Annotated in this window: 47 protein-coding genes, 2 tRNA genes and 1 pseudogene (2 of these 50 cut by a window edge); 17 read left to right on the top strand and 33 right to left on the bottom strand. The window is 55.0% G+C overall.

The features are described 5' to 3' along the window. From DY252_RS10205 to DY252_RS10190, 4 genes are all read right to left on the bottom strand, one after another. Positions 1-488, bottom strand: the 5' portion of a protein-coding gene (locus tag DY252_RS10205; protein WP_129542714.1) for a hypothetical protein. Its footprint begins 82 nt before the window's first position; only the first 488 of its 570 coding nucleotides appear in the window; its start codon is at positions 486-488; its stop codon lies beyond the left edge, outside the window. Positions 489-728: 240 nt separating this feature from the next. Next, a complete protein-coding gene (locus tag DY252_RS10200; protein WP_064790365.1) occupies positions 729-2,795 on the bottom strand; it encodes a DUF4238 domain-containing protein in 2,067 nt (688 codons plus the stop codon). Between the two features lie 392 nt (positions 2,796-3,187). Then, positions 3,188-3,544, bottom strand: a complete 357-nt coding sequence (locus DY252_RS10195; protein ID WP_269451539.1) for an amidohydrolase family protein — start codon at positions 3,542-3,544, stop codon at positions 3,188-3,190. 36 nt (positions 3,545-3,580) lie between these two features. Then, positions 3,581-4,456: a LysR family transcriptional regulator gene (locus DY252_RS10190; RefSeq protein WP_064790363.1), complete on the bottom strand. Its 876-nt coding sequence runs from the start codon at positions 4,454-4,456 to the stop codon at positions 3,581-3,583. 129 nt (positions 4,457-4,585) lie between these two features. On the opposite strand from DY252_RS10190, the gene DY252_RS10185 reads away from it, so the two are divergent. Continuing rightward, positions 4,586-5,893 carry an aspartate aminotransferase family protein gene (locus DY252_RS10185; protein WP_129542713.1) on the top strand — a complete coding sequence of 436 codons (1,308 nt, stop codon included), beginning with the start codon at positions 4,586-4,588 and terminating at the stop codon, positions 5,891-5,893. An 81-nt stretch (positions 5,894-5,974) separates the two neighbouring features. Here the strand turns inward: DY252_RS10185 and DY252_RS10180 are convergent, their stop codons facing one another. After that, positions 5,975-7,099: a metallophosphoesterase gene (locus DY252_RS10180; RefSeq protein ID WP_129542712.1), complete on the bottom strand. Its 1,125-nt coding sequence runs from the start codon at positions 7,097-7,099 to the stop codon at positions 5,975-5,977. A 280-nt stretch (positions 7,100-7,379) separates the two neighbouring features. Here DY252_RS10180 and DY252_RS10175 point away from each other — a divergent pair, with 280 nt between their 5' ends. From DY252_RS10175 to DY252_RS10165, 3 genes are read left to right on the top strand one after another with little or no spacing between them, the layout of a single operon-like run. After that, complete coding sequence (locus tag DY252_RS10175) at positions 7,380-8,390, top strand: HlyD family secretion protein (protein ID WP_064790361.1); 1,011 nt, start codon at positions 7,380-7,382, stop codon at positions 8,388-8,390. 11 nt (positions 8,391-8,401) lie between these two features. Then, positions 8,402-11,197 (top strand): ribosome-associated ATPase/putative transporter RbbA, encoded by a 2,796-nt coding sequence (gene rbbA, locus DY252_RS10170; RefSeq protein ID WP_064790360.1) that lies wholly within the window; start codon positions 8,402-8,404, stop codon positions 11,195-11,197. A gap of 4 nt (positions 11,198-11,201) precedes the next feature. After that, positions 11,202-12,344: an ABC transporter permease gene (locus DY252_RS10165; protein WP_064790359.1), complete on the top strand. Its 1,143-nt coding sequence runs from the start codon at positions 11,202-11,204 to the stop codon at positions 12,342-12,344. A gap of 53 nt (positions 12,345-12,397) precedes the next feature. Here the strand turns inward: DY252_RS10165 and DY252_RS10160 are convergent. Both DY252_RS10160 and DY252_RS10155 read right to left on the bottom strand, forming a co-directional pair. Beyond that, positions 12,398-12,474: transfer RNA gene (locus tag DY252_RS10160), tRNA-Val, on the bottom strand. 16 nt (positions 12,475-12,490) lie between these two features. Continuing rightward, positions 12,491-12,567 (bottom strand) — tRNA-Val (locus DY252_RS10155). Positions 12,568-12,812: 245 nt separating this feature from the next. On the opposite strand from DY252_RS10155, the gene DY252_RS10150 reads away from it, so the two are divergent. Together DY252_RS10150 and DY252_RS10145 are read left to right on the top strand one after the other, a co-directional pair. Then, complete coding sequence (locus DY252_RS10150) at positions 12,813-13,679, top strand: N-formylglutamate amidohydrolase (protein ID WP_064790358.1); 867 nt, start codon at positions 12,813-12,815, stop codon at positions 13,677-13,679. Then, positions 13,679-14,257 (top strand): GNAT family N-acetyltransferase, encoded by a 579-nt coding sequence (locus DY252_RS10145; RefSeq protein ID WP_064790357.1) that lies wholly within the window; start codon positions 13,679-13,681, stop codon positions 14,255-14,257. Before DY252_RS10150 ends, DY252_RS10145 begins: the two co-directional genes overlap by 1 nt. Positions 14,258-15,053: 796 nt before the next feature. Here the strand turns inward: DY252_RS10145 and DY252_RS10140 are convergent. Continuing rightward, positions 15,054-16,253 carry a GGDEF domain-containing protein gene (locus DY252_RS10140; protein WP_064790356.1) on the bottom strand — a complete coding sequence of 400 codons (1,200 nt, stop codon included), beginning with the start codon at positions 16,251-16,253 and terminating at the stop codon, positions 15,054-15,056. Between the two features lie 159 nt (positions 16,254-16,412). On the opposite strand from DY252_RS10140, the gene DY252_RS10135 reads away from it, so the two are divergent. Then, complete coding sequence (locus tag DY252_RS10135) at positions 16,413-17,444, top strand: IS110 family RNA-guided transposase (RefSeq protein ID WP_064790854.1); 1,032 nt, start codon at positions 16,413-16,415, stop codon at positions 17,442-17,444. Positions 17,445-18,005: 561 nt separating this feature from the next. On the opposite strand, the gene dgcA is transcribed toward DY252_RS10135, so the two are convergent. Together dgcA and dgcN are read right to left on the bottom strand one after the other, a co-directional pair. Continuing rightward, positions 18,006-18,986: an N-acetyl-D-Glu racemase DgcA gene (gene dgcA, locus DY252_RS10130; RefSeq protein ID WP_008891407.1), complete on the bottom strand. Its 981-nt coding sequence runs from the start codon at positions 18,984-18,986 to the stop codon at positions 18,006-18,008. Position 18,987: 1 nt separating this feature from the next. After that, positions 18,988-19,992, bottom strand: a complete 1,005-nt coding sequence (gene dgcN, locus DY252_RS10125) for an N-acetyltransferase DgcN (protein ID WP_008891406.1) — start codon at positions 19,990-19,992, stop codon at positions 18,988-18,990. A 272-nt stretch (positions 19,993-20,264) separates the two neighbouring features. On the opposite strand from dgcN, the gene DY252_RS10120 reads away from it, so the two are divergent. From DY252_RS10120 to DY252_RS10100, 5 genes are all read left to right on the top strand, one after another. Next, on the top strand, positions 20,265-21,614 hold the full coding sequence (locus tag DY252_RS10120; RefSeq protein WP_008891405.1) for a glutamine synthetase family protein: 1,350 nt from the start codon (positions 20,265-20,267) through the stop codon (positions 21,612-21,614). 222 nt (positions 21,615-21,836) lie between these two features. Continuing rightward, positions 21,837-22,943 (top strand): polyamine ABC transporter substrate-binding protein, encoded by a 1,107-nt coding sequence (locus tag DY252_RS10115; protein ID WP_008891404.1) that lies wholly within the window; start codon positions 21,837-21,839, stop codon positions 22,941-22,943. Between the two features lie 412 nt (positions 22,944-23,355). Continuing rightward, positions 23,356-24,522: an ABC transporter ATP-binding protein gene (locus DY252_RS10110; RefSeq protein WP_008891403.1), complete on the top strand. Its 1,167-nt coding sequence runs from the start codon at positions 23,356-23,358 to the stop codon at positions 24,520-24,522. After that, positions 24,519-25,460 carry an ABC transporter permease subunit gene (locus DY252_RS10105; protein WP_064790193.1) on the top strand — a complete coding sequence of 314 codons (942 nt, stop codon included), beginning with the start codon at positions 24,519-24,521 and terminating at the stop codon, positions 25,458-25,460. Before DY252_RS10110 ends, DY252_RS10105 begins: the two co-directional genes overlap by 4 nt. After that, positions 25,457-26,296 carry an ABC transporter permease subunit gene (locus tag DY252_RS10100; RefSeq protein ID WP_008891401.1) on the top strand — a complete coding sequence of 280 codons (840 nt, stop codon included), beginning with the start codon at positions 25,457-25,459 and terminating at the stop codon, positions 26,294-26,296. The genes DY252_RS10105 and DY252_RS10100 overlap by 4 nt, the downstream gene beginning before the upstream one ends. Before the next feature lie 104 nt (positions 26,297-26,400). Here DY252_RS10100 and DY252_RS10095 read toward each other — a convergent pair whose 3' ends face one another. Both DY252_RS10095 and DY252_RS10090 read right to left on the bottom strand, forming a co-directional pair. Further along, entirely contained in the window at positions 26,401-27,111 is a 711-nt protein-coding gene (locus DY252_RS10095) for a TetR/AcrR family transcriptional regulator (protein ID WP_064790191.1), read from the bottom strand. Between the two features lie 338 nt (positions 27,112-27,449). Beyond that, entirely contained in the window at positions 27,450-27,908 is a 459-nt protein-coding gene (locus DY252_RS10090) for an Lrp/AsnC family transcriptional regulator (RefSeq protein ID WP_008891399.1), read from the bottom strand. Positions 27,909-28,121: 213 nt separating this feature from the next. On the opposite strand from DY252_RS10090, the gene ald reads away from it, so the two are divergent. Further along, a complete protein-coding gene (gene ald / locus DY252_RS10085) occupies positions 28,122-29,237 on the top strand; it encodes an alanine dehydrogenase (RefSeq protein WP_064790190.1) in 1,116 nt (371 codons plus the stop codon). 77 nt (positions 29,238-29,314) lie between these two features. Here ald and ilvD read toward each other — a convergent pair. Beyond that, positions 29,315-31,167, bottom strand: a pseudogene (ilvD, locus tag DY252_RS10080) (dihydroxy-acid dehydratase). 589 nt (positions 31,168-31,756) lie between these two features. Between ilvD and DY252_RS10075 the strand changes: the two are divergent. Continuing rightward, a complete protein-coding gene (locus DY252_RS10075) occupies positions 31,757-33,829 on the top strand; it encodes a tetratricopeptide repeat protein (RefSeq protein ID WP_064790188.1) in 2,073 nt (690 codons plus the stop codon). 23 nt (positions 33,830-33,852) lie between these two features. On the opposite strand, the gene DY252_RS10070 is transcribed toward DY252_RS10075, so the two are convergent. Then, on the bottom strand, positions 33,853-34,488 hold the full coding sequence (locus DY252_RS10070) for a D-glycero-alpha-D-manno-heptose-1,7-bisphosphate 7-phosphatase (protein WP_064790186.1): 636 nt from the start codon (positions 34,486-34,488) through the stop codon (positions 33,853-33,855). 206 nt (positions 34,489-34,694) lie between these two features. Here DY252_RS10070 and DY252_RS10065 point away from each other — a divergent pair, with 206 nt between their 5' ends. Then, positions 34,695-35,570: an AEC family transporter gene (locus DY252_RS10065; RefSeq protein WP_064790184.1), complete on the top strand. Its 876-nt coding sequence runs from the start codon at positions 34,695-34,697 to the stop codon at positions 35,568-35,570. Between the two features lie 28 nt (positions 35,571-35,598). On the opposite strand, the gene DY252_RS10060 is transcribed toward DY252_RS10065, so the two are convergent. The 4 genes from DY252_RS10060 to glmM form a co-directional block, all read right to left on the bottom strand. After that, positions 35,599-35,949, bottom strand: a complete 351-nt coding sequence (locus tag DY252_RS10060) for a hypothetical protein (RefSeq protein WP_129542711.1) — start codon at positions 35,947-35,949, stop codon at positions 35,599-35,601. A gap of 124 nt (positions 35,950-36,073) precedes the next feature. Then, positions 36,074-36,760, bottom strand: coding sequence for an FRG domain-containing protein (locus DY252_RS10055; RefSeq protein ID WP_064790180.1), 687 nt, complete (start codon positions 36,758-36,760; stop codon positions 36,074-36,076). A gap of 4 nt (positions 36,761-36,764) precedes the next feature. After that, positions 36,765-37,562 carry a bifunctional hydroxymethylpyrimidine kinase/phosphomethylpyrimidine kinase gene (gene thiD, locus DY252_RS10050; RefSeq protein ID WP_064790179.1) on the bottom strand — a complete coding sequence of 266 codons (798 nt, stop codon included), beginning with the start codon at positions 37,560-37,562 and terminating at the stop codon, positions 36,765-36,767. A gap of 49 nt (positions 37,563-37,611) precedes the next feature. After that, on the bottom strand, positions 37,612-38,961 hold the full coding sequence (gene glmM, locus DY252_RS10045) for a phosphoglucosamine mutase (protein ID WP_063087195.1): 1,350 nt from the start codon (positions 38,959-38,961) through the stop codon (positions 37,612-37,614). Between the two features lie 257 nt (positions 38,962-39,218). Between glmM and DY252_RS10040 the strand changes: the two genes are divergently transcribed. Together DY252_RS10040 and DY252_RS10035 are read left to right on the top strand one after the other, a co-directional pair. After that, the gene (locus tag DY252_RS10040) at positions 39,219-41,240 is read left to right on the top strand and encodes a sensor histidine kinase (protein WP_064790177.1); all 2,022 of its coding nucleotides are present in this window, start codon (positions 39,219-39,221) and stop codon (positions 41,238-41,240) included. Beyond that, positions 41,237-43,234: a sensor histidine kinase gene (locus tag DY252_RS10035; RefSeq protein ID WP_082923588.1), complete on the top strand. Its 1,998-nt coding sequence runs from the start codon at positions 41,237-41,239 to the stop codon at positions 43,232-43,234. The genes DY252_RS10040 and DY252_RS10035 overlap by 4 nt, the downstream gene beginning before the upstream one ends. 35 nt (positions 43,235-43,269) lie before the next feature. Here the strand turns inward: DY252_RS10035 and DY252_RS10030 are convergent, their stop codons facing one another. The 15 genes from DY252_RS10030 to DY252_RS09960 form a co-directional block, all read right to left on the bottom strand. Continuing rightward, a complete protein-coding gene (locus DY252_RS10030; RefSeq protein WP_064790174.1) occupies positions 43,270-44,058 on the bottom strand; it encodes a response regulator transcription factor in 789 nt (262 codons plus the stop codon). Positions 44,059-44,320: 262 nt separating this feature from the next. Then, positions 44,321-45,436: a dihydropteroate synthase gene (gene folP / locus DY252_RS10025; RefSeq protein ID WP_008891386.1), complete on the bottom strand. Its 1,116-nt coding sequence runs from the start codon at positions 45,434-45,436 to the stop codon at positions 44,321-44,323. 13 nt (positions 45,437-45,449) lie between these two features. Continuing rightward, entirely contained in the window at positions 45,450-47,393 is a 1,944-nt protein-coding gene (gene ftsH / locus DY252_RS10020) for an ATP-dependent zinc metalloprotease FtsH (protein ID WP_064790171.1), read from the bottom strand. Positions 47,394-47,478: 85 nt separating this feature from the next. Then, entirely contained in the window at positions 47,479-48,849 is a 1,371-nt protein-coding gene (gene tilS / locus DY252_RS10015; protein ID WP_165374903.1) for a tRNA lysidine(34) synthetase TilS, read from the bottom strand. A gap of 104 nt (positions 48,850-48,953) precedes the next feature. Beyond that, positions 48,954-50,006, bottom strand: coding sequence for a tol-pal system protein YbgF (gene ybgF, locus DY252_RS10010; RefSeq protein WP_064790229.1), 1,053 nt, complete (start codon positions 50,004-50,006; stop codon positions 48,954-48,956). A 153-nt stretch (positions 50,007-50,159) separates the two neighbouring features. Beyond that, positions 50,160-50,654, bottom strand: coding sequence for a peptidoglycan-associated lipoprotein Pal (gene pal, locus DY252_RS10005; protein ID WP_008891382.1), 495 nt, complete (start codon positions 50,652-50,654; stop codon positions 50,160-50,162). Between the two features lie 129 nt (positions 50,655-50,783). After that, complete coding sequence (tolB, locus tag DY252_RS10000) at positions 50,784-52,154, bottom strand: Tol-Pal system beta propeller repeat protein TolB (protein WP_064790167.1); 1,371 nt, start codon at positions 52,152-52,154, stop codon at positions 50,784-50,786. A gap of 41 nt (positions 52,155-52,195) precedes the next feature. Continuing rightward, a complete protein-coding gene (locus tag DY252_RS09995; RefSeq protein ID WP_064790166.1) occupies positions 52,196-53,134 on the bottom strand; it encodes an energy transducer TonB in 939 nt (312 codons plus the stop codon). 7 nt (positions 53,135-53,141) lie between these two features. Continuing rightward, positions 53,142-53,597, bottom strand: coding sequence for a protein TolR (gene tolR / locus DY252_RS09990; RefSeq protein WP_064790164.1), 456 nt, complete (start codon positions 53,595-53,597; stop codon positions 53,142-53,144). A 2-nt stretch (positions 53,598-53,599) separates the two neighbouring features. Then, positions 53,600-54,331 carry a protein TolQ gene (tolQ, locus tag DY252_RS09985; protein ID WP_064790162.1) on the bottom strand — a complete coding sequence of 244 codons (732 nt, stop codon included), beginning with the start codon at positions 54,329-54,331 and terminating at the stop codon, positions 53,600-53,602. A 7-nt stretch (positions 54,332-54,338) separates the two neighbouring features. Continuing rightward, positions 54,339-54,800, bottom strand: coding sequence for a YbgC/FadM family acyl-CoA thioesterase (locus DY252_RS09980; protein ID WP_064790160.1), 462 nt, complete (start codon positions 54,798-54,800; stop codon positions 54,339-54,341). Next, positions 54,800-55,861, bottom strand: coding sequence for a Holliday junction branch migration DNA helicase RuvB (gene ruvB, locus DY252_RS09975; protein WP_064790158.1), 1,062 nt, complete (start codon positions 55,859-55,861; stop codon positions 54,800-54,802). Before ruvB ends, DY252_RS09980 begins: the two co-directional genes overlap by 1 nt. After that, positions 55,858-56,562, bottom strand: a complete 705-nt coding sequence (gene ruvA, locus DY252_RS09970; RefSeq protein ID WP_064790156.1) for a Holliday junction branch migration protein RuvA — start codon at positions 56,560-56,562, stop codon at positions 55,858-55,860. Before ruvA ends, ruvB begins: the two co-directional genes overlap by 4 nt. Next, on the bottom strand, positions 56,559-57,089 hold the full coding sequence (ruvC, locus tag DY252_RS09965) for a crossover junction endodeoxyribonuclease RuvC (RefSeq protein WP_064790154.1): 531 nt from the start codon (positions 57,087-57,089) through the stop codon (positions 56,559-56,561). The genes ruvA and ruvC overlap by 4 nt, the downstream gene beginning before the upstream one ends. An 81-nt stretch (positions 57,090-57,170) precedes the next feature. After that, on the bottom strand, positions 57,171-57,671 hold the 3' portion of the coding sequence (locus DY252_RS09960; protein ID WP_064790152.1) for a YebC/PmpR family DNA-binding transcriptional regulator. Its footprint extends 246 nt past the window's final position; only the last 501 of its 747 coding nucleotides appear in the window; its start codon lies beyond the right edge, outside the window — the gene reads right to left on this strand; its stop codon occupies positions 57,171-57,173.

The raw sequence follows: 57,671 nt of genomic DNA, 5'->3' as shown, positions 1-57,671 counted from the left end.
ATTGCCGCTGCATGAAAACCAACCCCACAGTACTGAACCCATGAATGCTTTTTGGAAGGTTCGATATAAACTGCCTGGTAGAAATACTGACTTACATAGGTAAAACTACCAGCACCGGCTACGGCCAGAGCTCCACAAGCGAAAAGCAGTATCGCATTTGCAATGTGGCTGGCTGCATTTACGTCCAGCTCAACGAGCTTCCCAACGAAAGCGAGCATTGCGATTGCCGCACCACCATTAAGGAGCATGGCAGCACGCATAGCGCTTTGGCCGGATGTTATAATAGCCCTAAACATTTCCACTGAAACATTTCGGTCATGTTCAAGATCGTGCGAGTAACCGGCAAGCTTGAAGTCGTGATCTGGCGCTTTTTGGTCAATCAAATCTTCAAGCACCTTTAACAAGGCTTTGGCATCCACCGATTGCCCTTTGGCCTCAATACCACGAACCTCTTCACACAATTCTTCCAATCGAGAAATAACTGACATCGTTGCGTCCATTACTTTTCAAGCATGATCATACGGCATTTCGAACCATCTTCTAAAGTTAGCCCCCCAATTGAACGATTGAAATGCTTGATAGGCATTTGTGCGAATATTAGGAGCTTTACCGCAGCAAGGCTGACTCCCTTTCAAGGTGAAGCGGCACGCTAAAAAGGGGGCCGCCTCCTTTTTAGGCCCCCTTTTTTGAAGCCGCAGCATCCGGTGGAGTATTTGGTTAGAACATGCTCAGACAAAATATGACAGTTTATGCTGATCAGACACGTGAACATAAAACGTACCGTCCTGCAATTGGTCTGCAACTATGCCAAAATCAAAAAGCAGCCGCTCAAGATGTCTATTGAGGAAGTTAACCTCATCAAAATCAACCCAATCGTTTAGTCCTGAGTTAAAAGAGAAAAGATCTTCAGAAAACAACTTTGCCCACTTCGAGAGCCCAAATTTACACAATGCATTCCAGAGTAAATTTTCCGAGTGAAGGTCGGTATTTTCGTTTTTGCATGAAGCAAAGTAACGGGCCAAAGAGGTCATAAATCGCGACGCGCAAACTGCTGATGTTTCAAAATAACTCTCATGATCACGGTCCAGCTGATAAAGATCGTGAGCCTTCGAAGTTACTTGAACCATACTATTTAGCTCATCTAGCGCAAGTTCTGCATAGAACTCTTGCTCCTTGGGCCTAGTATTAACCAATCTATAGGAAAAGTAAGTAGCTAGGAGAGATTCATTATATCGTAATAGCCAGCACTCGAAGTCATCTAAATCACGAACGCGGCTTTGCTCAGAAAACTTTGTCTCTACAAGGGTGTAAAAAGCCAATGTTCCTAGACCATAACAAATTGTGTTCTCAGCTTCGTCCTTAAGCTCAGTATCTCTGCCTGCTAAATAGCCTGCCAAGTAGCCTCTTAGCACGAAATGCGTCTTCAGTTTGTTGTTGCGCCGCACCAGTATCTGTACTGTTGAAGAATTGGGATCTATACCAATTAAGGAGTTTATGTCTTTATCAGGATCTAGCGCCTTCAAAGCATCCTCAAAGTCATTTGCGAAAGTAAAACCATCTATTCGATGCAAAGGCAGGATTGCTGCAAGTTCCTTGACTATTGCAGCAATCTCTTCAGCAATCATTTTCGCGTGTTCATCGTCACCGAAATCTCTCAGAGACACCGAAAAATTGAATCCTTCTCCAACGAACGCATCTGCCCAGGTAACCGGCTCGACGAGCTGACTCTCACTATTCTCATTTTGAAATCGGAAACTCGCGACAGCGTTAGAATATGCCGTCGACGTGATATTCGATAGTTTTGAGCGCGTAGAACTTCCTAGTTCTTCGAGCAACAATTGAGACCTATCTTGCCGACGCCCAGTCAAATAGAAAGTAAGCGAACTTTCTTGAGCTACCCTATTGTAGCACTCAATAACATCTTCCCAATCATGAGACGAACTTCCAACTGCCAGCTTCCCAGAAGATAGTGGAACGACAACGTGTGTCGTAGTCATTCGATCTGTTAGTGCACAAGGCCCCCAACCCTCATCATCCTTGGCTATTGCAACGCAATCAGGCAAAACCGCGTCGTTAGATGGAAGCTCGACAACTTTCCAGTGGAAACGCTCCAATGCTTGCCTTCTGACCTCTGGCACTAACTCTTTCGTCAGCACTCGCTTATGAGTCTCGCCACCTAGCCCAGAAACTCTTCCTTGAATCTCCTCCAACAACAAAGAGGATATAGCTAGTGCAGACTCATGAAATTGCTCAAAATCTTCCCGTAAACGCTGGTAAGCCATCCTAACAAGAGTTTCGGACGTTATAGGAGTTAACTGTTTCAGCGGAGATTTTTCGAATTCCTCGAGAGCAATATCCATAAACTTGGATGGCACTTTGTGCTTAGGGAAATTTTCTCTATCAAGGATTTCATTTGGCATTGCCTCGACTGATGAGACAACCAATGAAATTCCTTCTTCAATGAATTCACGCATATGAGCCGTACGAACGACCAAATGTGCAACGACTTCACTGATCTCCTTGGAAGGTATTGTCTCTCCAACCGGCACGTTTCGTATTTCATCGACAATAGCTGCCAGATCATTTTCGTATTGAGTTATTAAGTCGTCGAGAGTCTCATACCCTTCGGCTGATGGTTTCGAATAGAAATCGCGAGTAGCAGCAACGTCAATACGCGACACTTGAACTGGCTCAGGCAAGCCTTTCCTGTACATCCAAAGCTTGTCAGCTCCATTAGGCACAACAAATTGTTTCAAGTAGTGCTTTGGAATAAAATGTTGTTTTCTACCAGCCACTTACAACTCATTTCATTTCCAAGTCTCTTAGCCGATCACTTCAACACTAGAATAGTCACACGGGAACAATCGCATAAACCCTGAGTAGATACCAAACTCTACCTACAACTATCTTTAGCACAAGACACAAAGCCTTACGCATCTGAGATGAAAATAAACTGGTGACTGGATTTATGCATACCTTGACTTCGAGATACACACTAGGAGTTTAGTAAGCGCATTAGCAGGGCGCTTTCTTTCAATAGCGCGGAAAACAAGAGGCAGCACTTAATTAAACAGCACTGCCTCTTGTTTTGATGCTTGCGGCTCGAGATTTCCTTACCCCCCCTTCGCGGGCACAGGTTCTGCTAGGGAATGACGGTGTGGGTTTGCGGCGAGTTGCGCCGGTCTGATCAGACCGGCGTGGATGTCACCAGATTTGATTTCTGCCGGGCTAAGTATTTGCCGTCGCCCTTTTGCCCCATCACTTTGCCGTCCTTGACCACGGTTTTGCCGCGCACGATGGTGTGGACGGGCCAGCCTTTGACGGTGAGGCCTTCATAGGGGCTGTAATCGCAGCCCTGTTGCAGGATGTCGTTGGTGATGGTGACGTTTTTGGTGGGGTCCCAAAGGGCCAGGTCGGCGTCCGACCCAATCGCGATTGTGCCCTTTTGCGGGTACATGCCATAAAGTTTGGCGTGGTTGGTGGCGGTGAGTGCGACAAAGCGGTTAAGGTCGATGCGGCCTTTTTGAACGCCTTCGGAAAACAGGATTGGCAGGTGTGCTGAAATGCTTGTCTCTTTTCTTCACAAAAACGGCAGCATCTTGGTGATGTGATCGGCGAAGGCATCCATGGCCGGGCTTGGATTGATTTCGGATGTGATGACGCGCAGGCCGAGTTTCGGCAAAGCGGGCAGCGGGGCTTTCAGGATGAAAAGATCGCTCGGCACCGCCTTTTGCATCATCACACTGATGGCAAGGCCGGACCGCGTCACGGCAATCAGGCCCGCCAGACTGTTGCTGGCATAGGCGATTTGGTAGGGCAGCTTCGCACTTTCCATCGCATCGCGAGCGGATCGGTGATCAAGGGCGTTGGCGGCAGCGAGTGCCAGCGGGATCGGGTTTTGTGGCCCGCCATTCTGATTGAAATCATGGAGTTCGAGGGTTGGCTTGCTGCCGACCCAGGCGAGTTGTTCGGTGCGGATGAAATCGCCGCCCGGCGTGATATCCGGAGTGGAGACCAGCGCCATGTCGATCTGGCGCGCATGCAGGAGTTTCTGTAATTCCGGCGTCGGGGCCGACACCACCCGGATTTCGATATCGCGGTGGATGGCGCCAAAGCTTTTGAGCAAGGCCGGGAAAAAGGCGATCAGGTAATCTTCGGGGCAGCCAAAGGTGATCGCACCGCGCAGCCCCTGATCAGAAAAGCTTGAAACCGCATCATCATGCAGGCGCAGGATGCGTTCGGCATAGCCCAAAAACCGTTCCCCTGCCCCGGTGAGCCGCACGCCACTGCCCGAGCGATGAAACAGGCTTTGCCCCAATGCATCTTCAAGTCGCTGGATCTGCATGGTCACAGTTGATTGGGTGCGGCCAACCTGAATGGCGGCGGCACTCAGCGTCCCGGCATGGGCAGCACGGACAAAGGTTGTCAGAAGTTTGAGATCAAGCAGCGCCTGCATGCGGGGCTCCGGGCATATTTGATATCAATTTTTTCGATATCGGAATGCAAGCATTATCAATTTTACCGCTTTCGTGCCACCAATTAGGTTTTTCCCATCACTTGAATGGATCATTACCGGGGAAAAATCATGTCACGCAATGACGATAGCGCCTTTTGGGAAAGCGCAAACAATCATCTGATCCGCTATGGCAGCCCGTTTGATCCGGCGATCATTGAACGCGCCAAGGGATCATATGTTTATGATGCCGATGGCCGCGCGATCCTTGATTTTACCTCCGGGCAAATGTCAGCGGTTCTGGGCCATGGTCACCCGCGCATTGTCGAGACCGTGCAGCGGCAGGTCGAAACCGTCGCACATTTGTTTAGCAGCATGCTGACCCGCCCGGTGGTGGAGCTGGCCGAGCGGCTGGCAGCCCTTGCACCGGGGCTGGAAAAGGTTTTGTTCCTGTCAACCGGGGCTGAGAGCAACGAAGCAGCCATTCGCATGGCCAAACTTGTCACCGGCAAGCATGAGATCGTGGCGTTTTCCAAAAGCTGGCACGGCATGACCGGGGTCGCGGCATCGGCGACCTATAGTGCGGGACGCAAGGGATATGGCCCAGCGGCGGTCGGATCATTCGCCATCCCGGCACCCAATGCGTTTCGCCCGCGCTTCAAACATCCGGATGGGTCGCTTGATTGGCAGACGGAGCTTGATGATGCGTTTGAGCTTCTGGATGCGCAATCGACGGGCAATCTGGCGGCGTTCGTCGCCGAGCCGATCTTATCGAGCGGCGGGATCCTTGAACTGCCGAAAGGTTACCTCGCCGCGCTTAAGAAGAAATGCGAAGAGCGCGGGATGCTGTTGATTTTGGATGAGGCGCAAACCGGCATCGGGCGCACCGGCGACATGTTTGCGTTTCAGCGTGACGGCGTCACACCCGATATCCTGACATTGTCCAAAACCATCGGGGCGGGATTGCCGTTATCGGCCGTCATGACCACGCCGGAAATTGAGCAGGCCGCCTATGAAAAGGGGTTCCTGTTTTACACCACCCACGTGTCCGACCCCCTGCCCGCCGCGGTTGGTTTGACGGTGCTGGATGTGGTGCGCGACGAAAAGCTGGTCGCACGCGCAAGCCAGATGGGCGCGCAACTGTTTGAAGGGTTGTCCGCGATCAAGGATCAGTACCCTTGCGTCGGGGATGTGCGCGGGCGCGGGTTGCTTTTGGGGATGGAGATCATCAAGGAGACCGGTAATCGCGAACCCGATCACGATATGGGGGCGGCCATCATGGCAGAGGCGTTCAAGCGCGGGCTGAGCATGAACATCGTCAAGATGCCGGGAATGGGCGGCGTGTTCCGCATTGCCCCGCCACTGACGATCAGTTCCGAGGAACTTGATCAAGGCATTTCGATCATTGGTGATGCCGTGAAGGCGTGCGTTGCACGCTAGCAGCTAACAGCCTCTCGCCCCTCCCCTTGTGCCACCGCAGGGAAAACGGCGTCCTGATGCCTCGGGACGCCGTTCTTTATTCTAGCCCTTGCGAAGCGTGATCACGGTGAGTTCGCCGGGCACACCGACCCGGATCGCGAAGCCCGGCCATTGGGCGGTGCCGTTATTGACGTAAAGCTGCATGCCCTCGATGTCATACATGCCCGATACAAAGCCGCCATTGAGCATGGCAACGATATTGTCAAAGCCCCATACCATGCCGCCATGGGTATGGCCGGAAAGTTGCAGATCGACACCCAAGGGTGCGGCATCACGGGCCATTTTCGGTTGATGATCAAGCAAGATCACGGGGGCGTTTTCCGGGCGGCCTTCAAGCGCCTTGGCGACATCGGGTTCGGGGCGGTTGGTGCGATCCGCGCGAAGGTCTGTGACCCCGGCAATGGTCAGTTGATCGTCGCCGCGACCGAGCACGATATGATCGTTTTCAAGAGCCAGCATGTTGAGCCCGCCAAAATGGCGCATCCAGTTTTCATAGCCGAAATAATATTCATGGTTGCCCGGAATGGTGATGACACCATCAGGGGCGACAAGATCATGAAGCGGCTGCACATCATCATAGCGCAGCGGCAATTCACCATCGATCAGATCGCCCGTGATCACGATCAGGTCGGCTTCAAGGGCGTTGGTTTTTTCAACCACCTCGGCCACCCAGGGGCGGTCATAAAGCTTGCTGATGTGAAGGTCGGTGAGCTGGACCATGCGATAGCCATCAAACCCGTCCGGCAGGTCGCGAATGATGACATCCATTTCCTTGATTTCGGGGACACGCATCGCCTGATTAACGCCAAAGCAGGCAAGTGCGATGGCGGCAAAGGACATGATGGTGCGCAGCATGACAGGCGCGTACAGTTTGCGACGCACGATCACCCAGCGCAGCACCAAGCCGATCAGGTCGTAGGCAAGTTGGAACCACACGAGGAAGAACACCACGCCAAACAACACGTTGATCGCCACAACAATCGGCTGCGGGAATTCCGGCAGGAACATGCTGCCAAAGGCGATGCGCGAATACAGGTGATGCTGTGCCCCGATAACCAGAAGAACGGCAAAGCCAACCTTGGCCCAACGCGGCCATGCCAGATAACGCACATGACGCACCAACACATACAAACAAGCCAGGCCGACAAAGACGTGAAACAGAAGCACCGGACAAAAAATCCTTTCGAATACTGATGAAGCGTCGCGCAATATAGCGGAAAGGCCGGCAACAATCGCGGCCAATCATTTAGACGTCTGAAATGATCGATTGGTTTGCAAATTGTTTGCGCAACATCAAAGCCCGATCAATGGTAATCACGTAGCCTCTTGATCCTAGTATCATTCCAGATATTATTGCGTTGCAAAACTACTGGAGTAATACTCGGTCAGGTCGTCGACCCGACCGGCCTTTGCCCCGCCCTGGTTCGCCCCCGTTTCGGAGAATGGAATGAAAAGTTTGCGTGCTGTGTTGATTGTGCTTGTGGTGATTGTCGCTGCCGCCGGGGGTGGTTATGCCTATTGGCAGGCGCAGCAATCAGATCTTCCCGAGTATATCGCATCGGGCAACGGTCGGATTGAGGCCGAGGAAATCCGGGTGGCAACCAAATATGCCGGCCGGGTTGAGGAAGTTCTGGTCGAAGAAGGTGATCAGGTCACCGCAGGTCAGGTCATGGCCCGGATGGACACCGCCGAACTGGTTGCCAACCGTGCCCGCGCCCGTGCCGAGCTTGCCAGTGCCGAGCAAGGCATTGCCGAGGCAGAAGCCCTGATTGTTCAGCGCGAAAGCGAGCTTTCTTTTGCCGAGCAGCAGCTTTCGCGTGCCGAGGAACTGGTCAAGAACAACAACATTTCACGCGAACAACTTGATCAGAGACGTGCGGATCGCAATGTCGCAAAAGCAGCCCTTACCGCGGCCCAGGCGCGCCTTGTCAGTGCACGCATGAATGTCTCGGCGGCATCCGCCGCCCTTGAAGGCATTCAGGTGCAAATTGATGATTCGGTCCTGAAAGCCCCGCGCGATGGCCGCGTGCAATATCGCCTTGCCGAACCGGGCGAGGTTCTGGCAGGCGGCGGGCCAGTCATCACCCTGATTGATCTGACCGATGTCTATATGAATGTGTTCCTGCCGACCCGTCAGGCGGGATTGGCCTTTGTTGGCAATGAAGCGCGGATTGTTCTGGATGCCGCCCCCAGCTTTGTCATTCCGGCCAAGGTATCGTTTGTCGCCGATGACGCACAATTCACCCCGCGCGAGGTCGAAACACGGGCCGAGCGCGACAAACTGATGTTTCGCGTCAAGGTGCGGATCGACCCGGAATTGCTGGCCGAGCATATCAAACGGGTGAAAACCGGCCTGCCCGGTGAGGCCTATATCATGTTGGCCGATCATACCGACTGGCCGGAGGCGTTCACCCCGAATGTGCCTGATGACGCCACCCTGCGTCAGAACACGCAATAGAGCGCGCCCAGATGGTGGACAGCACCGATACTTCCCGCGATACATCAGAAGTCGCCGTGCGGCTTGAGGATGTCACGCTGCGATATGGCAAGGTGGCCGCCCTTGACGGGATCAGCCTTGAAATCCCGGCCGGACAGACCGTGGGTTTTATTGGCCCGGACGGGGTTGGGAAATCAAGTGCCCTTGCCCTGATTTCGGGTGCGCGCAAGGTGCAGGACGGCACGGTCGAGACGCTTGGCGGATCGATGAAAGATGCCAAGCATCGCAACGCGATCCTGCCGCGCATTGCCTATATGCCCCAGGGGCTTGGCAAGAACCTTTATATGGACCTGACGGTGCGCGAGAACCTTGAATTTTTCGGCCGCCTGTTTGGTCAGGGAAAGCGGGAGCGCGATGAACGCATAGCACGGCTTGTCGCCGCGACCGGGCTTGATCCGTTTACCGAGCGCCCGGCGGGCAAGCTTTCGGGCGGCATGAAACAGAAACTTGGGCTTTGTTGTGCTCTGATCCATGATCCCGATATCCTGATCCTTGATGAACCGACCACCGGGGTTGATCCCCTGTCGCGGCAGCAATTCTGGCAATTGATCGATGCCATTCGCCAAACCCAAAGCCAGATGACGGTTCTGGTTGCCACCGCCTATATGGATGAGGCGGCGCGCTTTGACCGGTTGATTGCGATGAATGATGGCAAGGTGCTTGCGACCGGCACAGCGGACGAGATTTTGGAGCGCACCGGGACCGATACGCTTGAGGCCGCCTTTATTGCACTGTTGCCCGAGGAAGAACGCCAAGGCCATCATGAGCTGAACATTCCAGAACGCACCATTCATGGCGACACGCCAGCGATTGTTGCCGAACATCTGACCAAGAAGTTTGGTGATTTTACTGCCGTGGATGATGTCAGCTTCCGGATTGAAAAAGGCGAGATTTTCGGATTTCTCGGATCCAACGGCTGTGGCAAGACCACGACCATGAAGATGCTGACCGGGCTTTTGAATGCATCTGAGGGCACGGCCGAGCTTTTTGGCAAGCCGGTCGATGGGCAGGATATCGCGCTGCGTAACCGGGTTGGCTATATGAGCCAGGCCTTTTCGCTGTATTCCGAATTGACCGTGATGCAGAACCTTGAGCTGCATGCGCATCTGTTTCACTTGCCCAAGGACAAGATCACACCAAGGATCGAGGAACTTTCGAAACGGTTCGGGCTGGGCCCCTATCTTGATGATCTGAGTGAACGATTGCCGCTTGGCGTGCGCCAGCGATTGTCGCTGGCGGTTGCGATCATTCACAGCCCGGAAATCCTGATTTTGGATGAGCCGACATCGGGTGTTGATCCGGTGGCGCGTGACGGGTTCTGGGAATCGCTGGTCGAGCTTTCGCGCGATCAGGGGGTGACAATTTTCATCTCCACCCACTTCATGAACGAGGCGGAGCGGTGCGATCGTATCTCGCTGATGCATGCCGGCAAGGTTTTGATCAGCGATACGCCGAGTGCCATCACCAAGGGGCGCGGCTGCGACACCCTTGAAGACGCGTTTATCAGCCATCTGGAAGAAGCGGAAGGCCCGGATGGCGCGGATGGCGCGAATGCAGGCGCGCCAGACGCCCCTGCCGCCGCAGATGCGCTTGCCACAGATGACGATGCAAAGGCCAACTGGAAACCGGCGCGGGCGTCACTGTTCAGCTTCCGGCGCTTATGGGCCTATTCCCTGCGCGAAACGATGGAACTGGTGCGCGATCCGATCCGGTTGATGTTTGCCTTGATTGGCACGGCCATCCTGATGCCGGTTTTTGGCTGGGGGATTACCTTTGACGTTGAAAACCTGACCTATGCAGTACTTGATCGTGACCGCAGTCAGGAAAGCCGAACCTATATCGAGAACCTTTCGGGATCGCGGTATTTCGAGGCGCAGGAACCGTTGCTGAGCAATGATGAGCTTGAGGCACGGTTGCTTTCGGGGGACATTGCGTTGGCGATTGAAATCCCGCCCGGCTTCGGGCGCGATGTTGCGCGCGGTGACAGCCCGGAAATCGGGGCGTTTATTGACGGATCGATGCCATTTCGCGCCGAAACCATTCATGGCTATGTCGAAGGCATTCATAACCAATATCTCGCAGAGCATCGCAAACGCGATGTCGGCACTGCCGATTCAGGGCAGCCGATGCGCATCGAGACGCGCTATCGCTATAATCAGGATTTCAAAAGCATCTATGCCATGGTGCCATCGGTTATTGCGTTGCTTTTGATGTTTATCCCCGCGGTTTTGATGGCGGTCGGGGTTGTGCGCGAAAAGGAACTGGGGTCGATCACCAACCTTTATGTCACCCCGGTTTCCAAGCTTGAGTTTTTGTGGGGCAAACAATTGCCCTATATCGGGCTTGGCCTGATCAACTTTGTTTTGATGACGGCGATGGCGCTGTTCTGGTTTGAGGTGCCGTTGCGCGGCAATGGCCTGACGCTTCTGGTGGGTGCGATCCTGTTTGTTACCGCCACCACCGGATTGGGGCTTTTGATTTCGTCCTTTACCAGTACGCAGATCGCAGCCCTTTTTGGCACAGCAATCGCGACCATGGTGCCATCGGTGATGTTTTCGGGGATGATGCAGCCGGTTTCTTCGCTTGAAGGCGCGCCGGTTGTGCTTTCGACCATTATCCCGACATCGCATTTCATGTCGATCAGTGTCGGCACCTTTACCAAGGCGCTTGGTTTTGCGGAACTTTATCCCGAACTGATCAGCCTTCTGATTTTCTTCCCGGCATTGACCGTGCTTTCGATGCTGCTTCTCAAAAAGCAGGAGGCGTAAGGATATGCTTGGCAGACGGATCAGCAATATCTATCGCCTTGGCATCAAGGAGCTTTTCAGCCTCAGACGTGACATGGTGCTTATGGCGCTGATTGTCTGGGCGTTTTCGTTTGCGATTTATAACGCCGCCACCGGCTTTTCGCATGATTTGCGCCGTGGTTCGATTGCCATTGCCGATCAAGATGGATCGGCCCTTTCGCTGCGCATTTCGGATGCGTTTCTGGCCCCGTACTTTCAGGAACCGGTGCGCATTGCCGAACGCGATATTGATGCGGCAATGAACAGTGGCGAATTTACCTTTGTGCTGGTGATCCCGCCGCGCTTTGAGGCCGATGTGGTTTCGGGTCGCGATCCGGAAGTGCAGCTTAACATCGATGCCACAGCGATGATGCAGGCCGGGATCGGCCAAGGCTATGTCAGTAACATCATCGCCCAGGAAGTCTCGACCTGGTTGGGTGGTAAATCGGCCTGGGCCGGGCAGAACCGAACAGAGGCCGCAACCATCGTGACACGTTATGCCTATAACCAGAATGTGCAAAGCGAATGGTTTACCAGCACGATGGAGATCATCAATGCGATCACCATGCTGTCGATCATTCTTTCAGGCGCGGCCCTGATCCGCGAACGCGAACATGGCACGATCGAGCATCTTCTGGTGATGCCAGTGGATCCCTATGAGATCATGCTGGCAAAGGTCTGGGCCAACGGGCTGGTGATTTTGATTGCCTGCATGCTGTCGCTTGTTTTCGTGGTCGAGCTGGTGCTGGGCGTTCCGATTGCCGGATCGAAGCTTTTGTTCATGGGCGGTGTGGTGATCTATCTGTTCTTTGCCACGGCCCTTGGCATTTTCCTCGCCACCATGACGCGATCCATGCCGCAATTTGGCCTGCTGTTTATTCTGGTGGTGTTGCCGTTGCGATTGCTTTCAGGGGGCAGCACGCCGCTTGAAAGCATGCCGGAGACTTTGCAGAACATCATGCAGTTCTCGCCCGCGACCCATTTCGTCAAATATGCCCAAGCCATCCTGTTTCGCGGGGCGGGCATTGACGTGGTCTGGCCGGAATTCCTGCTGGTGTTTGCGATTGGGGTTGGTTTCTTTGCCTTTAGCGCCCTTCGGTTCAGAAAGAGTATCGCGCAGATGCGCTAAGTCACCGGGCCAAGAAACACAAAACCCCGCACGGGAACCCGGCGGGGTGGGAATGGTGGGCCTAACAAGACTCGAACTTGTGACCTCTCGCATGTCAAGCGAACGCTCTAACCAACTGAGCTATAGGCCCCTATGGGTTTGAAAGATGGTGGGCCTAACAAGACTCGAACTTGTGACCTCTCGCATGTCAAGCGAACGCTCTAACCAACTGAGCTATAGGCCCGCAAATCCATCTTTCCAACGACCAAGGTTTCAAGATCAGAAACAGTGGTCTGTGCCGTTTGCGTCGGCGAGGCGGTATTTAGCCCAAGGCAGGCGAAGGCGCAACCCCAGAAATGGTTTTTTGACAAAAAATGTTCATCAATTCCGTGGCAATTCCCATATGCTAGAAGATAGTATGATAATGGATCGCAAGACGCACGACGAAGCCCAAATCCGTGTCATAAGGGATGGACATTACGAAAGACAATGAACCAGTTGCCTTCGGAACTCGCCTCAACTGGCCCAGCCACCGTTATCCTGCCACCCCGGCAAACCCTGCCGGTGGTGTTTGCATCCCCGCATTCCGGCCGCCATTACCCGCAGGATCTGATTGAGCGTGCGCGCATTGGCGCGTTTGAGCTGCGCGCATCCGAAGATGCCTTTGTTGATCAGTTGTTCAATGCCGCCCCCAAACTGGGCGCGCCGTTGCTATCGGCGACATTCCCGCGCGCCTATGTCGATGTGAACCGGGCCGCGATGGAACTTGATCCGCGGATGTTTGATGGCAAACTGCCCGAAGATAGCGACATCAATTCAATGCGCGCCCTTTCGGGATTGGGTTCGATCCCGCGTGTAGTCAGTGGCGGGGTTGAGATTTATAAAACCCGCCTGCCCGCCGAAGAAGCGCTTTCGCGGATTGAGACATTTTACCGGCCCTATCATACAGCGTTGCAGAAGCTTATTGCTCAGACGCGGGCGACATTCGGGTACTGCATTCTGATCGATTGTCATTCGATGCCCGGGGATTCGTACGACAGCGCAAAAAACCGCGTTGATCTGGTGCTTGGCGATTGCTATGGAAGTTCCTGTCACCCGTCATTGACGCGGTTTGTGGACGATTGTTTTCGCGATATGGGCTTTGCGCCTGCGCACAATGATCCATATGCCGGGGGTTATTGCACACGCCATTACGGTCGCCCGCAAGAACATGTGCATAGCCTTCAGATCGAGCTTTCTCGTGCGCTTTATATGGATGAAACGACAATCAGCCCGCATCGCGGATTTGACGTCCTGCGCGACCAGATGACCGATCTGATATCGCGCTTCCATGATCTCGACGGGACCCTGCTTTAATGACAGACACCACCGACACCAGTGACGTTTTGAGCGATCTGGTCATCCGCGATGCCGAACCCGAAGATTTCGAACGCATCACCGAGATTTACGGCCACCATGTTCTGCATGGTTTGGCATCGTTTGAAGAACGCGCGCCCGAAATCGCCGAACTGACATCGCGCTGGCAGCATGTGCGCGAACGTGGCCTGCCCTATCTGGTGGCGGATGTTGATGGCCGGGTTGAGGGATTTGCCTATGCCGGGGCGTACCGGACACGTCCGGCATACCGGTTTACGGTCGAAGACACGATTTACATTGCGCCCGAAGTCGTCGGCAAGGGAGCTGGCAGCGCGTTGCTGTCGGAATTGATTACACGCGTGACCGCCCTTGGCTATCGCCAGATGATTGCGGTGATCGGCGACAGTGCCAATGTCGCGTCCATCGGCCTGCATGCGCGGCTGGGCTTTCGGGTGGCGGGCACGCTTCAGTCGGCTGGCTTTAAAATGGGCCGCTGGGTCGATAGCGTGATCATGCAGCGCGGTCTGGGCGACGGGGATAGCGATACCCCGGATAACGACCCGACGCGCGAGAAATAGACATAAAACGGCTTGAAGAGATTACAATGGGGTGCTGTCGCGGCACTGTCGGGCAGCGCCTTTTTGCATTTGGACGGTAAATCGACCGGGAATTGATTTGCACCGCACCATTTCAGCAATTCCAAAACGCACCACATGCTCAGCGGTTGAACATATGATCTTTTGTTCGCTAACGGGCTGAATTTAGGCAAAAAAGAAGGCCGCCCGTGACAGCGGCCCAAGTCTAGGGAGGAAACGTCCAAGAAACGAGCGACAAGTCGCTCGCCGGAATGCACTGCGTCCTACCGCAGCGCACAAATGGAGATTACTGATTCGATGGGGAGGATGCAATAGCTTTTTGACTATTTTTTTGTCAGAAATATTACTGCTTCTTTTTTGTGCATTATTTTACAGCATTACCCGATAAACGCCCGCGAAATTGACATCTCCCGACTATTTTTTGATCACCGAAGAAAATCGAATGTTCGCAAAGGATCAAAGAATCGGTGCGAATCCGAAAAGGACTGAGCTGGTTTGTATGCCGTTTTTCAGGCCGATTCCAAATTTTGATCGCTGCACGGAAGCATCAACCGCCCCCCCCTGCCCGACAGCATCCGAGATAGAGCAGACATGCGCCGCATCGTTTGCGACGCCTTGCTGCGCCCTGCAAGAAGTCACAGGACGACAGATGGCAGGCACAGATATGCGCTTGGCCTGGATGACAGGCGCCATGCGTTGATGGACCCTAGTAGGATATCTATGGAAGATAGCGCGCTGGAGCAGCCTGCATTGCAGGGAATCCGCGCGAACACGCGGCTCAGTTGATGCTTTGATCAGCAGAGGGGGCATTGGCGGTCGGCGGGGATGCCAGCGCACTGACGGTGTTACGCCGCCCGGAATAGCCCTGCGCAACCAGATCATCGCGATCCCGGCGCTTTTTGGCGTCATACATGCGTTGATCGGCAAGCTCGATCAGGTTTTGCGGCAGGGCAATGGCATCCTCGATGCGTTCGGAAAGACCAACACTGGCCTTTTGCACCTGTCCGTTTTCAAGCTTTGCCAGCCCCGGCGCCATGACGCGTTCAAGCACCTCGGCTGCGCGCGCCCGACCGAGTTCGGGCAGCAGAACAAGGAATTCCTCCCCGCCCCAACGCACCACAAGATCAGAGCGGCGGAAACGGTGGATCAGGTTATTGCCGACTTCACCGAGAATACGGTCACCGTAATCATGACCGTAACGGTCATTGATCTGCTTGAAATCATCAAGGTCAATGAACGCAACGGTATAAGGCACCTTTTTACGAAGCGCACCTTCGAAGCTGACGCGGATCATTTCCATGCCAAAGGCACGGGTATAACAGTTGGTCAGGGGATCAATGGCAATTTCGTGGGCGGCTGTGACGGTACGATAAAGTTGCACCAGTGCCGAGCACAGTGCGAGCGGCAATAGGAAAGCCAGCAGCATTTCAAACGGCACAAAGCCGGTTTCAAGTCCGCTTTGCGCGCCGATGACAAGCAACACGGCAAATGGCACTGAAAGAACAGCCGCCTCGACCAGGGTGACGGGCATGATGGCAATCATCATCACCAGACCGATCAGAAGGAAGCTGTGCGAACTGTGCATATAGTCGGTCGCAAGCGGGTCATTGGCAGCAAAGACACACAGCAAACTTGCCGCGACAATCAGCATCAGCATCGGCAGGTACGGACAACGTCGGCGCAACCGCGCACTGACCGCGCGATTGGTGAGAACCACAAGCGCAACCCCGGCCACCAGAAGGCGCAAGATAAAGGTCTGCGACGACCACATTTCAGAGGCAAAGGCCCCGTCCCAGAACGGAACGGCAAGCATCAGGACAAGAACGAAAAGGGCTGCGAAACGGGCGGTAAGCTGGATCGATTCCTTGCGGCGCAGATGCAGGAGTTCTGCATGCCGTGGCGTGTAAAGAAAATCCCGATAGCAGCATCGAAACGTCTTTTTTGACGGACTGCTATTTTCCTGAGGGCCTGAATCCACGCGAATCTGCTCCAACCAGATTTAACCGGGTCGATCAGACCCCTTATATAGATAGCTCATCGTTCCTTTATTTGATGGTGTGGACGGCCCCCACAAATCGGCATCGATGTGCCATAGTGCATTGATCAGTTGGGCAAACACTACAGGAGCCATCCACAGATGAAAGTTAGCACGCTCGGCCTGGATTTGGCCAAAAATGTCTTCCAGGTTCATGGTGTCGACGACGAAGGGAACGTGACAGTTCGTCGCCAATTGCGTCGTCAGCAAATGTTTTCATTCTTCTCGGAACTCCCTCCGTGTCTGATCGGCCTTGAAGCCTGTGGCACTTCTCATTACTGGGCTCGGGAGCTTGCAGCGCGCGGGCACGATGTCCGGATCATCCCGCCATCTTATGTGAAGCCGTATGTTCGTCGTGGTAAAAACGATGCAGCTGATGCGGAAGCGATCTGTGAGGCTGTCGGCAGACCGAACATGCGCTTCGTTCCGGTCAAATCGGAAGACCAGCAGGCCGCCCTGATGCAGCACAAGGCCCGGGAGCTTCTGATCCGCCAGCAAAACATGCTGGTCAATGCACTGCGTTCCCACATGGCCGAAATGGGGATGGTTGCCGCCCAGGGACGGGAACGACTGGACCGGATTGTTGATGTCATCATGGAAGAAGAAGATGAAAGCCTGCCGGCATTGGCGCGGGCATCTCTTCGGCCACTGGTGGCCATGCTCCAGGCAAATGAAGCTGCTATCGACGATATAGATCGGGCAATCAAGGCGGCCCACAAGGAAAATGAGGTTAGCCAGCGATTGGCGTCCATACCCGGTGTCGGTGTTCTGACAGCGAGTGCGATCGCCGCCACGGTACCGGATCCTTCGTTCTTCAAATCCGGCCGCGAGTTTGCTGCCTGGCTCGGTCTGGTACCGCGACAAAATTCCAGCGGCGGCAAGGAACGTCTGGGGCGGATATCAAAACAGGGCAACCGGTATCTGCGAAAGCTGCTTGTCATAGGGGCTACCAGCATGCTGAGCGTCGTTCGCCGAAAATCGTCACGGCAGGCAGATTGGGCGAAACGGCTGTTGGAGCGTAAGCCGACAAGGCTTGTGACGATCGCCATGGCCAACAAAGCCGCGCGCATCGCCTGGGCATTGATGACCAAAAAGGAAACATATCGGACAACAGCAATTGCAACTGCGGCATAGAACACACCGTTTTTAGATCCCACGGAATTACAACAGGTTAGCAAGGTGAACAGATACTGATGTGAACCGGTCACTACCGGGATTTCGGACACTCCAGCTTATTCCAGGCGGCCAAGTGACCGCGTTTATTTGATCGGAACCGAGATTCGCGGACTTCATCAGGGCCAGGCGAATCGCCGCCATAAACAGGCCGGATACATGGATGCACCCGACCAGGTCGCACAACAGGTCTAATTTTCCTTGCTTTCAGAGGGCCGTCCATACATGGACCAAGACACAACTATACATTAGGGTGGCGTCATGCAAGATCAGGTTCGGGATAGAGCTTTTACACGGTCAATTCATACCGCAAGATATTGATTCGTAAATGGAAAGTTAACTCAAACACCACCACATCTGGCTGTAAAAAAAATTTCCCTTGGCTTTTCTACCTTGGGTCGAAAATTCGGGTGCCGGTTTTTTTTACATTGGAAATAAAAACGGCGCACCGGTTTGCCGATGCGCCGTCTTATATCGCCCGGATTACAGGGCGATTATGCCGTTGTATAGCGTTTAGCCTTATCAACCCCAGAGTTCGCGATCCGGCAGCCCCATCACACCGTTTTTAAACGTCAGAGCATGATCGCGATCCTTGGCCATCCAGATCGGGCCATCCAGATCGACAATGCGCGACATCGCACCGGTGATCATGGCGGGTGCCATGGCAAGCGACGTTCCGACCATGCAGCCGGTCATCAGTTGCATGCCGGCCTTTGACGCGGCCTCGGCCAGCTCAAGCGCGCCGGTGAGACCACCGGTCTTGTCGAGCTTGATGTTGATCATGTCATAGAGATTGGCCAGACGCGGAATGTCGGCCATCGTATGAACAGACTCGTCGGCACACAGAAGAACCGGGCAATCGATATCGATCAGACCATCATCCTGCCCGGCAGGCAGCGGCTGTTCGATCATCTCGACACCCAGACCATCAAGTTCTGCTCCGATATCTTCGAGCAGATCAAGTGACCAGGCTTCGTTGGCATCAACAATGATGCGGGCCTTGGGCGAACCTTCACGCACAGCGCGGACCGACTCAAGGACGTTTTCGCCATTGAGCTTGACCTTAAGCAACGGGGCATGGGCGATCTTGCGGGCAGCTTCGCGCATATTGTCCGGGGTATCAATCGACAGCGTTTCGGCCGTGATCAATCCTTCGGGCGCCTTGTGGCCGATCAATTCCCACACGCGACGTCCCATACGCTTGGCTTCCAGATCCCAATAGGCGCAGTCGACTGCGTTACGCGCAGCACCGGCCTTCATGGCGTCCTGGAGTTCCTTGCGGGTCATGCCACGGTCAAGGGCGTCAGCCTGTGCTTCGATGTCGGCAATGACACCTTCGACCGTTTCATTATACCGGGCATAGGGAACGCATTCCCCCTGCCCGGTATGGGTGCCGTCGCTGAGCGTCACCTTGACCACATGTGCCTCGGTCCGGGCCCCGCGCGAGATCTTGAAGACCTGTGCGAGGGGGAAGACTTCGGAAATCACAGTGAGTTTTGGCAACTTAGATCTCCTGCAGCTTGTCGACCAGCGACGCAACGCCGGTACGGACCGGGTCAACAGCCGGAAGACCGAATTCGGCTTCGATGTCAGCCAGAAGTTTCTTGGCTGCTGCGTCATCAAGCGCCTTGGTGTTGATGGCAAAACCGACAACCTTGCAATCCGGGTTGGTCAGTTTGGCGTGCAACAGGTTGACGTCGAGGCAGGTTTTCAGATCCGGGAGCTTATACCCCGGAAGACCACGCATGTGGGCACGGGTCGGCTCGTGGCAGACGACAAGGGCGTCCGGCTGGGAGCCGTGGATCAGGCCCATGGAAACACCGGCGAACGATGCGTGGAACAGGCTGCCCTGCCCTTCCATGACGTCCCAGTGATCCGGGTCATTGGCCGGCGCAATGGTTTCAACAGCGCCCGAGATAAAGTCGGAAATCACCGCATCAACCGAGATGCCTTCACCGGCGATGAAGATACCGGTCTGGCCAGTTGCACGGAAGTCGGACTTGATACCGCGTTTTTTGAATTCGGCGTCGATTGCAAGGGCGGTGTACATCTTACCGACCGAACAGTCGGTACCAACAGCCAGAACGCGCTTGCCGGAACGTTTTTCACCGTTGCCGACCGGCACCTTGCCGTCGAAGTGACGCACGTCAAACAGGCTAACACCCTTGGCCTTGGCCGCATCCACCAGTTCGGGAATCGACGAAAGACGGGTGTGCAGACCGTTGGCGATGTCCATGCCAGCGTCGATTGCCGCCAGCAGGGTTTCCATCCATGCCGGACCAATGATCCCGCCACGGTTGGCAACGCCCAGCACCAGGGTTTTAACGCCTGCTGCCTTTGCTTCGGCGATCGACATTTCCGGCAGACCAAGGTCCGCCTGACAGCCCGGCAGACTCATCTGACCGACGCACCATTCCGGGCGCCACTGCTTGATGCCGATTGCGGTTTTTGCAGCCAGTTCGTCCGGCGCGTCACCAAGAAACATAAGATACGGATGTGCGATTTTCATAATACCTCCTTGACCAGCATCCAAACGCTGCTCTTAAATATTGTGGCGCGACTATAGCGCAATCTGGTAGGATCGTTCCAGAGATATGAAACGATATCTTCGACGATCCAACCGAAAATTCGTCTATAATTCTAATAAACACGACAATAACGAAATTAAATACAATAGTCTTCGAAGACAAACATCCTTTCTTGTGAATTTGTTCGGGAATGGCCCGAAAAACGCAAGAAAATGCAATTTTGAAGGACTGGCGTGAAAGCGCCCGACTACACATGAGCACCGATCTCAAGACGTGGCTATCCGAGCGAAAAATCGAAGAAGTCGAATGCATTGTTCCGGACATGTCCGGCGTTGCGCGGGGCAAGGTTCTTCCGACACAGAAGTTTCTTAAGGGGCTGGAGGCCAAAAGCCTTGCCATCCCCGAAGCAATTTTCTGCCTGACGGTAACCGGCGGCTACCCGGAGGAAACCGATGCCTTCCTTGACCCGGCCGAAAAGGACGTGGCGATGGTTCCCGACCCGGAAACCGTGCGCGTTGTGCCGTGGTACGAGGAGCCGACGGCCCAGATCATCTGCGACTGTTTCCATTTTTCCGGCGAAGAAGTTTCGACGTCCCCGCGCGGCGTACTTAAACGTGTTCTCAAGGCGTTTGAAGAACGCGGCATGCGGCCGATCATCGCGCCAGAACTTGAATTTTATCTGGTGGCAAAGAACACCGATCCGGACAACCCACTGGAGCCGCCGATTGGCCGTTCCGGCCGTCCGGAACGCGCATCAAACGCGTTTGGTATTGATGCCATCAACGAGTTCGATCCGCTGATTGAAGACCTGTATGACTATTGCGAGGCCATGAATATCGACGCCGATACCATGAGCCACGAGTCGGGTCCGGCCCAGCTTGAAATGAACTTTAACCATGGTGATCCGCTTGAACTGGCCGATCAGGCCTTTTTGTTCAAACGTACGCTGCGTGAAACGGCACTCAAACACGGCGTCTATGGCACGTTCATGGCCAAGCCGATGGGCAATTTGCCGGGAAGCTCGATGCATATTCACCAGAGTCTTCTGGATATCAACACCGGCAAGAACCTGTTTGCCGATGATGACGGGGAAAACTCGAAACTGTTCCTGAACTATATCGGTGGCCTGCAGCGTTACCTGCCGGCGGCCATGCCGCTTCTGGCGCCAAACATGAACAGTTATCGCCGTTTGCAGCCCTGGTCGGATGCCCCGATCAACATGCACTGGTCACTTGATAACCGCACGGTCGGCCTGCGCCAGCCGAATGGCCCGCCCGCGGCACGCCGTATTGAAAACCGTCTACCGGGGGCAGATGCCAACCCGTATCTGGCGGTTGCGGCGTCGCTTGCCTGTGGCCTGCTTGGCATTATCGAGGAAGTCGATGCGACAGCCCCGATCGAAGGTTCGGGCTATGACCGTGCGCATTCCCTGCCGCGTCACATCCACGAAGCACTTGCGAAATTCCATCGTTGCAAGCCGCTTAAGGAACTGCTGGGTGAAGAGTTCGCTGCCGCCGTTATTGCGGTCAAGGAAGCGGAATGGGATGCCTATCAGACCGTAATCAGCGCGTGGGAGCGTGAGCACCTGTTGCTGAACGTTTAAAAGACGCCTGTCGAATTTTGCGCCGGGACTTGCTGCCCGGCGCAAGATTGTTGCATGTTAAATGCACAATTTTTTACATGATGCGAAATATGCACATTTTTCCATCTTGTATTTGACAATATCCTGAAGCATTCGAAGGATATTACGATAAGCCCCGGGTTCTGGGGGACCAAAACAGAACCGGTAAACTTTCAAACGCTGCCACATGGGAGGCTCAGCGAAATGAAATCTCTTCTTAAAACATCAAGCCTGGTTGTGCTTGCGGCTGCCGTATCTGGCTTTGCCACTGGTGCATCGGCACAGGAAGTTCTCAACGTTTATAACTGGTCGGATTATATCGGCGAGGAAACCGTTGCGAATTTCGAAAAGGAATACGGCGTCAAGGTCAACTATGACGTTTATGACAGCAACCAGTTGGTTGAAGCCAAGCTGCTGGCCGGTAATTCCGGCTATGACATCGTGGTGCCGACCCTTGCCGATGCCGAACGCCTGATCAAAGCCAAGCTGTTCCAGCCGATCGACAAATCCAAACTGTCGAACTATGGCAACCTGGATCCGGTGATCCTTGAACAGCAGGCAAAATACGACCCGGACAACACCTTTGCCGTGCCGTATTTCTGGGGCACCAACGGCTTTGGCTATAACGTTGCCAAAGTTCAGGAAGTTCTGGGTGACGATGCCCCGCTTGATAGCTGGGCGATGATCTTTGATCCGAAATATGCCGAAAAGCTGTCGTCATGCGGCCTGTCGCTTCTGGATGATCCGGGCGAGATCGTACCGCTGGTGAACTTCTATCTTGGCAATGTGCCGGAAGGCGAACCGACCACGGAATCGATCGAAAGCGCCTTTGAGCAGCTTGAGAAAATCCGTCCGCATGTGACCTATTTCCATAGCTCCCAGTACATCAACGACCTTGCAAACGGTAACGTTTGTATTTCTGTTGGCTGGTCGGGCGATGTCGGCATGGCCGCCCTTCGTGCAGAAGAAGCCGGCAACGGCAACGAGATCAAGTATGTCATTCCGAAGGAAGGCACCCTGATCTGGTTTGACGCGATGATGATCCCGGAAGATGCACCGAACCCGGATCTGGCGCACAAGTTCATCGACTATGTGCTGCGTGCCGATGTCGAAGCTGAAATCGCGAACTATGTTGCCTATGCAACCCCGAACCTTGCCGCGATGGAACTGGTTGACCCGTCCCTTCTGGAAGATCCGGGCATCTATCCGCCGCAGGAAGTAAAAGAGCGTCTGCGTTCGAAAGTCGAGCCGGGTTCACGCCTGCTGCGTACCCGTACCCGTCTGTGGACGAAGCTTAAAACCGGTCAGTAAGTGATCGAAAGCGATCCTGACGGATTGCGATCCCTGATCCTTGCGAAGGGCGCGATTTTGGTCGCGCCCTTTTGCTTTTCAGTCGTGCGCAACGATGCGGCCAGGCAGCCGGTGACTCGTGATCACGGCGCTTTATTGGTTGCAGTCAGCCTGTTTCCGACAACCAGACCCTTTCGCAGAAATGCACATTTTCTGAACACCACATGCCGATTCCCTGCCAATTTAGGCATCAAACGGTGATTGTTGTTCAAAATATCGCACACCCCTCTTTACAGATTGCAGAATTGCTTCATCCTGTTATCAGGAAGAACCGACCAATGGGCAGTGCTGCAACATCAAACGATTGCGCACCAGGTCATCAGGGACTGACGTCTGATTGAAGCGGTTCATCTTGACATTGAAACAGGGGAGAATGCTGGTGTCAGAGGCGGTTTTGGAGCGCGTGCACGAGGATGTGCACAAGACGCAACCTTGGAACAATCCGGACGCGGTTCCCTATATCCGCTTTGAGAATGTGACCAAGAAATTCGGCGACTTCTATGCCGTCGATGATGTTTCCCTGGATATCTATCGCCACGAGCTTTTCGCCCTTCTGGGTGGGTCAGGTTGCGGGAAGACCACGCTGTTGCGCATGCTGGCAGGGTTCGAAGAACCCACATCAGGCAAGATTTACATCGATGGTGTCGATATGGCCGGGGTCCCGGCCTATGAACGCCCGACCAACATGATGTTCCAGTCCTATGCCCTGTTCCCGCATATGAGTGTGGAACAGAATGTCGCGTTCGGGCTGGTGCAGGATGGCGTTTCGCGCAGCGAGATCAAGGAACTGGTCGCCGAAATGCTGGGCCTTGTGCAGATGAGCAAATTTGCCAAGCGCAAACCCCATCAGCTTTCGGGTGGTCAGCGCCAGCGCGTTGCATTGGCGCGGTCGCTGATCAAACGGCCAAAGGTGCTGTTGCTCGACGAACCGCTGGGCGCGCTTGACAAGAAACTGCGCGAACAGACCCAGTTCGAGCTGGTCAACATTCAGGAAAAGGTCGGCACCACCTTTGTCATGGTGACCCACGACCAGGAAGAAGCCATGACCATGGCATCGCGCATTGCCGTGATGAATGAAGGGGTGATCAACCAGACCGGCACCCCGTTCGAACTTTATGAATATCCCAACAGCCGCTATACCGCGAACTTCCTTGGCCAGGTCAACCTGATCGAAGGTGTTCTGGTTGATGACGATGAAAAATATGCCGTCATCAAATCGGATGAGGCCGGTTGCGAGATTTATATCGATCACGCTGTTCAGGGCCATGAAGGCATGACCTTCTGGGTGGCGTTACGTCCCGAGCGGCTTCGCATCACCAAGGAAGCGCCCAAAGAAACCAAATACAATTGCGTGTCGGGCAAGGTCGAAGAGATCGGTTATCTTGGTGGTATTTCGACCTATCACGTGCGCCTTGAAAGCGGCAAACGCATCAAGGTGACCGAGCCGAACTCCACCCGCCAGATCGAGCCGCGCTATACGTGGGAAGACACAGTCTGGGTATCGTGGGAGGCCGGGGCTGCTTCGGTACTGAACAAATGAGCAGTGACAAGCAAGAGGGCCGCTTGACCCTCAAACAACGTTTTGATCGCTGGATGATCAAACATGGGCGGGTACTGGTGGTTGGTATCCCGTATTTCTGGCTGTTTTTGTTCTTCCTTGTGCCGTTCCTGATCGTTCTCAAGATCAGCTTTTCCGTCGCCGAATACGCACAGCCGCCCTATACGCCGCTGTTTGAATGGATCGATGAAGGCATCACGATCACACTCAATTTCGGGAACTACCTGTTCCTTCTATCTGACAGCCTTTATGTCACGGCCTACCTCAACTCGATCCGGATTGCGGCGATATCGACCGTCATCACGCTTCTGATCGGTTATCCGATGGCCTATGGGATTGCGCGCGCCCAAGGATCGATGCGCAGTGTGTTGCTGATGCTTGTGATCCTGCCGTTCTGGACCAGCTTCCTGATCCGTGTATATGCCTGGATCGGGATCCTTGACCGCGAAGGCTTGATCAACGCGTTCCTTATGTGGACGGGCATCATTTCCGAACCGCTGATCATGCGGCAGACGGAATTCGCGGTCTATGTCGGGATTGTCTATACCTACCTGCCCTTCATGATCCTGCCGCTGTATTCGACACTTGAAAAAATGGATATCAGCCTGGTGGAAGCTGCCCTTGATCTGGGCTGCAAGCCTTGGCAGGCTTTTGCCAAGATTACCCTGCCGCTTTCCATGCCGGGCATTTTGGCGGGCTCACTTCTGGTGTTTATTCCGGCTGTGGGTGAATTCGTTATTCCGGAACTTCTAGGCGGTCCGAACACGCTGATGATCGGTCGAACCCTTTGGAACGAGTTCTTTGCCAACCGTGACTGGCCGATTGCCTCAAGCGTTGCGATTGCGATGCTGCTGTTCCTTGTCGTGCCGATCATGTGGTTCCAGCATATCCAGACCAAGCAGGAGGAGCGCCAGCAATGAGCAGCAAACGTTCAACCTTCCTGATTTCGGCATTGGTGTTTGGCTTTGCCTTTCTGTATGTGCCGATCCTGCTTGTCATGATCTATTCCTTTAACGAAGGGAAGCTTGTGACCGTCTGGGCCGGCTTTTCGACCAAATGGTATGTGTCGCTGTTTTCCAATGACGGCATGATTGATGCCGCCTGGAACAGCCTGCGTATCGGGGTGATGTCAGCGACCCTTGCCCTGGCACTTGGCACGCCGGCGGGGCTTGTGATGTCACGCTTTGGCCGGTTCAAGGGACGCACGCTTTTTTCAGGCATGATCGCCGCCCCGCTGGTGATGCCAGAGGTTATTACCGGTCTGTCGCTTTTGCTGTTGTTTGTAACGCTTGAGCAAATGATTGGCTGGCCGGCCGGGCGTGGTCTTTCGACGATCACGATTGCGCATACGACCTTCTGTGCGGCCTATGTCGCGGTTGTGGTGCAATCGCGCCTGTCGGGGATGGATACCTCGGTCGAGGAAGCGGCAATGGATCTGGGCGCCAAGCCTGCCAAGATCTTCTTTGTCATTACGCTTCCGATGATCCTGCCTGCGTTGCTCGCCGGGTGGCTGCTGTCCTTTACCCTGTCGCTGGATGATCTGGTGATTGCAAGCTTTGTTGCCGGTCCGGGTTCGACCACACTTCCGATGAAGGTGTTTTCATCCGTGCGTCTGGGGGTCTCGCCGGAAATCAATGCACTGGCAACCCTGATTATTCTGGCGGTATCGGTGATGATCGTGATTGCCAGCCTGATGATCCTGCGGTCCGAGCGGATGCGCAGCCGTGCCTCTGCCGGGGCGGACGCGCAACACTAAGGCGCTACTTGGGGCACCTGCTTCCTTTACGCAGACAACACAAAAAAACAGCGCCGGAAATTCATCCGGCGCTGTTTTGTATTTTGGCTTGTCGTGGCCTCGGCTTAGCAGTTGCCTTCGGCCGCCTTGCGCATCATTTCACGGCACTTCATGCCGGGTGCTGAAACCTGCCAGTAAGAGACAACGGCCTCTTTGGCGGCTTCTTCGAAATCAATGATCAGGTTATTGAGCGCGTTCTGTTCCATCAGCTTGATGACGCGGTCCGGCAGCTGCGACATCTGCCATAACCCCAGAACCAGCGCATAGGAAGAGCGCATCAGCTTGCTGGCGGCATCCGGCGTGATTTCATAAAGCTCGGCCAGTGCATCGGCGGTACGTTTGACCATGGATGCCACGAAACGGCGCTGGTTGATGACCATTTCATCGTCGGAGCCAGATTCCAGAACACCTTGCGACAGTGATGCGAGATGCAGGAACTTGTCGTTCTTGACCAGATATTGCACGAACTGGCGGGCCACACGGGTTGAATCCCGTTCTTCGGGCCGGCGCAGCGCTTCCTGATCAATCACATCAAGATTGTTTTCAAACCACTCTTTCTGGAAGTGACGCAACACTTCAAGAAACAATGCTTCCTTGCTTGAAAAATAAAGGTAAAGCGTGCCTTTGGCCAAGTTCGCCTTGCGTGCGACTTCTGCGGCCGACGGCAGGGTTCCATCACCTACGAGATAGAGCTTGCGGGCAGCTTCGAGAATATCAGCACGGCGTTTTAGTTTCTGCTCATGGCTACGAGCGCGAACAAGATTGTCTTGTTCCATTTGATTAATTTCCCCCAACGTATTTTCCCCGGGCATATTATTGCATTTTAATTCACCTAAAAGTCAAACTGCAGGATTGGAATAACTGGACAAAATTCATGAAGCATTGAAAACGCATACATTTTTCTGACCAAATAGAGACCAATTTAGATGAATTCCGGTCACATACAATCAATCACCATAACGCATTCTGAACAAAACCACAAATATCGTACAGTTTTTTGTTCGAGTCGCATTCCGCCCCACCAGCTGCAATGATGACCAGGCGCCACTGGCCCGGCATCACTTCATGACATTCCATATCGTGAAATAACCGGGATCCGGCGGCAGATCACAGCTCAGACCGGCAGTTCGGTGGTGCGTTTGACTTCTCGGAGCGTGATGACAGTCTGAACACGTTCGACACCGGGAAGCTGGGTCAGGACTTCACTATGGATGCGTTCATAGTCGGCGGTGTCGCTATAGACGACATGGACAAGATAGTCGCTTTGCCCGGCCAGCAAATAACATTCGACAACTTCAGGCACCTTTTGAATTTCGAGTTCAAAGGTTTCAAGTGCCTCGCGGGTTTGGCGGGTAATCGCGATATTGACAAAGGCATTGCCCGGCTTGCCGATCCGCGCGGGATTAAGAAGCATGGTGTAGTGATCAATGAAGCCTGCCTCTTCAAGAAGCCGTACACGGCGCAGGCAGGCAGAGGCCGACAGGTTCACCTTTTCAGCAAGTTCGGCATTGCTGATGCGACCGTCTTTCTGCAGCAAACGCAGAATCATCCGATCTCGTTCGTCCATCTCCATTCGCATAATCCTCTGACGTCATGGTGTTTCTGTTGAATTATATAGCAATGATACCACCAACATCCCCTTGAAATGAAGATTAATTGCCCAATTTTTAGGGTATCATTCAAGAATAATAACAAAAGAGGCGGCATCGTATTCCAACCGCCCGGGAAACTCCGGAAACGCCGGGGAGTTCCCCCGATTGCCACGATTTTGTCGGGAGGAAACGACATGCTGATTGGTGTTCCAAAGGAAATCAAAAACCACGAATATCGTGTCGGACTGACGCCAAGTTCGGTCCGCGAACTGGTCGCACATGGCCACAAGGTGCAGGTCGAAACCATGGCCGGTGCTGGCATCGGCTTTACTGATAATGATTATGTCGCTGCCGGTGCGACGATTGCGGCCAGCGCATCCGATATCTTTGCCAGTGCCGAGATGATCATCAAGGTCAAGGAACCGCAGAAGGTCGAGTATGAGCAACTCCGCGAAGGCCAGTTGCTGTTTACCTATCTGCATCTCGCACCGGACCCCGATCAGACCGCCGGTCTGGTCAAATCCGGTGTCACCGCAATTGCCTATGAAACCGTCACCGACCGCGCAGGTGGCTTGCCATTGCTGGCACCGATGTCGGAAGTTGCCGGTCGCATGGCCCCGCAGGTCGGGGCGGCCGCCCTTCAGAAAGCCAATGGCGGACGGGGCATGTTACTTGGCGGTGTGCCGGGTGTGGCGCCGGCCAAGGTCGTTGTCATTGGTGGCGGTGTCGTTGGTACCAATGCCGCGCGCATTGCAGCGGGCATGGGCGCGGATGTGATCATCCTTGATAAGAACGTCAAACGCCTGACCTATCTTGATGATCTGTATGGCCCGCGCATCAAAACCCAATACGCCACCATTGATGATACCGAGGCGCTTGTGCTTGAGGCTGACATGGTCGTGGGTGCAGTGCTTGTCCCGGGTGCGGCGGCACCAAAACTGATCAAGAAAGAACAGCTGTCACGCATGAAGCCGGGTTCGGTGATTGTTGATGTGGCGATTGATCAGGGCGGATGTTTTGAAACATCCAAGGCAACCACCCATGCCGACCCAACCTATATCGTCGATGATGTCGTGCATTATTGCGTGGCAAACATGCCCGGTGCGGTCGCCCGGACATCGACCTTTGCGCTCAATAACGCCACCCTGCCCTTTGCCCTGGCCCTGGCCGACAAGGGATGGAAGAGAGCCTGTCAGGACGATCCGCATCTGGCGGCCGGGCTTAACGTCCATGCGGGCAAGATCACTTATAAGGCCGTGGCAGATGCGCTTGGCTATGAGTACCTGCCAATCGAAAGTGCATTGGCCTGAGCCACCAAAATCCGATAATGAAAAAAGGGCGCCAAACGGCGCCCTTTTTGTTTGGTTATCTTGCGACTCTCCGCAGATCAGAATTCAACCTGCGTGACGTCACGGACCGCACCCTGATCGGCACTGGTGGCCATGGCGGCATAGGCACGAAGGGCGGTTGAGACCTTGCGTTTGCGCGGCTTGGCCGGACGCCATGCTTCGGGGCCCTTGGCTTCCATCGCCTGACGGCGGGCGGCCAGAACCGCATCATCGACCGCAATGCGGATCGAACGGTTCGGGATGTCGATTTCGATCATGTCACCCGGTTCGACCAGCGCGATGTCACCACCAGCGGCTGCTTCGGGGATACGTGACCGATCGACAGGCCCGACGTCCCACCAGAGAAACGACCATCGGTAACCAACGCACAGGCTTTACCCAGCCCCATCGATTTCAGATAGCTGGTCGGATACAGCATTTCCTGCATACCCGGACCACCTTTGGGGCCTTCGTAGCGGATGACGACAACGTCGCCTTCCTTGACCTCACCACCGAGAACCTTGGCAACAGCTTCGTCCTGGCTTTCGCAGATCACGGCCGGCCCAGTGAATTTCAGGATGCTTTCGTCGACACCACCGGTTTTGACCACGCAGCCATTGGCAGCCAGGTTGCCAAACAGAACAGCCAGACCACCATCCTGACTATAGGCATGGGCGACATCACGAATGCAGCCTTCTTTCTCATCAAGATCAAGGTCGTCCCAATAACGTTCCTGACTGAACGCGGTTTGGGTCGGAATCCCGCCCGGCATGGCGCGGAAGAATTTGTGCACGGCCTCGTTGGTGGTGCGTTTGATGTCCCACTTTTCAAGGGCGTCGGCCATGGTCTTGGAATGCACCGTGGAGACATCAGTATGCAGCAGACCTGCGCGATCAAGTTCGCCAAGAATACGCATGATGCCACCGGCACGATGAACGTCTTCCATATGGAACATGGGATGGTTCGGCGCGACCTTGGACAGATACGGGATCTTGCGCGACAGGCGATCCATATCGGTCATGGTGAAATCGACTTCGGCTTCCTTGGCGATCGCCAGCAAATGCAGAACCGTGTTGGTCGACCCACCCATGGCGATATCAAGCGCCATGGCGTTTTCAAATGCCTTGAAGGTTGCGATACCGCGCGGGGTCGCGCCCTCGTCTTCTTCTTCGTAGTAACGGCGCGCCAGCTTGACCGAAGTCCGGGCCGCCTCAAGGAAAAGCTCCTGACGCGCGGCGTGCGTTGCCAGCACCGAACCGTTACCCGGAAGTGCGAGACCAAGCGCCTCGGCCAGGCAGTTCATCGAGTTGGCGGTAAACATGCCAGAGCACGAGCCGCAGGTAGGGCATGCCGAGCGCTCAACAACTTTGACCTGTTCGTCGGAGATGTTCGGATCGGCGGCCTGCACCATGGCATCGACCAGATCAAGGTGGTGTTCCTTGCCTTCGATGGTGACCTTGCCGGCCTCCATCGGGCCACCGGATACGAATACGCACGGGACGTTAAGGCGCATCGCCGCCATCAACATGCCCGGGGTAATTTTATCGCAGTTGGAAATGCAGACCATCGCATCGGCGCAATGGGCATTGACCATGTATTCGACGGAATCAGCAATGATTTCGCGCGACGGCAGGCTATAGAGCATGCCGTCATGGCCCATCGCGATGCCATCATCAACGGCAATGGTGTTGAATTCCTTGGCGACACCGCCGGATGCCTCGATCTCGCGCGCGACCATCTGACCAAGGTCTTTGAGGTGCACGTGACCGGGCACGAACTGGGTGAAGCTGTTGACGACCGCAATGATCGGCTTGTCGAAGTCTTCGTCTTTCATGCCAGTGGCGCGCCAAAGGCCGCGCGCACCAGCCATGTTGCGGCCATGTGTTGTTGTACGGGACCGATATTCCGGCATGGAAGGAACCTCTCTTTAAATCACTGGTGGCGTTTCTTTCGGGTACGGGGTCAGCATCCCCGATGCCCTTTGTATATAGGTGCGTTCTAGCACAGTATTCGCGCGCTTTGACAGTTTTTTGCCCGAAAATTTCGCCAAAATCCGTCATTTGGTACGATTGCTACACGCGCATCACTTTGCCCGCGAACTGCGAACGCGTTTTTGGCAGCGCTTTCTATCCTCAGAGTTTGCCTGAAAACGCCCATCCACCAGTGTCAGCGTGCAATTTTGTGAGCCAGTTCACAGGTTTTGCGACGATTGACCATGCGACCTATCCCAAATACCCGGAAAACTATTCCATTGAATAGGCGACCTCTAACCAAACAACACATATCGTATGGGGGATTATCGCCGCCAGGCGATTCTCCCACTCCCATTCTGACCCCGGACCCTCATACAGGTTCGGGGTTCTTTTTTACCTGCATTTCAGGCGGTAATCCGCGATCTGGTAACTGCATGCTTTAAAGGACGGGCTGAACCCTTTAATGTCAGGCAAGACTGCTTGGGCCGAGGCCCTTATCCAGACCATCAGGTGGAGATCCGCAACCCCATGTCCGACCAACTCAAGACACTGTTGCGTCGCGGACTGACTGCGCATGAGGGCAATCGCCCCGAAGAAGCCGAGAAAATCTATCGCGCGGCATTGGCCATGTCACCGGGCAATGCGGAGGCGGAGCACCTTCTTGCCACCCTTCTGACTGGCCTTGGCCGCCATGGCGAGGCGCTTGAACTTTTTGAAAACTGCCTGACAAGTTTTGCCGCCAACCCGGCGGTCCGGTGTAACTATGCGATTGCGCTGGAAAGTTCGGGTCAGATTGACAAGGCGATTGATCAGTTCAAGCAGGCATTGAGTTACCACGGGGATTTCCCCACCGCCCTTTATCATCTGGCACGGCTTGAAATTCCGCGCGGCCATTTGGGTCAGGCGATGGATCTTTTGGGCCGGTTGCTTGGCCTGAAGCCAAATCATTATGAGGGATTGCTGCTGTTCGGGCAGACCTTGCATGATCTGGGACAGGAAGAAGCCGCCCTTAAATCGCTTGAACATGCCGCCGAGGCCGCGGGCATTTCCCCGGAACTGATTTGCCGGGTGGGGTCGGCCTTCCTGCGTCTTGGTTATCCGGAACTGGCACAGAACCTTTATCAGCGAGCACTAAGCATCGATGCCAAATACGTTCCGGGCCTTCGCGGGCTGGGGCAGTCACTGGCGCATCAAGGGCAATATGCCAAGGCGATCGCGATTTTAAAGACCGCGCGCCGCCTGACCAAGGACACCGTTGAGATTGATCTGGTTCTGGCCGATATCACGCTGCGCTGTGGCGACCTTGATAGCACAATCAAGACACTTGATATCCTGATAGAGACATCACTGGACAACGCCACGGCCGATGCGCTTCTGATCCGGACGCGTGCGAAGCTTGGCACAACCGATGGGGCCACCCATAGCAAGGCCGCCAAGGCATGGGCCAAGCATCATATGCCGATTGCCGCCAAACCGGCCTTTGCCAACACCCGACAATCCGACAAGCGGCTTCGTATTGGATGGCTCTCGCCGTTCTTTTGCAAGCATGCATCATCCAGCCTTTTGAGTGCACTTGCCCGCCACCTGAACCGGCATGAGATCGAGCTGTTCCTGTATTCCGCGACCCCGCGGCCTGATGACGTCACACGGCAATGGCAGGTGATGGCCGATGGCTGGCGCGAAGTGTGCGGGCAGGATCCGATGCAGATTGCCGATCGCATTCGCAAGGACAAGGTCGATATCCTGATTGATGTCTGTGGCGTTCATCCAACCCAACCGATTGAGGTGTTTGCCCTTAAGGCCGCCCCGGTGCAAGCCAGCCTGTCTGCGATCACCACCGGCATGGCCGAGATGGATTACCTTATCGGGCACAAGGAAGTGTTTGGCGGCGGACTTGCCGAAAACAAGATGTTTGCCGAGCGTCCCTATCCGCTAGCACTTGGCCCATACCTTCCGGCGGAACTTGACGATGCCTTGCCATTGGCACCCCTTCCGGCAGCCGTCGGCGAAGAGATCATTCGGTTTGGCTGCATTGATCGGTTGGCCAATATCAGCAATGAAACACTGAACTGCTTTGCGCGGATATTAAACAAGGTCAGCAACAGCCGCATCGTCATTCAGGATGACGTGCTTGAAGATTCCTATGCCGCCAAAACGTTCCTTGATCGTACCCGGCAGGCCGGGATCAAGCGCGACCGGCTTGATCTGGCGGGCAAGGTAAAGCCCCAGGATCGACCAGCCCTTTATGCCCAGATTGATATCGGGCTGGCGCCATTTCCGGCCATCAGCCTTGAAAACTATTACGAGATGCTTTGGTTTGGCATTCCGTTCGTGTCGCTGGCCGATGATCGGCCGGGATCACGGCTTGGCCTTGCGGTTCTAAGCGATATCGGGCTTGGCGCGCTATGTGCCGAAACCGAAAAGGGCTATGTCGACAAGTGCATCATGCTGGCATCCGACCTTAAGGCGCTGGCCAGCATTCGCGAAAACATGCGCGATCGCATCCGGGGCAGCCGTGCCTTCCACGCGCCTGCTGTCGCAGCCGAGTTCGAAGAAGCCTGTCGGGAGATGTGGCAGAACTTTTGTCTTGGCAATGGTTAGCCACGGCCTGCCTGAAACGCGCCCTATTGCCGCTTGGTCAGGATGTGATCAACCGCCATAGCCAGATCATCGGCAATAAAATCTGCCTCCCGGGCCTCGGGCAGGATGGCTTCCTTTGCGCCGTGGCCGGTTCTGACGATGATGGCCTTTGTGCCCGCCGCGTGCCCGGCACGGATATCATTGATGCGATCACCGATCAGGACGCTTTCAGAGAGGTTGATGGCAAACTCGTCACTTGCAGCCAGAAGCATGCCGGGTTCTGGTTTGCGACACGTACTTTCGCGGCGATAATCGCCCTGCCCGCTTGGATGATAGGGCGAATAATAGATGCCCTGCACCGATGCCTTGTGATCGGCAAGCATGGCAACCAATGCCTTGTGGATTTCAAAAAGCTGGTCTTCGGTGAGATAGCCCCGCGCGACACCAGACTGGTTGGTGACGACAATCACCGGGATGCCTGCATCATTGAGGCGTTTGATCGCCTCTGCCGTGCCGTTGATCAGTTTAAGATCGGCAACATCTGACAGGTAGTGGACTTCCTCGTTAATCACCCCGTCCCGATCCAGAAAGACAGCCGGAACCGGGTTGCGTTGATCGCGAAAGCGCGGCGCCGGATCAATCAGGTGACGCTTCACAGTTTCGTTCGAAGAACCGGTCATCAAGGGGCCTTTTGCATGGTCGGGTTTCGCCCACAATGGCGCAAAGGCATTTGCAAAAGCAAGACTTCACAAGCCTCAAACCTTTTTCCGGGGTGCGGAAAAGAAATTGGTATTACCATTATTCACTTGCAGAGCAACTGAAAGACGTGACAATTTCGCTTCAAGTCACGCGCCACGATAAAAAGATCTTCAAGGAATAACGTTCTATGTTTGCCGATATTTTTGCGATTTTGGCCCCGGTTTTCATCACCACCGGACTGGGATATTTCTGGGCCCGTGCTGGCAAACATTTTGACACCAACCTTGTCACATCCATCGTCACCTATTTCGCGACACCCTGTCTGACCTTTGCCGCCCTTGCGACGGTGGAGCTAGGCGGTGATACGCTGGTTCTGATGGGGACAGCCGCCCTTGCAGCCAATGTGATCTTTGCCCTGATCGGCTGGCCGGTGCTTAAGGTCTTTAACCTGTCGCCGCGCACTTATCTGCAATCGCTGACCTGGCCAAATGTCGGCAACGTTGGCTTGCCGCTGTGTATGCTGGCCTATGGGCAGGAAGGCTTGGCGCTTTCGGTGGCGTTCTTTGCCGCCTATGTCGTGATCCAGTTGACCATCGGTGTTGCGTTCGTATCGGGCAGCTTTTCGATCAAGTCGCTTGCCAAGATGCCGATCATTCCGGCAACCCTGATTGCCACGGGGTTCCTTGCCACTGAAACGCCGGTGCCCGAATGGCTTTACAACACCACCAACCTGATCGGGCAACTGACCATTCCGTTGATGCTGTTTACCCTTGGTGTATCACTCGCCAAACTACGCCCGGTCAGCCTTGCACGCAGCACGGCATTGAGTGTGCTGCGCCTTGGTATGGGTTTCGGGGTTGGTTTGGGTCTGTCGGAAGTCATGGGACTGACCGGCATGGAACGCGGCGTTGTGATATTGCAATGTTCGATGCCGGTGGCTGTGTTCTGCTACCTGTTTGCGCAGCTTTATAACCGCGAGCCGGAAGAAGTCGCCGGTGTGGTGATCAGTTCAAGCTTCCTGGCTGCCATCGCCCTGCCCGCATTGCTTTGGTACGTGCTTTAGCCTTCGAACAAACAGGACAACTGATTACTTACTTGACGATCAGGCGGTATTCGCCGCCCGTGCCATCATCCTTGTCGGCATAAAATCCGATGGCGCATTCAAAGCGACCCTTTTCAAGGTTTGGGTCGCCCTGCGCGGCCGCCTGTTCCATTACGTGATCGCGGCAGGCTGCAAGATCGTCATAGGTGGCCTCGGATATCTTGACCCGGGTAGGTTGGTCGACATCGGGGACATAGACCGCAGTGACATGTTCCCAGGGTGCGGCATCACCCGGCCAGAAAAGGTCGGCAACATGACGGTGCGGGTTGCCGAAACTGACGACGGCCAGAACGGCGATCCCGCCAGCCAGAATCGCACGGCGCAGCATTCTTGTATTCATTTAGCACCTAGCGCTCAAAACCGTAACCAACCATTTAATCGGTATAAAACCCGATACTCACTGTCGCCTTCATCGATAAACTCTTGCTCAGTATTCGTTCAACAGACACGCCAAATATCAAGCGTTAAGTAATCTCTCGCTCCAAATCATCACCGCGCTCGCACACCCAAGTTAGCTGTCGAGCTAAACCATCCAAATCTGGAAACACCTTTGCATAATTGACCCCAAGAAAAGACAGTTCATCCATAAACTGAGTTTTGAGCTTAGAGTCTATTTGATACTTGATCGTTTCCGATTTTGTGCTGTCGAGCAAGTCCCAGCATCGCTGACCATGCACTGTGAACATCCCTGATTGCGAGGCCACTCGAGGGCTAACGCTCGATGGCCTTAACAGGCAGACTTCTGAGATTTCAAACGGATTCTTTTCTATTGCTTTCGGACTGAGAATTTTCTGTGGACGATGCATCCAAATAGCAGCGTCTTTAGTCGGATGATCCTTACAAGCAAAAAAGCCGGCGACGAGAGGGTTTTGGGTCCAGTCAAGAAGCCTAGTTGGCAATCCATGATGCTGGGCAAGCATAAGCCACTCCCAGTCGTTCGCAGGTAAAAGAGGTACGAATTCGCGAGCTCGCCTCTTCCAAGCATCGAACAGTTCTCGTTCGGAGCGGCTACCGAATGCTGTCCTAGCCAGCTTAGGCTTCAGTGACCATTCTAAGTCTGCTTGACCACGGAATAGTGACCAAGTCCAAGTGGAATGAGACCTTACCTCCTCGAGAAAGTGGGTAAAATCCTTGATCTCTATTGTCTTCATTTTACTAACCGGTCACAGGATGCGCATGGTTTAGCGGACCGTTTCCTTTGCCAAAGTCCGGTGCGGTTCGGATGGCTTCACGGACATATGCCCGCGCACGGGCAACGGAATCACTTAATCCCATGCCCTGAGCCAGCCCGGTTGCAATGGCACTTGCAAGCGAGCAGCCCGTACCATGATTATTCTCAGACGGAATGCGCGTATCTTCGAAACCTTCGATATCGCGATCCCGGCGCCACAAGATATCGACGATTTTGTCCCCGTCGGCGTGACCACCTTTGATCAGGACAGCCTCGCAACCGAGATCACCAATTTTGTGCGCTGCAGCAATCATATCAGCTTCGCTGGTGATTTTCATACCTGATAATACTTCGGCCTCTGGAATATTTGGTGTCAGCACGGTCGCAAGCGGCACCATATGGGTGATAAGGGCCTCTACCGCGTCTTCCTGAAGCAGGCGTGAACCGCTTTGCGACACCATCACCGGGTCTACAACGACCGGAATACCAGCAGCCTTTGATTTGATGAATTCCGCCACGGCGGTAATGACCGGCACCGAATGCAGCATCCCGGTTTTAAGCGCATCCGCGCCAATATCATCAATCGTCACGGTGGCCTGATGGACGATCATGTCGGGATCGATGCCAAGAACATCGAAGACTCCGGTGGTATTTTGCACCGTGAGGGCCGTTATCGCAGTTGCAGCATAGCCGCCAAGGGCCGTCACCGATTTGATATCGGCCTGAATTCCGGCCCCACCGGAACAATCCGACCCGGCAATAATCAAGACACGACCCTTCATACGACCCTTCCTTATCCTGCAGATATCAGGTTTTCGTCACAATGACCGGTTAACCGGCAACAGCGGTGATTTCGGCAACGATGCCATCAACGATCTGTTCGACCTTAATCGCGTCATCGCCTTCGGCCATCACACGGATCAGCGGTTCGGTGCCAGATTTACGGATCAGGATACGACCGTCACCGTTAAAGGCCCGTTCTGCCAGGGATATGGCTTCGATGACGCTGCTTTGCGCCAACGGATCAGAACCGGCACTGTAGCGCACATTTTTCAGGATCTGCGGCAGCGGTTCGAACACGCGGCTGAGTTCAGACACCGGGCCTTCGCGGCTGGCAAGGACGGCCAGCACCTGAAGGGCTGCCAACAGGCCATCTCCGGTCGATGCGAAGTCGGACAGCACGATATGGCCCGACTGTTCACCGCCGACATTGCAATCAAGGGCGCGCATCTGTTCGACAACATAGCGATCACCAACCTTGGTGCGGATCAGACGGACATCGTTGCTTTCAAGGTAGCGTTCAAGACCAAGGTTCGACATCACGGTTGCGACCAGCGCGTTACCGCGCAGCTGACCGGTGCGTTTCCAGTGGGTTACGACAAGGCCCATCAACTGGTCACCGTCGATCAGATGTCCCTTTTCATCACACATCTGGACGCGGTCGGCATCGCCATCAAGGGCAATCCCGACATCGGCCTTTTCGGCCAGAACCCGGTCACACATGGTTTTGGTGTAGGTCGACCCGCACTGATCATTGATGTTCAGACCATTCGGGCTGGTGCCGATTTCAATTACGTCGGCACCCAGTTCACGCAGAACCTTGGGCGCAACGGAATAGCCGGCACCATGGGCGCAATCAAGCACGATGCGCAGACCTTCAAGCGTGACGGTGCCCGGCAGGGATGATTTGACGGCCTCGATATAACGGCCGGGCGCATCATCAATGCGTTTGGCACGGCCCAGCGCATTGGCCGGCACCAGTTTGCCCGAAAGATCGCTTTCCATCAGGGCTTCGATTTCAAGTTCGACCTCGTCCGACAGCTTGAAGCCATCCGGGCCAAACAGCTTGATGCCGTTATCCTGGAACGGGTTGTGGGAGGCCGAGATCATCACACCGATATCAGCGCGCATCGATTTGGTCAGCATGGCGACCGCCGGGGTCGGCATTGGGCCGACCAGCATGACATCCATCCCCATCGAGGTGAAACCGGCAACAAGGGCGGGTTCAAGCATGTAGCCCGACAGTCGGGTATCCTTGCCAATCACGACCTTGTGGCGGTGATCACCACGGGTGAAATAATGGCCGGCAGCCATCCCGACTTTCAGGGCGACTTCTGCGGTCATCGGCGCTGTATTGGCAGTTCCGCGAATGCCATCGGTGCCAAAATACTTGCGGCTCATATTCTGTGTCTCTGCTTGCTTTGCGGGCATTATGCCCGGTCAATTCATTCTGACTGCCGGTTATATCAAAGTGGCGGCGCAATGCCACCGGCAATCGGCATATTTCAGCGCCTATTCTAGTGCCAAACTGGCAATCAATCCGTTAACAGGCAAACACGGCGATATTCGGATAAAAGCGATGACCTTCGGTCAAAAACCCGCTATCACAAGATGAAGGGGCTGAAACCGGGGGAATTTTGCGCAGCATCCGCTTGAATATGTTTCTTTTTGCGATGTTGATTGTGACCGCGTCCGGCATTTTTGCCGTTTACGGACCCAAAATTGCTGCGCATGAGGTTGCCAAAACACTCGTCCTGCCGCCCAGCGGACCTGCGGAAGTTATCAATCTGAACCGCTATCTGACGCGGTTGGTGACAGACCGCAAAGTGGAAAGCACATTCAAAATCCCGTCGATTGCCGAATCTGAATTCGCCTCTGTCCTTGAGGCACGCGGTCCGGGCTATACAGATCGCACCATCTGGTATCGCGCGCCGGTCAAAATCGTTGATCAGCCCGGACGAACGGGAAGAAGCGCCTTTATCGATATCGGACATGTGTATCTGAATGATATCGAGATTAGCATCCTGTCAAATGACGCGCGCCAGATCATCTGGCAGGAACATCTCGGCGACCGAATTCCAAGAGCCAAGGGTGGCCTGCAAAATCTTTCGCACGTTGCCGAATGGCCGAAACTGTCACTTGGCGAATATTGGCTGGTTATCGCGGTCCATACCAACAGCGCGCATGTCTTTGAGGCCGAACTCCTGCCCGATACGGCGCTGATTACCAAATCTGGCAGCAACAGTTTCATCAAGGGGGCAACCCTTGGTGTTCTGCTTCTTGCATTCGGGATTTATTTCGCGTTTGGCGTGATGTCGGGGGATCGGTCTGTTCTTTGGTATTCGGGTTATATCTTTTCGCTATTTCTGATTTCGTTCGGGGTGACGGGCTATGCCCAACTGATTTTCAAACCGTTATGGTCGTTGGCCTCGGACTTCGTGACGGGAACCGGAACGGCGTTTGCGCTTGGTACAAGCATCATGATGTGGAGCTATATGACCCGTCTTGATCGCGAGAACCGGCCGCTGTTTAGGATCATGATCGGGTATTCGTTTCTGGCGATGGCAGGTTTTCTGACCGCCACATCGGACTGGTATATCCTGTATGCCAAAGTGTTTTTCGGGCCTCAGATATTCCTGCTTGCGGTTTTGCTGATCAATCTGATGTATCGCGGATATCGCCAGAAGCACACATTCCAGATGAGTTATTTGATGGTCGCGCTTGGTGTTCCGACCATCGGGGCGATGGCGCATTTGCTGCTGCTGATCGGGTGGTTGCCGGTCAACGGATTTACCACAAGCATCTTTGCCCTCAGTTCGTTTATTCAGCTTGTGCTGGTCGCCATCGCCATGGCCTATCGCACCTATGGCGTGATCAACCGGCGTGTTGATGCCCTTGCCTCCGGCCAGCGGGCCGACCAGCTTGCCAGTGAACAGCGTACCTTTATCACCATGCTGTCACATGAATTCCGAACCCCGCTTGCGATCATTCAGCGGTCTGCTGAAATCCTCGGACTACATTTGCAAAAGGAACCTGAAAGCGTTTTGAACCGGCTGTCGACGATCCAGTCCAATGCCCGGCAGCTTTCGGGCCTTGTCGATGCGTTCCTGACCAAGGAAACCCTTGATAGCGCGACATTCACCACCACGCGTGAGGCTGTTGCCATCGATGCGTTTCTGCGCGATTTGATCGCACAGCGCCAACGCGAGGTCCCCGGCCAGAATATCAGCCTGATTCAAAGCGATGTTGTGATCGTCGAGATTGACCGGATCCTGATGGAACGTGCGCTGATCAACCTGATCGAGAATGCGCGAAAATATGCGCCGGGTGCTGCCGTCTGGATTTCAGCCGAAAGGGCTGCCAATGGCTATGTCTATATCCGGGTCGTTGATGAAGGCCCGGGCATTGCCGCCGACGATCTGCAGAATGTTTTGAACGCCTTTTACCGCGGACGGGATTCGGTCAAAATCCAGGGGGTCGGGCTTGGATTGCATCTGACCAAACGCATCATCGAGGCCCATGACGGATCCCTGTCGGTTAGTGTTGGCGAAGAAGGCGGAACAACAATCCTGATCAAACTGCCCTATGACCGCGACATGACGGTACTGAGGAACAATGAAAACAGGGCTGGCTTCCCACTTGGCTATACCGAGACGTCCCATGAAGGGGACCGGCCATGACGATCAGATCGCCGCTGTTCACTTCGCCAATGACACATTCCCTGCCCGCTGTAGCTTTGGCGGCGGCATTGGTGTTGCTCATCATTGCAACCATGGTTTTGATGCCATGGCACGGTGCAAACGCGCAATCTTCGGTGATGCCGGATGGTGATGAGGATCATCTGGTTCTGCCGGGCAATGTCACAGAACCGATTGAGATCACCCGGTTTGTTGCGTCCTTTGCCGACACCACACGCAAACTTGGCTTTGAAGAGATCCAGGCCCTGCCAGATGCAGCCTTTCAGCAGTCACCTGCCATACCGTCCTTTGGGTATACCCGCGATGTGATCTGGCATCAGCTTGATCTCACCATCAGCAATGACATGACGAAACGTGCCCTGCTTGAAATCGGGCCGAACTATCTGAATTTCATTGATGTGTTTCTGGTGCCCGATGGACTGGGTGATCCGGTCTGGCATACCCGTCTTGGCGATCATGTCCCCGCCAGCGCACGCCAATATGGCGGACGAACACATATTGCCGCCCTGCCCCTGATGGAGCCGGGCGACTATCGCCTTTATGTCCGGTCGCAAAGCAATAGCGCCAATCTGATCTGGATGACACTTTGGCCGGCAACCGACCTGGTTTCCTCGCTGTCCTTCCGTGATCTGGCGTCGAATGTTTTCTTTGGCTTCATTCTGGCATTGGGGTTAGCCTATCTGGCGCTTGGTCTGATTGCCCGGGATCGGATTGTCGTTTTGTACAGCATCTGGGTCCTAGCAATCGGTGTCACAGCGGCCGTCGTCAATGGCGTGGTCTTAAGCGAACTACGACCGGAAATACCGTGGCTGAATGACTTTTTGTTGGGAACAGCCAACATCGTTACCTATGGCGTTACGGTGTTCCTGTGGCTCTACATCATTGACGCCAAAAAGAAGTATCCTTTGGCCTACAAGATATGTTGCGCGTACGGGTTTTTCGTTCTGGCCTTTGCGGCCGGGGCGACCACCGATCTGTACACCGTCTTTGGCACCTATATCGTGCCAAGCCATTCGGTCTTTATGGCCACGATGTGCGCAATTCTGATCAAACGGGCGTTTGAAGACATCCACAACCCGCGTTACTGGGCGTTCCTTGTGGTTCTGGCCGTCCCGACCGGAGCGGCGATCATGATCCAGCTTGCCCTTTCGGGGGTGATCGATGCGACCAGATTGCGTCTGGAACTGCACAGCTACACCTTGATGTTCCACCTTGTCGGGATGGGCATCATCATGACGATGCGGTTGTCGCGCATGGACAAGGAACGGGTCACTGTCGTGCGCAAGGCAGAAGAAACCACCTCGCTGGTCGAGGAACAGCGCAAACTGATTTCGATGCTGTCGCATGAATTCCGAACGCCGCTTGCCGTGATCCAGCGATCATCGGAAATGCTGATGCTGCGTCTTACGAACCACAAGGATGACGTTCTTGAACGTTTGCAACGCATTCAGCTTCAGGCGCAGAAACTGGCGCGCCTTGTCGATATTTTCCTGACCAAGGACGGTATCGATACCCAGGAACTGTCACTTGCGCGCAAGACAGTTCCGATCAACCGGTTTCTTCAGGAATTTGTCGCCCAGACCACACGCGAAGGTGCGGAAGTTCAGGCGGCATTGAGCCGAACCACAGGTATCGAGGTCTTTATCGACGAAACCCTGATGGGGCTTGCGATCACGAACCTGGTTGAAACATCACGCCGCTTTGCGCACGGGGCACCGATCCACATCAGTACTCACCGACATTCCGAGATGCGGGTCGAAATCAGCATCCCCTGCCGCGGTGAAGAACTTGATGAAGACGAGATCGCCATGATTTCCGATGCGCTGTTCAGGCGCGATATGGAAAGCCAGTCACTACAGCGCGCACTCGGACTGCATATTTCGCAACGTATTGTCGTTGCGCATGGGGGATCGATCACCCTGCGCCAGAAGGGCGCACGCAGCATCGAGCTTTGCCTGCTTTTACCGTGCGAGTAGCTGGCCGCACGTTATTTGGGTGGGAAACAGACGGATCAGGAAGCCTCGGCCTCGCCGGCAATGGCGGCGGGTGACGTAAAGGCATAGCCGCGACCGTAAGCCGTTCGCACAGGCAGTTCTTCACCGATTTCCTTGATGATTTTCTGACGCACGCGACGGATTGCCGTATCCAGATTACGACAGTTTTCGGCCGTGTCGGCCTTACCCAAGGCTTCGACGATTTCAGGGCGCGTCAGCCACGCCCCATTGGCATCAATCAGGATCTTGACGATGGTGCGTTCCGTCGCCGTCAATTTGGCTTCATTGCCTTGGGGATTGCGCAGGGTCCAGTTAAGCATATCAAGAACCCAGCTATCCTCGGGAATTGCCGTTTCAGCCGCCGCTTCGTTATCTGAGCGTGACGCGCGGCGCAGAAGCGGTTTGAGGGCGGCTTCGATCACCGATAGCGGGCTGTCCTTCGTCAAATAGACATCGGCACCGGATTTATAGCCGGTCAGATGATTGTCCATTCCCGAAAGCGAGGTCAGCATCATGATGCCGCAGTCAACGGTTTTGCGGACATGCTGAGCCAGCTCATAGCCATCCGCGTCGGGCAGCATAATATCAAGAATGACCGCATCAGGTTTACGCGCAGCAAGTGCGCGGTAAAATGCAGCACCGGTTTCACAACCGACCACATCGAAACCGCACATCTCAAGATACTCACACAGATCCTTGTTCAGATCGGTGTTATCTTCCACGACATATACACAGTGCGTCATAGCATTCCAGCCAGACCTGACATCAGCAGGGAACGGCTGTGTCAGACCGCCAATCTCGTTCATCTAAAGACCTTCGCGTTCGCTTGTTGTCCAACCATCAACTGTGACTTTGATGTCACTTTTGTTTGATACCTATTGGTATGTGGTCAAAGGACCGATTCTGCAAGTATCAACCTTAAATGGTCAGAAAATGCCAGAATCGAACTTGCCGCAAAAAAGCTCGCAATCGATCAGAAGCCAAGCCTGCTTGCGATTGCGAGCCATGTTTTAAACGATGTCGATAAAATTACAAGCTATACGTGCAGACGATGCGCCAAACACACCGTCAGACAATAGATGTGGAACTGGCCACAGAAATCGCCTGCACGGTTTCGGGCACATCATGCACGCGGATCATCTGAACCCCGTGACGCCATCCATTGACCGCAGACGCGATTGAACCACCCAGACGCTGCTTCGGGTCGGCCTTGGGATCAATCTTGCCGATGAATGACTTGCGCGAGGTTCCCAGCAGGATCGGGCAGCCCAATCCATGGAAAATGGCCAAGCGCGACAGCAGTTCAAGATTGTGCGACAGCGTCTTGCCAAAGCCGATGCCCGGATCGATGCAGATGCGATCGCGTGAAATACCCGCCCGCTCGCAGCTTTCGATGCGATCGAGCAGATAGTCATAGATATCAAGCACCGCGCAATCATATTTCGGGTCGGCCTGCATGGTGCCCGGTTCACCCTGCATATGCATCAGCATCACCGGTTTGCCAGATGCAGCGGCAACCTCCATCGAGCGTTCATCGCCTTCAAGACCGGTAACGTCATTAATGATCGCAGCACCGGCCTCAATCGCGGCCTCCATCACGCCCGCATGGCGGGTGTCGATCGAAACAACGTGCCCCTTGGATGCCAATTCGCGGATCACCGGGACTACACGATTGATTTCCTCGTCCTCGGAAACGGTATCGGCCCCCGGACGGGTTGATTCGCCGCCGACATCAATGATCGATGCGCCCTGCTCTATCATCGCCATGGCGCGTGCCACAGACTGTTCGGTGGTGTTGTAATCGCCGCCATCGGAAAAGCTGTCAGGCGTGACATTTATGATGCCCATCACATGGCAGGACGCCATATCAAGCCCGGCATAATCAGGGCGTTTGGCCATCAGGCGGTCCAGCACCGCATTGATTTCATCAACCCGGCCACTATTTTGCACCCAGCCTTCAAGGGCAAGCAGCGGCAGGATCATGCTTTCAGCACCGCCACCTTCGCGGCGACGGATGATTTCAAGTGCCGAAAAACCCCGGCGTGATCCGGCAAGTGGCAAGGTATTGGGATCATCGGCATGGTCGATGAAACCGGTCGGTGCGTAGTAAAGCGGTCCTTCAAAATCGGCAAAGCCCCGCACATCGGCGGGGCTTCGCAGGACCGATCGTTTGATCTCGTCCATCAGTCTCTTTCTGTTAGCTTCCCGGTTGCGGTTCCGGGGAAAGGTCCCCGCCGCCGTCACCAGGGTTATCCTTGCGGGCACCGCCGGTGCTTGGCACCGTAGAGCGACGTCCACCACCTGCATCCTTGCCGCCACCCGAAGTATGGCCCGGACGGTTGATTTCCTCGCCACGCAGCAGCGCGTCGATTTCCTTGCCCGACAGGGTTTCATATTCCAGAAGACCTTTTGCAAGCTTATGCAGGTCATCAAGATGTTCGGTCAGAACGCGCTTGGCGAATTCATAAGCCTCGTCGGAATAACGACGGACTTCTTCGTCAATCAGCTGTGCTGTTTTTTCCGAAACGTTTTTGTGCTGGGCAACGCTGTGACCAAGGAACACTTCTTCCTGGTTATCAACGTATTTGACATTCCCGAGCTTGTCGGAGAAGCCCCACTCAGTCACCATCTTGCGCGCATATTGCGTCACCATGTTGATGTCCGAAGATGCCCCCGTGGTGACCTTGTCCTTGCCAAAGATGATTTCCTCGGCAACGCGGCCACCCATGGCAACCGCAAGGTCGGAAATCAGCTGTTCGTAGGATTTGGACACCTGATCACGTTCCGGCAGACGCATCACCATACCCAGTGCGCGACCGCGCGGGATGATGGTGGCCTTGTGGATCGGATCAGACGCAGGCGTATGGAGTGCGACCAGTGCGTGACCACCTTCGTGATAGGCGGTCAGCTTTTTCTCGTCATCGGTCATGATCATGGAGCGACGTTCAGCCCCCATCATGACCTTGTCCTTGGCGTTTTCGAAATCAGCCATGGTGACAACACGCTTGCCAAGACGGGCCGCAAGCAAAGCTGCCTCGTTGACAAGGTTTGCCAGATCCGCGCCCGAGAAGCCCGGGGTACCACGTGCAACCGTGCGCAGATCGACATCCGGACCCAGCGGGACTTTACGCGCATGAACACCCAGAATGCGTTCACGGCCTTCCAGATCCGGGTTCGGCACAACGACCTGACGGTCGAAACGACCCGGACGCAGCAATGCAGGGTCCAGAACGTCCGGACGGTTGGTAGCAGCCACAAGGATCACACCTTCGTTGGCTTCGAAACCATCCATCTCGACGAGGAGCTGGTTGAGCGTCTGTTCGCGTTCATCGTTACCGCCGCCAAGACCGGCACCACGATGGCGGCCGACAGCGTCGATTTCATCGATGAAGATGATGCAAGGTGCGTTTTTCTTGCCCTGTTCGAACATGTCACGCACACGCGATGCACCGACACCGACGAACATTTCAACGAAGTCAGAACCCGAGATGGTGAAGAACGGAACGTTTGCTTCACCGGCAATCGCACGCGCCAGCAGCGTTTTACCGGTACCCGGAGGACCGACAAGCAGCATGCCTTTGGGGATTTTACCGCCAAGGCGCTGGAACTTCTGCGGATCGCGCAGGAAGTCGACGACTTCTTCAAGCTCGCCTTTGGCTTCTTCAATACCGGCGACATCTTCGAAGGTCACGCGGCCGGACTTCTCTGTCAGCATCTTGGCCTTGGACTTGCCAAAGCCCATGGCCTTGCCGCCGCCGCCCTGCATCTGGCGCATGAAGAAGATCCAGACACCGATGATCAGAAGCATCGGGAACCAGCTGATCAAAGCGCTCATCAACGGAGACAGGCTTTCTTCAGGCTGTGCGATGATGCGCACGCCCTTGTCGTTCAGCTTTTCAACTAGGTTCGGATAATCCGGGGTGTAAACATTAACAGAGCGACCGTCGCGCGTTTCTGCAGTCAGGTTGTTGCCCTGGATGGTGACTTCGGAAATCTGACCTGAATCCACTTCGGCCAGGAAGTCCGAAAATGCCAGCGACGACTGACCGGACCGTCCGGAGGGCGACTGAAACAGGTTAAACAGCGCCACCAAAAGGATGGCGATAATAACCCACAGTGCGAGATTTTTTCCCATATTCATTCCAAGCTACTGGTCGCAATTTGTGTGTGCCGTGACGCAAAACTTCCTGCGCAGGGTCTGACAATCAAATAGTCATAAGCCCCGCTTACGCAAGTAGGTTGTCGGGTTTCGGTGACGATTTGAAACCACTTTCCCACAAAGGTACTTGCGGCGCAAACTGCCAACTGCCACCAGACGCGATCAGGTCCCTGCCCAGAGGCCGTCCGCAACCGGCGGCGGATAGTACGTCGGAAAGCTCCGAAACCTCAAGCCCGCCAACAGATAACAAGCCTTCTTTATCGTAGAGTGCAGGCATGGATGCAAGGGCTGCGCGCGGTAAATTACCAATAAATGGTGCAATTTCGCCCAATGCGGCACGAAAAGACTTCGTGTGAAACACATCACAAAGGCCAAGCGGGGCGATCCAACGTCCAGTTTGCCCTGAAAGTTCAGCGTCATCTGGCTGCCATTCAAAGCGATTATCAAACCGCACAACCAAAGATCGTGTGAGTGATTCGCCATCCAACGCAATCGGATCCTGCGCCATTCGGCCAAATTCGCGATAAACGCAAATCCCGCCTTTCCGACCGTGCAAGACGCAGCCGCCCAGACTGATGCGGGCTGTTTTATCCGCACCAAGGCGATCAAGCGCACCGCGCAGTTTATCAAGCGCAGGCATATATCCGGCACCCCCCACTGTACGCACCACCTGCCCCAGCGCATGGATCGCGGCGTTGCGATCTGTTTTCGGATCCAGCAGCACATCCGGGTTAAGGATCGCAACCCCGCTCGCGTGCAGGGTCACCGCCCCGGCCAGCAATCGGCCAATGCCCGTTTCAAGTTCACGGCGCGCCGATGCGTCGGCGGTTATATCGGGCGGGCGTGATGCCCCCGCCTCAAACGCCTTGCGCACGCGCACACGCTCGAACTTGTCGTCGATGTTGGAAGGATCTTCGATCCACGCCTGCCCGCGTGCCGTCAGGGTCGCCACCAAGTCAGTCTTGGCAACACCCAAAAGCGGGCGCAGCACCCGGCCATGTCGCAGGTAGCGGCGCGCAGACATTCCTGCCTGCCCAATCGGGGTCGTGCCGCGATCGCGGCGCATGGCAATGGTTTCGTGTTGGTCGCCGGCATGATGGGCAACCAACAGATGGAAAATGCCGGTATCACGCATCAGGTCATCAAAAATCTGATAGCGGGCCTGGCGCGCCTTTTCCTGCACGGCACCGGTTGGCTTTTCTCCCTGCCAGTCTTTGGTGATGTGTTCGATGTTATGGCGGGCAAGTTCGGCTGCGACCCAGCGGGCCTCGTCAGCGGCGGCCTTGCGCAGACCATGGTCAACCGTAACGGCGACCACGCGCCCGCCTTGTGCCTGACACCAGTCATGGGCCAGCAGAGTGAGTGCCATGCTGTCGGCCCCACCCGAGACACCAACAAGGATTTCAGGGGCGGTTTCAAACGGGGCAAACGCCATCATCAGTCTATCAAAGGCAACGGCGTCCAGTGGAGATCCACCGGACGCCGTATTTTGATTTTCTGATGTCGTAAGGTTGCCGATCATCGGTCTGTCATACGCAGGGTTTACTGCGGACATCCACGGTTCTGGCGTTCCTGACGGGCGCGATCCAGAACGACATTCGAGGCGTTCGGGAAGTTGTCGATCAGGTGACCAAACGCCGTGCAGGCATCTTCGTTCTTGCCAAGATTGGCCAGCGACATGCCAAGTTTCAGAAGGTTGTCTGGTGCCTTGGTGCTGTCGGGGTAGGTCTGGAAACCTTCGGTAAAGGCGATGGCAGCATTTTCATACTGGCCGCGCACGTAATAGGTTTCACCCAGCCAGTATTGCGCGTTACCCGCCAACGGATCGTTGGGATGGTTGCTGACGAAATTGCCCAGCGCCTGTTCGGCGGCCTGGAAATCCTGTTTGCGCAGAAGGCCAAAGGCCTCGCGATATTGTTCTTCAGGCGTGCCGGTGGTTGCCGCAGCACTCTGTGTTGGTGAAGATGCGTTCGATGCGGCTGCCCCGCTTGGAATTTGCGGCGGCTGGCCTTCGCTTTCAATCACACCAAACAGCTGGGTGCCGCGCTCATTCAAGGGCTCGCCCGAACCGGCAGCAGCCGGTGCGCTGTTGACGGCAGAGTTATTGGCGCCCTGTGCGGCCGTGCCCGCAGCAAGCGGTGCAGTTGACCCACCGGCATTTGCACCACTGGTCGCAACGCCGCCGCTTTCAAGCTGATTGAGGCGGAAATCAATATCGGCCACCAGACGTTCCAGACGGTCTTCCATCTTGCGAATGCGGTAGTCGAATTCTTCAAGCTGACCGGTCAGTTGGGTGGTCGTGCGTTCCAGAGCGCTGATCTGGACCTGTTGGCGTGCGGCAGCCGGGGTTGCAGACCCGCCGCCATCACCAGACGAAACAGCGGCCTGTGCGGCGTCACCGGTGCCTTCGCGATAGACATAACGTTGCAAAAGATCGAGGTCCTTGCGCAGTTGTTCTACCTGACGCGACATATTGGCGTCTTGCGCGTGAACCGGTTGGGATCCGAGTGATGTCATGCCAAACACAGCTCCGACGGCAAGGGCCATCAGGATGTTGCGATTCTTTGGCGAAATGGCGGATCGAACGCGGATCATTTTCGGGTCCTTTTTCGTCAATTCAGTCTTTGAAGGTTCACTATGGAAATACCTGTCGTGACTTTCAAACATTTTCAGGCGGCAAAAATAAGGCGCCTGCCCCAAACGGGACAGGCGCCTTGATCTTCAAGTCAGGCTTTCACCTGCACGCGCTTAACGGATAACCGATACAGAGCGGCGGTTTTTAGCCCAGCTTTCTTCGTCATGGCCAAGAGCAACCGGGCGCTCTTTACCATAAGAAATGGTCTCGATGCGCGACGGGTCGATGCCCAGAGCGATCAGGTAATCTTTGACCGAGTTCGCGCGGCGTTCGCCGAGTGCAAGGTTGTATTCACGGGTGCCGCGCTCGTCGGCATGACCTTCAACAACAACTTTGTACTGCGGATATTTCTTCAGCCAAGCAGCCTGCAGTTCGAGGGTGCGACGTGCTTCACCGGCAAGATCGTATTTGTCGAAACCAAAGAAGACGCGGTCACCAACGTTGACAGCGAACCACTCAGGGCTGCTTTCAGCCAAAGAAGTCGAAGTCGAGGCGCTGGAAGAAGTGCTTGCACCGTCGCCACCAGTGGTTGCCGTGCTATCAGGTGCAGTTTCACAAGCAGCCAGAAGAGCGGCAGCAGCAAAAACGCTCAGAATACGAAGTTTCATTTAAGTTTTCCCCTTAACACCGGACGCATTCGCCCGAGGTTGGTGTTTTCCATGTCTCGCGACACCGAAAATGCCCGCGATTAAAGCGAATCGCATTCAGTGCTTCGCGATGACTATACTCTTGAGATATCAGGGAATCAAGGGCGACCATGCAGGATCCGACCCATCCGCCGGTGTAACGATCTCTCGTTCGTTATAACCAGTAAGATCAATCGAATACAAACGAAAGCGATCCTTGGTACCGTCCCTGGACGGGTGTTGGCGGTGATACATCAAAACTCGACCGTTTGGTGCCCATGTAGGTCCCTCGACGAGGAACCCCTCAGCCAGTTGCCTTTCTCCACTGCCATCTGGCCGCATGACACCGATATAGAACCGACCTCCTTGTAATTTGGTGAATGCGATCAGGTCTCCGCGTGGCGACCAGACCGGCGTGGCATAAGAACCACCGCCGAAACTGATACGCTGTACCCCGCCACCATCAGCATTCATCACGTAAAGTTGTTGCGAACCACTGCGATCGGAGTTGAACGCAATGCGCGAACCATCAGGCGAGTAGGAAGGCGAAGTATCCACGGCCGGATGGCGCGTAAGCTGCTGCTTTTGGCGCGTGCGCAGGTCCAGTCGATAGATTTCACTGTTCCCGTCAAGTGCCTGCGACATCACGACCGAGTTCCCGTCTGGTGCGAATCGGGGCGCGAAGGTCATCCCCGGAAAATCACCCAGCAATTCCAACTCGCCGGTATCAATATCCAACAAATAAACGCGCGGCTTGTCGTTGAAGTACGACATATAAACGACTTCCTGTGCCGTCGGAGAAAACCGCGGGTTCAGCACAAGGAACCGTCCATCAGAGAGGAACCGGTGATTCGCACCGTCCTGATCCATGATGGCCAGCCGTTTGTTCCGGTTATCTGCCGGACCGGTTTCCGAAACATAGACAACGCGCGTATCGAAATAGCCGGTTTCACCCGTGATACGCTTGTAGATCTCGTCGGCGATCTTGTGTGCGATCCGACGCCAATTGTTTGGCTGCGTGCGGTACGCAACGCCAGACATCTGGGTTTCAGCCAGCACATCCCAAAGGCGGAATTCCACACGCAGCAGGCCGTTTGGTTCGGTCACAACACGACCATTGACCAACGCCTGGGCATTGATGGCCCGCCACTCAGCAAAGTTCGGGTTCACCGCCAATGATGCTGCACTCTGAATGAATGCCCTTTCATTGATCGGCGAGAACAGCCCCGACCGTTCGAGATCCGCCGCAATTACCTGTGTCAGGTTTTGGCCAATCTCGGTTTCGGCAACACCCTCGCCCGGAAAGCGGGTGACGGCAATTGGCATCGGCTTCAATTCACCCCGGGTAATATCAATCCGGAGTTCCGCCTTTGCCGGCGACATGAACCCGACATTCAGGCCAGCGACAACGGCAAGGGCGCACAGTGCCGCGACACTGCCATTTACCCAAAATCGTTTGATTGCGTTGGTCTTGATCGTCATCCTGCCTCGCTATTTTCCACGCGTGTTCAAGAAGTTGCTTGTTAAAGGCCCAACATTTCACGCATGTCAAAATTGAACGTGAATGTGCGCCACATTTCGTATTTATCCAGCGGCAGTTTTAGAGGACTGCATTGCGGATTTAGCACTGCTCGCAGGGCGCTTTCCGCAATTGTACGGCGCGAAGTATCGCCCTGGATTTCGTTTAGGTTGCTGATCCGTGCCTGACGGACCGTACCATCCGGGTTTGCGCTGACATGAATTTCAACTGCAAAGTTGCCGGCTTCCTTGGCCCCGGCTGGCGGACTCCAGCATTTTTCGATCTGACGTTTGACCGCATCAAGCTCGCTCATGGTCAGGTTCGCATCAAGCCGGGTTGCCACAACCTCGCTGGCATTTTCCTGCGGGGCTTCTTCTTGCTGCGGCTCTGGCGTTGCCTGAGCCGTTTCCTTCAGTTTGCTGACATCCTTTAGAACGCTCATAAGATCGCGCTTTTTCGGCTCTTCCTTTTTCGGTTCCGGCTTTTTGACCGGTTCCGGTTTGGGCGGTGTCGGCTTGGATGCCGGTTTTACGGCAGCAAGTTCAGTCGGCTGCGGCTCTGGCTGCTTTGTGACGTCCGGGGTCGGAAGCGGCTCTGGCTTGGGTGCTGGTTCCGGCTTCGGCTGCGGTTTGGGTTCCGGTACCGGCTCCGGTTTCGGTTCGGGTTTTGGTTCCGGTTTGGGCTGCGGCTTGGGCTCGGGCTTTGGTTCCGGTTTGGGCTCAGGCTTTGGCTCTGGCTTCGGAGCCGGTTTTGGTTCCTCTTTCGGCTCGGGCTTGGGCAGCGCCTTGGTCGGGGCAGCAGAAAATTCATCCACCGTCACGACCTCCACCGAAATGGACTGCAAATCCAGCGGTGTCTCATCAAACAAATCAGGCAAGCCCAGCCACGCCACGATAAACAATGCAGCATGCAGACCAAGCGATATGAGAGCGTAGCGCAGCATAATTCGATTACGAACCCTTTGCCGGCAATTCGGCGATCAGGGCGACTTTGCTAAAGCCGGCGTCCTTGATCAAACCCATGACTTGCATCACGCGGCCATAATCAATCGCCTTGTCACCACGCACAAAAATGCGGGTGTCTGCCTTGTTCTCGGTGATGGCTGTAAGCTTTTCGGTCAGGGTGTCCTGCGCGATTTCGCTATCCATGATGTAGATCGTGCCTTCTGCCGAGACCGACACCACCAGCGGTTCGTCCTGACCTGTCATCGGGGCTGCGCTGGTTTCTGGCAGATCGACCTCGACACCGACCGTCATCAACGGCGCTGCAACCATGAAGATCACAAGCAGCACCAGCATAACGTCAACCATCGGGGTGACGTTGATATCGCTCATCGCGGCACGACGGTTACCCCGGCGACTGCGTCGGCCTCCTCCGCCGGATCGGGATGCGAGTTGTATACCCATGATCAGTCTCTCGTGTCGTCAAGTTGGCGCGAAAGGATCGAGGAAAACTCGTCCACAAAGGCTTCAAGGCGGTTGCTGTAACGGTTCAGGTCGCTGGAAATCTTGTTATAGGCAACAACTGCCGGAATGGCGGCAACAAGGCCCATAGCGGTTGCAAAAAGCGCCTCGGCAATACCCGGCGCGACAACCGCAAGCGAGGTGTTCTTGGATGCTGCAATCGACTGGAACGAAACCATGATGCCCCAGACCGTCCCGAACAGGCCAACGAACGGTGCCGTCGAACCAACGGAGGCCAGGAAGGTCATGTAACGTTCAACCCGGTCCATTTCTCGACCCAGGGTGATTTCCATGGATTTTTCGAGGCGCTGCTGAAGGCGGGCCCGCATGGTATCGCCACGCACCCCCTTGGCATTCGCACGACGCCATTCCCGCATGGCCGATACAAAGATCGCCGACATCGGATCGCGCGGTTGATCGGCGATCCGGTCATACAGGTCTTCAAGTGATCCGCCTGACCAGAAGGCTTCCTCGAAGGTATTGGCTTGGGCACGCAATTTGCGCAACCGCAGGACCTTTTCGATGACAATCGCCCATACCCAGACAGAAGCCAGCAAAAGCCCGATCATCACCGTTTTGACGACCAGCCCAGCCTGCATGAAAAGTCCCCACAGAGACATATCATGCGCCATGACCGACTGCCCCAGCGTTACCGCGTCGACCACTTGATTTTCCATATTCCCGTCAGTCCTTGTTCACATCGAGATATCGATTAAATACTGTTCTCAATTCTTCCGGCAGGCGCTGTGCCCTCAGCCCTTCCAACGACATGCAGGCGAGATAAATCTCGATCACCACAAGTTCCTCGCCGCCCCGCTTGATCTTTTGCTCGAAACCAAGCGATGCGCCCCCAAGCTTGATGACCCTGCTTTCGACCGTCAGACGATCTTCCAACTGTGCCGCACGTTTAAAATCGACCGTACAGTGTCGAACGGCTATGGCAACTTTGTGGCGTTCTGCAACATTTCGATTGGTAAAGCCCAACAGGTTAAGCATCGCTGAACGCGCCCGTTCGGCGAAGGCAAGATAATTGGCGTGATAAACGATCCCGCCTGCATCTGTATCTTCGTAATAAACGATCAAAGGAAAGATATGCCGCGTGCCTTCGAGGCGGCCCAGAAGCGTGTCATAATCTGATTGCGGCATCAGGAATTTTCCCCGGACTGACCATCAAACAGATCGGAAAGTGGCATGCCGCCCGCTTCGCGTGGCGGTGTCAGACCAAGATGCTTGAAGCCCTTCACGCCCAGCATGCGCCCACGCGGGGTGCGCTGTATCAGGCCCTGTTGCAGCAAATAGGGCTCGATCACGTCTTCGATGGTGTCACGTTCTTCGGAAAGGGCTGCGGCCAGCGTATCAACACCGACCGGACCACCGCCATAGTTGCTGGCTATACAGTTAAGGTAGCGACGGTCCTGACTATCAAGACCAAGGTTATCGACCTCAAGCCGGGTCAGCGCCGCATCAGCAATGAATTTATCAACCGGTGACTTTTCCGCGACAGCCGCGAAATCACGTACACGACGCAACAAACGCCCGGCAATACGCGGGGTGCCACGCGACCGACGGGCGATTTCCATTGCCCCTTCTTCGGTCATGTCAAAATTCAAAAGCCGTGCACCGCGCGCAACGATACTGACCAGTTCTTCGGGTTCATAGAAACGCAGCCGCAGCGGAATGCCGAAACGATCCCGCAATGGTGTGGTCAAAAGGCCCGAACGGGTCGTCGCCCCGACAAGCGTAAAGGGCGGCAGATCAATCCGCACAGAACGCGCAGCCGGCCCCTCACCGATGATCAGATCAAGCTGGAAGTCTTCCATCGCAGGATAGAGGATTTCTTCTACCGCCGGGTTCAGGCGATGGATTTCATCAATGAACAGCACGTCACGCGGCTGCAGGTTGGTAAGAAGTGCTGCAAGATCACCCGCCTTGGCAATCACAGGCCCGGATGTCGCGCGAAAGCCGACACCAAGTTCACTGGCAACGATTTGCGAAAGCGTCGTTTTACCAAGCCCCGGCGGACCAAAGAACAGAACATGGTCCATGGCCTCTTGGCGGGCACTGGCGGCCCTGATGAAGACATCAAGGTTTTCACGCACTTCTTTCTGACCGGTGAAATCATCCAGCCGACGCGGACGCAGCGATCCGTCCTGATGGTCTTCTTCGCGACGCTCGCCACTGAGCAGACGGTCTTCTTCTTCGCTCACGCGCTAAGCTCCTTTAGTCCCAGACGAATCAGGGTATCTATCGATTTGTCGTCACCTGCCTGCTGTGCGGCCTTGCCAACCGCGCCAAATGCTTCGGAGCGGCCATAGCCAAGATTGACCAAGGCCGAAACTGCGTCTGCCAGGACGGCACTGTCATCAAAGACAGCTTCGCTGGGCGCTGCATTGGCGCTGACATCTGCTCCGGCTTTGGCGGATTTCTTGGATTTGGCACCGGGTTTGGGGTCGCCGCCAGCCGGGGCACCCGGGGCTGCAGGGGCTGCGACCGGGCCAAGATTAAGCTTGGCGGCCTTGTCTTTGAGTTCGCCGACGATGCGGGTTGCGACCTTGGGCCCAATCCCAGGCGCGCGGCAGAGTGCCGTGGTATCCTGTGACGCCAGCGCACGCAGAAGATCGGTCGGGCTCAGCACCGACAGCAACGCCAGGGCGACTTTTGCCCCAACCCCCTGAACGGTGGTGAGCAAGGCAAACCATTGCTTTTCGGCATTATCGGCAAAGCCATAAAGGTGGATGTGATCTTCTCGCACGTGAGTTTCGATCATCAGGCCCGCATCCCCGCCCTTTGGCGGCAGCATCGAAAGAGTACGGCGCGACGCGAACACCAGATAACCGACACCATTGACATCAAGAATGACACTGTCTTCGCCGATGAAATCCACAATTCCGCGCAGTTTGGCGATCACCTGTATTTTCTCCCGTTTCGTGTTGGATACGCAGCCATCGTGCTGGCGAGCGATCGGTTTCCGGCATGTTGCGCATGGCAGATGGCAACCGCAAGGGCGTCTGCGGCGTCCGGCCCGGCAATGTCACATCCCGGCAGCAGGGTCGAAACCATCATTTCGACCTGCTGTTTGGCAGCATGACCTGCGCCAACAACAGTCTTTTTGACGGCATTGGGTGTATATTCCGTTACCGGAATGCCATTGCGTGCAGGGGCAAGCAGCGCAACACCGCGCGCCTGCCCCAGCTTCAAGGTCGAAACAGGGTTCTTGTTGACGAAGGTTTCTTCAACTGCGGCCTCGTCAGGCGTCCAGATCCTGATCACATCAATCAGGCCGGTATGAAGTTGATCAAGACGCTCGGCCAGGGTCAATGACTGGGTGGAAGTCACGACCCCGTTGGCGATATGACGCATTCGGTTGTTTTCAAGATCAATGATCCCCCAACCGGTACGCTGCAGACCGGGATCAATCCCGAGCACTCTGACCACTACATCCCCCAAACAAAACCGGGTTCCAGATACAAAACACCCGCCATTCAAAAGCGAAAGGCGGGTGTTGGCAAATAATAATTAGTTATCGAGGCCAGCGACGATTTCGTCGGTCCAGTTAACGTTGGTCCAGACATTCTGGACGTCATCGTTATCTTCAAGAACATCAACAAGCTTCATGATGCTCTGAGCCTGCTCGACCGAAATATCGGCTTCGGTGGTGGCACGGAACACCATCTTTGCGCTTTCCGGATCACCGAATTTTTCGGTCAGGGCTTCGCGCACGGCGTTAAGGTCTTCGATCTCGGTATCGATGACGTGGTTTTGATCATCGGATTCCACGTTGGCGGCACCGGCTTCGAGGGCGGCTTCAAAGATTTCCTCTGCGCCGGCCTTGTCTGCTGGGTAGACGATTTCGCCCAAGCGGTTGAACATAAAGCCTACCGAACCGGTTTCACCCAGGTTGCCGCCATGCTTGGTAAAGGCTGCGCGGACTTCGGATGCGGTGCGGTTGCGGTTATCGGTCAGTGCTTCAACAATCACGGCAACACCAGCAGTGCCGTAGCCCTCGTAACGGACTTC

It is taken from the genome of Thalassospira indica, from assembly GCF_003403095.1.
Lineage (GTDB): Bacteria > Pseudomonadota > Alphaproteobacteria > Rhodospirillales > Thalassospiraceae > Thalassospira > Thalassospira indica.
Note: the sequence above shows the minus strand (reverse complement) of the source record. Positions and strands in the feature narration are given on the sequence as shown.

What these genes read in the sequence shown, in the direction of transcription:
- DY252_RS10145 (WP_064790357.1), top strand. Translation starts at nt 13,679, where the DNA reads ATGACAGACACCACCGACACCAGTGACGTTTTGAGCGATCTGGTCATC.
- DY252_RS10075 (WP_064790188.1), top strand. Translation starts at nt 31,757, where the DNA reads ATGTCCGACCAACTCAAGACACTGTTGCGTCGCGGACTGACTGCGCAT.
- DY252_RS10055 (WP_064790180.1), bottom strand. Translation starts at nt 36,760, where the DNA reads ATGAAGACAATAGAGATCAAGGATTTTACCCACTTTCTCGAGGAGGTA.
- DY252_RS10135 (WP_064790854.1), top strand. Translation starts at nt 16,413, where the DNA reads ATGAAAGTTAGCACGCTCGGCCTGGATTTGGCCAAAAATGTCTTCCAG.
- DY252_RS10115 (WP_008891404.1), top strand. Translation starts at nt 21,837, where the DNA reads ATGAAATCTCTTCTTAAAACATCAAGCCTGGTTGTGCTTGCGGCTGCC.
- DY252_RS09995 (WP_064790166.1), bottom strand. Translation starts at nt 53,134, where the DNA reads ATGCTGCGCTACGCTCTCATATCGCTTGGTCTGCATGCTGCATTGTTT.
- DY252_RS10120 (WP_008891405.1), top strand. Translation starts at nt 20,265, where the DNA reads ATGAGCACCGATCTCAAGACGTGGCTATCCGAGCGAAAAATCGAAGAA.
- DY252_RS10040 (WP_064790177.1), top strand. Translation starts at nt 39,219, where the DNA reads ATGTTTCTTTTTGCGATGTTGATTGTGACCGCGTCCGGCATTTTTGCC.
- DY252_RS10060 (WP_129542711.1), bottom strand. Translation starts at nt 35,949, where the DNA reads ATGAATACAAGAATGCTGCGCCGTGCGATTCTGGCTGGCGGGATCGCC.
- DY252_RS10065 (WP_064790184.1), top strand. Translation starts at nt 34,695, where the DNA reads ATGTTTGCCGATATTTTTGCGATTTTGGCCCCGGTTTTCATCACCACC.
- ybgF (WP_064790229.1), bottom strand. Translation starts at nt 50,006, where the DNA reads ATGATCCGCGTTCGATCCGCCATTTCGCCAAAGAATCGCAACATCCTG.
- DY252_RS10100 (WP_008891401.1), top strand. Translation starts at nt 25,457, where the DNA reads ATGAGCAGCAAACGTTCAACCTTCCTGATTTCGGCATTGGTGTTTGGC.
- DY252_RS10150 (WP_064790358.1), top strand. Translation starts at nt 12,813, where the DNA reads ATGAACCAGTTGCCTTCGGAACTCGCCTCAACTGGCCCAGCCACCGTT.
- DY252_RS10090 (WP_008891399.1), bottom strand. Translation starts at nt 27,908, where the DNA reads ATGGAGATGGACGAACGAGATCGGATGATTCTGCGTTTGCTGCAGAAA.
- DY252_RS10110 (WP_008891403.1), top strand. Translation starts at nt 23,356, where the DNA reads ATGCTGGTGTCAGAGGCGGTTTTGGAGCGCGTGCACGAGGATGTGCAC.
- tolR (WP_064790164.1), bottom strand. Translation starts at nt 53,597, where the DNA reads ATGGGTATACAACTCGCATCCCGATCCGGCGGAGGAGGCCGACGCAGT.
- DY252_RS10165 (WP_064790359.1), top strand. Translation starts at nt 11,202, where the DNA reads ATGCTTGGCAGACGGATCAGCAATATCTATCGCCTTGGCATCAAGGAG.
- DY252_RS09980 (WP_064790160.1), bottom strand. Translation starts at nt 54,800, where the DNA reads ATGCCGCAATCAGATTATGACACGCTTCTGGGCCGCCTCGAAGGCACG.
- DY252_RS10070 (WP_064790186.1), bottom strand. Translation starts at nt 34,488, where the DNA reads ATGACCGGTTCTTCGAACGAAACTGTGAAGCGTCACCTGATTGATCCG.
- tilS (WP_165374903.1), bottom strand. Translation starts at nt 48,849, where the DNA reads ATGATGGCGTTTGCCCCGTTTGAAACCGCCCCTGAAATCCTTGTTGGT.
- thiD (WP_064790179.1), bottom strand. Translation starts at nt 37,562, where the DNA reads ATGAAGGGTCGTGTCTTGATTATTGCCGGGTCGGATTGTTCCGGTGGG.
- DY252_RS10175 (WP_064790361.1), top strand. Translation starts at nt 7,380, where the DNA reads ATGAAAAGTTTGCGTGCTGTGTTGATTGTGCTTGTGGTGATTGTCGCT.
- DY252_RS10030 (WP_064790174.1), bottom strand. Translation starts at nt 44,058, where the DNA reads ATGAACGAGATTGGCGGTCTGACACAGCCGTTCCCTGCTGATGTCAGG.
- DY252_RS10185 (WP_129542713.1), top strand. Translation starts at nt 4,586, where the DNA reads ATGTCACGCAATGACGATAGCGCCTTTTGGGAAAGCGCAAACAATCAT.
- DY252_RS10035 (WP_082923588.1), top strand. Translation starts at nt 41,237, where the DNA reads ATGACGATCAGATCGCCGCTGTTCACTTCGCCAATGACACATTCCCTG.
- tolB (WP_064790167.1), bottom strand. Translation starts at nt 52,154, where the DNA reads ATGACGATCAAGACCAACGCAATCAAACGATTTTGGGTAAATGGCAGT.
- dgcN (WP_008891406.1), bottom strand. Translation starts at nt 19,992, where the DNA reads ATGAAAATCGCACATCCGTATCTTATGTTTCTTGGTGACGCGCCGGAC.
- DY252_RS10190 (WP_064790363.1), bottom strand. Translation starts at nt 4,456, where the DNA reads ATGCAGGCGCTGCTTGATCTCAAACTTCTGACAACCTTTGTCCGTGCT.
- DY252_RS10095 (WP_064790191.1), bottom strand. Translation starts at nt 27,111, where the DNA reads ATGGAACAAGACAATCTTGTTCGCGCTCGTAGCCATGAGCAGAAACTA.
- DY252_RS10105 (WP_064790193.1), top strand. Translation starts at nt 24,519, where the DNA reads ATGAGCAGTGACAAGCAAGAGGGCCGCTTGACCCTCAAACAACGTTTT.
- glmM (WP_063087195.1), bottom strand. Translation starts at nt 38,961, where the DNA reads ATGAGCCGCAAGTATTTTGGCACCGATGGCATTCGCGGAACTGCCAAT.
- pal (WP_008891382.1), bottom strand. Translation starts at nt 50,654, where the DNA reads ATGAAACTTCGTATTCTGAGCGTTTTTGCTGCTGCCGCTCTTCTGGCT.
- ftsH (WP_064790171.1), bottom strand. Translation starts at nt 47,393, where the DNA reads ATGAATATGGGAAAAAATCTCGCACTGTGGGTTATTATCGCCATCCTT.
- folP (WP_008891386.1), bottom strand. Translation starts at nt 45,436, where the DNA reads ATGGACGAGATCAAACGATCGGTCCTGCGAAGCCCCGCCGATGTGCGG.
- ald (WP_064790190.1), top strand. Translation starts at nt 28,122, where the DNA reads ATGCTGATTGGTGTTCCAAAGGAAATCAAAAACCACGAATATCGTGTC.
- rbbA (WP_064790360.1), top strand. Translation starts at nt 8,402, where the DNA reads ATGGTGGACAGCACCGATACTTCCCGCGATACATCAGAAGTCGCCGTG.
- tolQ (WP_064790162.1), bottom strand. Translation starts at nt 54,331, where the DNA reads ATGGAAAATCAAGTGGTCGACGCGGTAACGCTGGGGCAGTCGGTCATG.